The sequence below is a fragment of the Sphingobium sp. MK2 genome, from assembly GCF_040170545.1.
Taxonomy (GTDB): domain Bacteria; phylum Pseudomonadota; class Alphaproteobacteria; order Sphingomonadales; family Sphingomonadaceae; genus Sphingobium.
Window position 1 is genome coordinate 1 of record NZ_JAZDXA010000042.1, and the last position, 47659, is coordinate 47659.

A 47659-nucleotide genomic window follows, 5' to 3' on the forward strand; every position below is an offset into this window, starting at 1 on the left:
GCCGTCCACATATGGCGCATCATGACAATTGGACGCCGCAAATGGGCACGTGGGTCGTGATCAATGCAGGTTGGTATTACACATGGCACAGCAAGCTGCGACAGGCTCCTCACCCCGTTCAGCGATACACTCTGCCGGGACGATGCGCGGTTCGTCGATGCCGTCCGCGCCGCCTCGCCCATTATCGCGGAATCTGCCGACCTCGCGCGGCGTTTCTACGCCATACTGATCGGACGCGAAGCCGTAGAGTTCGAGCCATGGCTCGCCCAGGCACTTGGAAGCGCCATCGCTTCGTTCGCGCGCGGCCTCCGGCGCGATATTGATGCGGTGCGCGCCGCATTGATTTTGCCGTGGAGCACTGGACCGGTCGAAGGCAAGATCAACAAGCTCAAGCTGATCAAGCGTTCCATGTACGGCCGGGCTGGCCTCGACCTGCTCCGGGCGCGTATCATGGCATGACACCTGCACCAAAATTGCGGGAGAGCCCCGTTCCGGGGAAAATTACAGTGCCGTTGACAACACCGCCGCGTTCTGGCTGATGTGGCGCATCCCGCAGGAAATCCCCAAGGCCACCGCGCCCAATACCACCACTCTGGCCACCGCCGAGTTCACGACGCTGCGCGTGCGGCTGCTCCAGGTCGCCGCCCGCGTCATCAAGAATGCCTCACGCATCCGGGTTGCGTTCGCATCCGCCTGCCCCGACGCCGCCCTCTTCCGGTCTATCGCCCTCGCGCTCAGGCCCACTCCGGCATAGCCGACGCGGCCGCGCCGCCGAAAGCCTCAACCCCGTCCATCAACCTTGCAAGCCTCTCGACCACCAGCGATGCAACAGGCGCAGCGGACACGCTCGCCTTGATCAAGCCGACAGTGCCGTCGGGTGCCAAACGCGACCAAATACGGCACCGTCATGAATGCGAGGGGTTAAATCGCCACGCGTCCGCCTGGCGATGCTCATTGGCGCGATCTTACTGCTCACTGGTCTCCTTGACGTCCGGCGAGATCCTCGTCGCCCCCAGATATTAACACCGACATTGTCGTTTCCGGCCCGCCTGCTCACATCATTCGAACAGCGGAAAGCAACAGTCAATCGCGCAGTCCGTTCCGGATCCGTTCTACGAGTTTGCCGCTTTTCAACCTATGACGTCAATGGGCCTTTTAATGACCCTGGCTGAGTGCAGAGTACTCAACCATCAGGACGATTGCCGATTCCGCTACCGCCATCACTGAGCAGCACAGTGCCAGTCATGTACGAAGAGTCCCGGCGCGAAGCCAAAAGCGCGTAAAGACCAGCATGGTCGGCTGGTTCGGCTATCCGCCCGAGCGGGGTCATGCTGGAAATCATTTCGTCAAGCCCGGGCATCTGTTCCATCTTCATTTCTGCAAAGCCACCCGTCTGAGTACCGCTGAGTGGAGTCCGGGTCCCTCCCGGTGCAACGCCGTTAACCCGGATTTCGGGTGCCAGTTCCCAGGCCAGTTGCTTGATCAGCCCGAGTACTGCGTGCTTAGAGGCGACGTATAGCGTGCCGCCGCCTCCGGTATAATAACTCGAGGTCGAGGCCGTGAAAATGATGCTTCCCTTAACCTTCCTGAGTTCGGGGATGGCGGCGCGGGCACCAAGAAAATAACCCTTCAGGTTGACGTCGAAGATTTCGTCGAAGACCTTGCCGAGTTGCTCGGGATCCTGCTGTTCGAGCGGGACCATAAAATCCCAGATCCCAACGTTCCCGACAAATACATCGAGCTTGCCGAAAGCCGCCACGGTTTCCGCCACGGCGCGGGCATTGTCTGCATAGGAACGCACGTCTCCCGCCACGGCCACCACGCTGTCCCCATGCCGCGAACGTACGAGTTCTACCTGCTCATCGTCCTTGACCAGGACGCCAACCTTGGCGCCCTCCTCAATATAACGCGCGACCACCGCCGCCCCGATCCCGGTGGCGCCACCGGTAAGTAGCACCACCTGTCCATCAAGCCTGTTAGACAATTTTCTCTCCTCCGCCTCCGGTTATCGATCAGTCTGGGATTAATGATCGAACATCCCGGTGCGACCTTCTTGCAAGTTCACCACGACCGACTTGGTCTGGGTGTAGTGGTTGAGCACTTCATGGCTGAACTCACGACCGAACCCGCTCTGCTTGTAGCCGCCGAGTGGCATGTTGGCCTTCAGATTGTAGTAGCGGTTGATCCACACCGTGCCGGTTTCGAGCTTGCGTGCCATGCGGTGCGCGCGCGCAATGTCGCGGGTCCAGATACCACCGGCTAGGCCGTAATTGGTATCGTTCGCCACCTTCATCATGTCGTCTTCGTCCTTCCAGCTAATCACGCTGGTAACGGGGCCGAAGATCTCTTCACGCGCAATACGCATCGAGTTGTTGACGTTGGTAAAGACCGTCGGCCTGATGAAGTTCCCATCGGCAAGCTTGTCGTTGCGGCTGCCGCCGGTCAGAACGTTGGCGCCTTCTTCCGTCGCCAGTTCGAGGTAGCTTACGACCTTGTCCATCTGCATCTGGGACGCCTGCGCGCCGAGCTGTGTGGCGAAGTCGAGCGGGTCGCCCTGGCGAATGCCTTCGAGTGCGACCTTGAACTTGGCGAGGAATTCATCCTGGATCGACTCGTGCAGGAACAGTCGCGATCCGGCCAGGCAAACCTCGCCCTTGTTGAGCACGGTCGACATCGTGGCGCTTTCGACCGCGGCATCGATATCGGCATCGGCGCAGACGATGTGCGCGGACTTGCCGCCCAGTTCCAGCGTCTGCGGGATGATATTGGTGGATGCATACTGCATGATCCGACGGGCTGTCCCCACCGAACCGGTGAAGGCGACCTTGCGGACGTCCTCATGAGTCACAAGCGCCTCTCCGACGTCGGCACCATAGCCGGTGACCACGTTGATCACGCCGGGGGGCAGAAGATCGGCCATTTCCACGAAGAATTCGATCACCGAAAGGCAGACCGTCTCGGCGGGTTTAAGCACAACCGTGTTACCCGAAGCGAGCGCGGGCGCGATCTTGCAGGCCATCATCAGCATCGGAACGTTCCACGGGATAATCTGCGCGCAGACCCCCAACGGCTCGCGATGAACGATGCCGACGGCATCGGGATAATCCATGGTCTGGCCATGGAGGCCGTACGCAGCGCCCGCGAACAATTCGAACTGGCCGATTGCCTGGGGCATGTCGAAATGCATCGATTCGCGGATCGGTTTGCCGTTGTTCAACGTTTCGAGCGTCGCGTAATGCTGATGCCGTGCCTTGAGTCGGCGCGCGACCTCGATCAAAATTTCCTGGCGTTCGGCGGCCGAACTATCCGCCCACTTCGGGAAAGCAGCCTTCGCGGCGGCCACTGCGCGCTGGATATCCTTGGCATTGCCAGCCTGGATTTTGGTCAGCACCGCCCCGGTGGCAGGGTTAATCAGGTCGATCGTCTTTCCGCTATCACTGGAAATCCACTCGCCGCCGATAAAGTGACCGTATTCACTCTTAATTCCGTACTCGTTAGTACCACTTTTCAACTGTGTAGCCATTGCATCTCTCCTTAGAATTCATCCAACTTCGATCAAAAGGTCGCTCACCGGAAACACTCTGCAGGCTAGGGCAAAGCCCGCCGCACGCTCGGTCTCCGAAATCTTCGCCACGCTCATCTTACCGGTCGTGTAATCTCCGCCGACCACCCTGACCCTGCAAATTCCGCACCCGCCGCCACGGCAACCAACGCCGATATCGCTCGATCCGCATCGCTCCATGGCAAGCAAGATCCGCTCGTCCTCACCGCAGCTGAACTCTCCGCCGCCGACGATCCGGATCCGGTGCAGCCCGGTTGTCACGCTATACCTTCTCAGCTGCCTTTGCAGCCGCTTTCGCCGCAAAGGACTGTCCGCCGACCGCGAAGTGGCCGCTCGGCATCTCGCGCAAGATAATGCGAACTGATTCACGCGGCGCCCCAATCGAAGTGATGGCAGCATCGGTCAGGGCTTGGATCAGCCGTTCTTTGTCGTCCGTCGATCTACCCTCGAGCATGTTGACCTCGATGATTGGCATTCACGCCTCCACCTGAAACATTACGGCACCAAGCCCCTGGATACTCGTGCGGACGGTTTGACCGGGCGCGAGATTGGGAGCGGCGGTGATGCCACCTGCCATCACGATGTCGCCTGCTGAGATTTCTTCTCCGCCTTCAGCGACAAGTCGCGCTGCGGCGACCAACGACCGCAAGGGATGGCCGAGAATAGCTGCAGTCGAACCGACCTCGATCACATGGCCGTCGATTTCGAGAATAACCCCGAGGTTCGAGAAATCCTTGGCCGGATCGTTCCATTGTCCGATCACAAGGCCAGAGGACGAGGTATTGTCGGCAATAACATCGGACAAAGCGAACTTGAAGTTCTCGTACCGGCTATCAATGATTTCCATTGCCGGAGCAATCGCTTCGACCGCCGCCAGTGCCTCCATCGCTGTGACCTTTCCGGAAAGTGGTGCCTTCATAAGGAAGGCCACTTCCGGTTCAACCCGTGGGTGAACGAAACGTGCGCGAGACATCGACGCGCCTTCCTCGATCAGCATCGCGTCGGTCAGGCGGCCCCATGCCACCTCGTCGACCCCGACCTGCAGCATCTTGGCCCGGCTCGTCAGACCCATCTTGACTCCGATTCGGCGTTCACCGCGGCTGAGGCGACGATCGACCGACAGCTTCTGCACCAGATAGGCATCTGCCACACTCAGATCGGGTTCGGTATCCGTGAGTTGGGGCGTTGCGCGCGCATGAAGCGCCGCGCTGTCCAGAATTTCCGCGTAACGTTCAATCTTGTTCATTGCCATCGCCTATGCTGCCCGCACAGAAACGAGATCGAGCGCAACATCGACAATCATGTCTTCCTGCCCGCCAACCATACGCCGCTTACCCAGCTCGATCAGAATTTCGCGGGTGTCGAGGCCGTATTGTTCGGCCGCCTTTTCCGCGTGACGAAGGAAGCTTGAATAGACACCGGCATAACCCAGGCTCAGCGTCTCGCGGTCGACCCGCACCGGGCGATCCTGAAGTGGACGGACCAGATCTTCCGCTGCGTCCATTAGTGCCATCACGTCGCATCCATGCTTCCAGCCCTTTCGGTCGGCCGCAGCAACGAACACTTCGAGCGGGGCGTTGCCCGCCCCTGCCCCCATGCCTGCAAGGCTGGCATCGATCCGTACGGCGCCTTCCTGAGCGGCAACGATCGAATTCGCGACTCCGAGCGACAAATTGTGGTGAGCATGCATGCCGCGCTGGGTTTCTGGCTTGAGAACGCGTTCGTAAGCCCGCAGCCGATCGCGCACACCGTCCATGTCGAGCGCCCCGCCGCTGTCGGTGACATAGACGCAGTGTGCGCCATAGCTTTCCATCAGCAAGGCCTGCTGGGCCAGCGCCTCGGCGTCGATCATGTGGCTCATCATCAAAAAGCCCGATACATCCATACCAAGATCGCGGGCGATACCGATATGCTGCTTGGCAACGTCTGCTTCGGTGCAATGGGTTGCGACTCGTACCGAGCGAACACCCAATGCGTAAGCGCGACGAAGCTCTTCGACAGTGCCGATGCCAGGCACCAGCAGCGTGGTCAGCACCGCCCGTTTGATCACGTCGGCTGCCGCCTCGATCCATTCCCAGTCGGTGTGGGAGCCAAAGCCATAATTGAATGACGTGCCGTTGAGACCATCGCCGTGCGACACTTCAATGGCGTCGACACCGGCATCGTCCAGGGCCTTGGCGATCGTGCGGACACTGTCGGTGCCGTACATGTGGAGGATGGCGTGCATCCCGTCACGCAGCGTGACGTCCTGGATGTAAAGCTTGTCGGTTTCAGGGTTGAAGGTCATGCTGCCACCTCTTCTAGGTTCTGCATTGCAAGCCGCTCGCCGGCCGCCTTGGCCGCAGCGGTCATAATGTCGAGGTTGCCGGAATATTTTGGCAGGTAATCGCCCGCCCCCTCTACCTCGAGGAAAACACTGGTCTTGAGACCGTCGAACTCGCCATAGCCAGGAATCTTGAGGGGCCGGTTCGAGCCGAACCGTTCGAACTGCACTTCCTGCTTGAGGCGATAGCCGGGGACGTAGGACTGAACGGTCTCCACCATGTCCAGAACCGACTGGCGGATAAGGTCCTCATCGACCTGATCGGTCAGCGTGAAGATCGTGTCGCGCATGATCATCGGCGGCTCTGCCGGATTGAGGATGATGATCGCACGCCCGCGGCCCGCACCGCCGACGATCTCGATCGCCTTGGCCGTGGTCCGGGTGAATTCGTCGATATTGGCGCGTGTTCCCGGTCCCGCCGAGCGCGATGAAACTGATGCGACAATCTCAGCGTAATGGACCGGAGTAACGCGCGCGACGGCGGCTACGATCGGGATGGTAGCCTGGCCTCCGCAGGTGACCATGTTCACGTTGCGGACGCTGCTGTCGAGCACATTTCCTACCGGGGGCACGAAAAACGGCCCCAAAGCAGCCGGCGTCAGGTCGACGACCAGCTTCCCGTCCTGCTGCAGCGCGGCATCATGCTCCTTGTGGGCGTAAGCCGAGGTTGCATCGAAGACGATTCCGATCTCCGGATAAACCGGCAGCTTACGCAGCCCGTCCATCCCCTCATGGGTGGTCGTCACACCGCGCTCGCGGGCCATCGCCAGCCCCTCCGATGCTGGGTCGATGCCGACCACCGCAGCGAGTTCGAGCACATCCGAACCCTTGAGCATCTTGATCATCAGGTCAGTACCAATATTGCCTGAGCCGATGATCGCACATTTCATCTTGGGCATACGCTTGCCTTTCATCCAATCCTCAGTTGCCGTCCGCGGCGAATTCTGCGCGAACTGTTCCAACTCCATTGATTCTCGCCTCGACGACATCGCCGCGGTTTACCCCGGCCATCGGACCGAGCGCACCAGACAGGATCACGTCGCCTTCAAGCATCGGCCGACCGACCCGCGCCATGACCCGTGCCAGCCACAATGCTGCGGTGATCGGGCTGCCCAGGCAGGCGATACCAGCGCCGACCGAAATGGGTTCGCCCTTGATCTCCATCACCATGCCGCATTCACGCAGATCGAGCCCATCGAGCTTGCGCGGAACCGCGCCCAGCACGAACAGCCCGCTCGAGGCGTTATCGGCCACGGTGTCCCAGATGCGGATGTCCCAATTGGCCACCCGGCTGTCGACGATCTCGATGGCCGGCACGACATATTCAACCGCGCGGATCATTTCTGCGGTCGTCAGATCGGGATGCGGCAGGTCGCGACCGATGACAATCGCGATCTCGGCTTCGACCTTGGGCTGGATCACCTGATTGAGCGAGATCGGTATGCCTTCGGGCACGTCCATATCGGCAAACAGCATGCCGTAATCGGGCTGGTCGACGCCAAGCTGCCGCTGGACCGCAAGCGAAGTGAGGCCGATCTTGCGGCCTACCAGTCTTCGTCCGCTGTCGACATAGTGCCGGGTATTGACCTCCTGCACGGCATAGGCAGCATCAACCCCGCCCGCCGAAATGAGATCGCGAACCGGCGCCACGGGTGTTCCGCTTGTCGCGGCTCCACGCAGCATTTCGGCGGCTTGTTGAATGACCCGAGGGTCTATCGTGGTTTCCATGGTCATAATCTCAGAGCTTCACGCAAATGTTTGCGGTTTCGGTGTAGAATTCGAGGCTGTGGACACCACCCTCCCGGCCGATCCCGGAATGGCCAGACCCGCCAAACGCCGTGCGCAGATCGCGCAGGAACCAGCAATTGACCCAGCACACACCGACCTGCATCGCCGCTGCCACCCGGTGCGCGCGCGAAACGTTTTCGGTCCACACGGTCGCGCACAATCCGTAGTCGGTGTCGTTGGCCAGCGCGATAACCTCGTCTTCGGAGTCGAACGGGATTACCCCGCAGCACGGACCGAAGATTTCCTCGCGGATCACCGTGGCATCGTGCGCAAGTCCGGTCCACAGCGTCGGCTCCACGTAGAAGCCGCCCGCCTGATCGCCTTCGACTTTCGGAACGCCGCCGCCGGTGACAACCGTCGCCCCTTCTTCGACCGCTTTCGCGTAATAGCCTAGCACCTTATCGCGGTGCTCTGCGCTGCTCAACGGCCCAAGGTAGGCCGGATCGCCCATGGAACCGGGCTTGAATGCCTGCGCCGCCAGCGTCATCCGCCGGACGAACTCATCGAACAGCGGCCGCTCGACATAGACCCTCTCTGTGCCGAGACAGACCTGCCCGGTGTTGAGGAAGACCGAGCGTGACAGGCCCTCAATCGCCTTGTCGAGATCAGCGTCGGCGAAGACGATCGCCGCATTCTTGCCGCCGAGCTCGAAAGAAACGTCGCGGACCCCGACTGCAGCCTTTTGCATGATCGCCTGCCCGGTTCCGGTCTCGCCGGTAAAAGTGATCGCATCGACATCCTTGTTGGAGGTCAGAAACTCGCCTGCCGAGCCGCCGCCGAAACCATGGACGACGTTGTAGACGCCTTGGGGCATCCCTACCGCGTTCATGACTTCGCCTAGTAGCGCTGCTGTTCGGGGGGTTTCCTCCGAAGGCTTGACCACCACTGTGTTTCCGCAGGCTAGCGCCGGTCCGACCTTCCAGGTCATCAGCAGCAACGGGAAGTTCCACGGGCAGATCACCGCGATCACGCCCTTGGCCTTGCGCACGGCATAATTGATCGCCTGCCCACCATCGGGCGTCGGCGTGGTGAAGGATTCACCTGGCATCGTCGCGATAACGTCCGCGAACATGCGGAAATTCGCCGCGCCGCGAGGAATGTCGATGTGCGAAGCCACGTGACGGGGCTTGCCCGTATCGGCCACTTCGGCATCGAGAAAATCATCCGCACGGCGCTCGATTTCGGCGGCCACCGCGACGATCAACTTAACCCTCTCGGCAGTCGTCATCTTGCCCCAAGGACCATCAAGAGCCGCTTTAGCGGCCGCCACTGCATCGGCGACATCGGCTTCGCTTGCCTCATAAACCGTGCCGATTGTTTGGCCCGTTGCCGGATTGACGTTGTCAAAGGTCTTTCCTTGGCTGCCCTTGCGATAGGAACCCCCAATGAAATTGAGTATGTGGTCGGCTACAGGTCGAGGCGAATTGGTAGTCATTTGATTTCTATCGTCCCAATGTATTATTGCACTGGCCGCTCACTGCTGCTCTGCGCCGATTGCGGAGAGGCCAGCGTTGGCGCAGGCAATGTCGAGTTCTTCAGATCCACCAGAGACGCCGATTGCACCGACGAATTCGCCATCGATAACGATGGGAAGTCCCCCGCCAAACATCACGATCCCCGGCTGAACGGTTATCCCGTCGCTCAGCGCCGGATTGCCCGAAACCATCTTGTACACGTCAGGCGTCGCAACCCGAAAGCTGGCGGCGGTATAGGCCTTGTCCTGGGCAATTTGTGACGAGGGAAAGGGTGTACCGCTCGCGCGCAGCAGAGCCGCCAGTTCGCCTCCTCCACCGATGATGGCGGCAACGACCGGGTAACCGGCTTCCTCGCCCTTGGCGACGGCGGCCGAAACCGCTTGTGCGGCCAAGCCGTGTCCGATTGTCCGGATTGTCACCAAACCGTCCATGATCAGGTGTTTACCGTCATGAAGCGTTCGTTCAGCGCCTTCTCGTAATAAAAGATCGCCTTACCCGCGTTTTCTGCCTGCCACATACGGCGCGGGTTGTCGGGGTAATAGATATAGCCGCCGCTGAACGTCTCGTTGCGGTTGCCCGACGGATCGAAGAAATAGATCGTCTGGCCGCGAGTGATCCCGTGGCGCGTCGGGCCGATGTCGAGCGAAATATCGTAGCGACTGATAATGTCAGCCGCGTGCCCAACATCGTTCCAGGATTCGAGGTTGAACGAAGTGTGGTGGATCCGGCCATCTTCCGGATAACCCAGAAAAGCGACATCATGGGCCTTGTTGCTGCATGAAAGGAAGATACCGAGACGTGCCCCGGTACTTTCGTCGACCAGTTCCTCGGTTACTGAGAAGTCGAGAACTTCCACGAAGATCTTGGCGCTCGCCGAGATGTCCACGCCGTTGAGCGCGCAGTGATCAAAGCGGGTTGCCCGCATGCCACGCGGTTCGGCTATCCAGACATCAGGATTGCGGACCGCCGGCCCGGTTTCGGACAGCTCCATTTCTGCGTATAGGTCAAACACATGCGCGGTCGGCGCGTTGAAGCGGATTTTGCGTCCGACACCCGGATCTTCGCCAGCGGGAATGACATCGACGTTCACTCCCGCATCGAGCAGGCGTTCGGCAAAATGATCAAGATCGGAGTCTTTCGCGACCTTGAACGCCATGCGGTCAAGCCCAGCGGTATCGGCTTCGCGCAGGATAATGCTGTGGCGGTCGAATTCGTCGAACGCCTGGAAGAAGGCACGCCCATCCTCGACGCTGACGAGATTGAGACCAATCCGGTCACGATAATGAACAATAGCCTCATCGAGATCGAGGACCCGCAGTTGCACATATCCAGGGCGAATTACACCGGTCAAAGCCATTTCAGTTCTCCTTGCATGCGTCAGCCCTTGAGGCCGTTGCTGAAAAATTCAGACACAACTCGGTTAAAGCTGACCATGCGCTCAATCTGGACCCAGTGCCCGCATTCGCCAAACACGTTCAAGTCAGCACGAGGCAGCAGCGTTGCCAAGCGCACGCTCGACTCCAGTGGAATAACCTCATCGAACCGGCCATGCAGCACCAGCATTTCGTGTTGCAGCGCCGCAATGTCTTCTTCGCGGCTTGCCAGCATCGCGATATTGGCTTGACGGTCCGCGCCGCCAAAGGTCGCATGATACGGTTCCTGTGCACCAGGACGCATACTTGCTTCGTATCGCGACTTGATCAGATCGTCGGTCAGCCTGCTGTGATCCCAGGCAAGATATTCGAGCGACGAGCGCATGGCCTCGACCGAGGGAACATAGCCCCAGACCTCATCGAGCGCTGGCGTGATCGGGAACTCAAGACCGGCCGGTCCCATAAGGACCGCCCGCTCGACTCGATGAGGATGCGCGATCGTGAAAGCCAGCGCAATGCCGCCACCGAACGAATTGCCCACCATTGACACCTTGTCGATGCCAAGCCCGTCAAGCAGGGCGGCAATCTGGTCGACCCAGATCTGCTTGTCTTCGATACGGCCCTTGGAATCGGAATAACCAAATCCGTACATGTCCGGCGCAATCACCCGGAACTGTTTTGCAAGAGCTGGCATATTGAGCCGCCAGTTAGCCCATGCCGTGACACCTGGTCCCGATCCATGGATAAGCACGACTGGCGGCCCTTCGCCCACATCATGGTAGTTGGTAACACTGCCATCGACTACCAGCGACTTGCCAATCTCGGGGCGTGGATCTTCTTTCGTTGCGGTGACCATATCTCTCCCGATCGCGCCTTTACCGCCTTCAAGCCTAAGCGCCTCCCGTCGTCTTGACGGCAAACATTATAGGCGGGCGCTAGAATCATTTTCAGCTTTATTGCACAAAACAGAACGCGTTGGCAATTAGCGAATGCGTTATACTCGCCGTATACCTGCGAGCGGTGCGCGAGCTACCTCATGCTAGGCCTTCGGCCTTTAGCGCTGCACCCACAGCGGGACGCTGCGCGATCTTGCCGGCATAAGTGCCGAGCGCGGGATATGCAGACATATCGATGCCCACATGTCCGGGCCATCCAAGCATCACGAATAGGTAGATATCGGCGACGCTGAACGAATCTCCGACGTAGTGATCGCGTCCGTCCAGCTCCTTGTCGAGCGCTGCCAGGTGATTCTTGACCAACACCGCGGCCGCCGCCTTGACCTCATCGGACGTTCCGGGAGTGAACAGGGGCACAAAGGCCTTGTGGAATTCCGAGCCGAGAAAGCTGAGGCGGCTCAACAGCTGATAGCGCTCAATGCTGCCCTCGGCTGGCGCCAAGCCGACTCCGGGATTTTGATCGGCGATATAGAGCAGAATTGCTGGGTTCTCGGTCAGGCTCTGACCGTTGTCCAGGGTCAGCGCCGGTACCTTCCCGGATGGATTAACGGCCAGAAAATCGTCGCCTGCTTCGGTTTTGCGGGTTGAGAGATCGACCTTGACCGCCTCGAAATCCGCGCCGGCTTCGCGCAGGGCAATATGCGGTGCAAGCGAACAGGCGCCCGGACTGATGAACAACTGCATTGTGTTTCTCCTCTTGTCTTTTGTCGGTAAAAATTACGGCCGTCAGATCGGGGTCGCCAGCAGGGTCGCGATCCGATGGGTGTCGTAGACGCACGTCCGGCTAATCAACCTTGCCGCGCCATCCTTGACCAGCAACCTGTCGATATACTTCCCGGCATTATAGATGCGCGTTTCACCGTCATTGCGGGTTTGCAGCACAGCATAGCTGGCCTCCGCCGTCACCGTGTTCCCGTCGCTCCCGGTCACCACCGCCCGAGAGATTAGATGACGACTGAAATGTTCGGGGAACACGTTGGCATGGCGCAGGGCCACCACGCGATCAACCAGCATCCCCTTGCTATCACAATACATCACTGCGGCAGGCAGGCCATTGTCGACATTCTCGCGAGCGATCACCTGGTAGAGGCAATCTTCAACAAAGAACTCGGGCCAATCTTCAAGGCGCCCGTCATCGAGGCATAGGCCGTAAGCGGCGTTCAGGGAATCGATCAGACCTTGCAGAACGGGATCGGCGATTGTCATGCTGGCACCCCCACTGTCGAGGCCGACAAGGCATCACCCATCAATTCCAGATACCCTTTCCAGAATCCACGCACGGCGTTCTCATCCATGCCCATCGGCGCGTAATATTCGCGCACATCGTCGCCACCCATTTCGATGAAATTAAACTTGCCTTCCGCCCCGATGGTACCCTGCTGGCAAAGCTCGACCGCTTCGCCGTCCTCCATCGATATCAGCCCGGAGGGCCCAACAAGATTCAGGTTGCGCAGGCGGTGCCGCGTTGTTTCCTCATCATCGTCGGCATAGCCAAAGTAAGTCCAGACCAGCTCTGTCTTGTCAGGGCCAAGCGTCACGATCTGACGGGTCGCCAGCGTGTTCTGGATTTGCTGCAACACCACGTTGGGGAACAGCGACTGGATGTGCAGCCCCACATCGTCGTCAATTTCGGGCCGGAATTGCAACAGTCTTTCATCCTGCAATTTCGTAGCTCCTTGCATCTCCCGATTGGCTTCGTCGCCGAACGACGTGTAATCGATGTTGCCCTTGGGCTTGGACACGGTAAAGACGTTATGGAAGCCCTGCTCGGTAAGTTCCCCCGCGCTGTCCTGGCTTTGGCGGTAAATGCCGAAGGTCGGGTAGAAAAGATGTAGCAAGGCTCCGTGATAGCTATCACGGCTGTTTTCGGAATAGAGCTTCCAGTTGCCAGACATATACTGACGCGCGTAGCCCAAAACCTTGATCGGGCGATGAAAAACCCGGTCGATATATTTGCGCATCACGGGGCCTAGAAAATCTTCGAGCGGCTCTATCTCGGACGAAAACGTGCCGAAAACCATGCCCTTGTAGCTCTCAACCCGCAGCTTCTCGAGCGAGTGATTGGCCGGATCGAAATCCTTGTCATAGCCGCCGACGCCCTTCATGCCGCGCCGGAACGGCACGCCAACCAGCGTTCCTTCGGAATCGTAAGCCCACTGGTGATAGACGCAGACGAAAGCGCCATCGGCCTGGTTACCGCGCAGCGAGCGGCACACGGTTGCCCCCTTGTGTGCGCAGCGGTTGACCCAGGCGAAAATCTTGCCGTCCTGACCGCGCACCAGGACCACTGGTGTTTCACCGACATGGCTCGTCCGAAAATCGCCTGCATTGGCAATTTCGGCTTCTAGTCCAAGGTAACACCAGGTGCGCCCTTTGAAGACGTTGCTCTGTTCCGCAGCGAAGATTTCGGGGTCGTGATAGACCTTATAGTCGATCGCCGTGGGGATTGATCGCTGGGCCTCGACCCATACTTGAGTGTTCATTTCGCTTCTCCTTCAAGTTCAAATCCCTGCCCAGATGCGAGCCGCCCACAGGTGCGCATCGCGCTGAGCATCATCGCCGCGTCCGCCTTGCCTGAACCGACAATGTCGTAGGCGGTGCCATGGGCGACCGACATGTGGAGATAGGGCGGCCCCATAATGATCACGCAATTGCCCGAAAATCCCCAGGTCTTGACAGCAATATGGCCCTGATCGTGGAACATCGCGAGAACCATGTCGTAACGGCCCTCGATGCACTGGCGAAAGACCGAATCCGGCGCGACCGGTCCTTCAACGGCGATGCCCATGGCCTTGGCCCGCTCGACACCCGGCACGATGGCCAGTCGTTCCTCATCGCCCATGGCGTGGGGATTGAGCCCGGCAACCGCAATGCGCGGCTTGGCAATGCCCCAGGACCGCATGGCATCATTCACCTGACCGATGGCCTTGGCCACCAGATCAGCGGAAATGACATCGATCACCTGACGCAAGGACAAATGATCAGTCAGATGCGCAACCCGCAAGGGGCCGGTCAGCAAAACGAGATAGCTCTCGCCGGGCGTGGGGCTGATAACCTTGTCCAGCTTGCCGGCCATCTTCAGCGAACCGCTACTGATCGGTCCCATGATCGTCGCCGCAAAGGATCCGTCTCGCGCCAGCGCATCAAGCTCATCAAGCCATTGCGCCGTCGCGTGCCCCGCCGCCTCAGTGTCTTCGCCCAGCGGCAGAACCCCGGCAAGCAAGGCACCCGTGTCGATCACGTCAATCACGCCCGGATCGTCACTGGGCGTCTCGAGCGACTTCATGGCACGCACGCGTGCTTTGACCCCAGTCATGTCGATGGCCCGTTCGACGGCGGCAGACGACCCGACCAGAACCGGGACCGACACCTCGTGAACCTGCCCGCTCGCAAGCGCCTTGACCGCAACCTGCGGACCGATCCCGGCAGGGTCGCCGATCAGCGTTCCAACGACCGGCCGTGCGCCAAGCGAACCCATTGGCCGGTCAGATACTGTAGACATCGAGCATCGTCCTTGCGACGTCGTTGATCACGATCGTCTTCTTGCGTTTGATCACAAAGGAATTTCCTGCTGGCGCAAGGTCGTAGTGCGCGGATCCGCTGTAAACGGTGACATCTCCCTCAAGCACCGAAGTGACGGTCCATGAGGTTCGCACCTGCAAACCAGCAGCGGTATCCTCGACCGACAGCAGCGTGAACATATGCTGCGTCCGTGGAGCAGGCGTACTGGATGAAGACCGACCGGTCCGGATGCGAAACACCCGATCTTCCAGCCCGCCCCGGTTATGATAATAGATCAGCGAGATTTCACGCTTCGGATCGGCGGTCAGGCGTTCACTATCATCCCAGGCAGGCACCCAATATTCAGCCTCCTCGTCGTAGAGCGACAACCAGGAATCCCAGTCCTTCTCGTCCAGCGCCTGGGCTTCTCGCCCAAGGAAGCGCAACACCGACAGCCATTTTGCATCGACGTCATTCACAAAACCGGCTCCTTGTCCCCAAACGCCATCAGTTCAGCGCCTTCGCGATCGATCGCCGAATTCATACGGTTCACCCACTCATCATGGATCGCGACATAAAGGCCTTCGTCAGCCACGGAGGGACTGCTGAGGACGGCGTCCACACCCAAGCCTGCACCAAAATGTCCAGCGTCCTTCTCCCACCTTGTGGCGCCACGCGACATGTCGTTCATCCGGCCTTCACCGGCAGCGAAACCGGCCTGGCAGTTGTTGAACTCGGTCAGGTCATCGGGCGTCGCCATGCCGCTGGCGTTGAAGAAGTCTTCATACTGCCGAAGCCGCAAGGCCCGGGCCTCAGCACTCTCACCAACAGGCGCGATGCAATAGGTCGTGACTTCCGTTTCATCGACCGAAATCGGGTGAATGATTCTGATCTGGCTACTGCTCTGGTCCATCAAGAACACATTGGGGAAAAGTTGGAGATTGCGGATCCGCTTGTTCATCCACAACGACTTCTCCTCTCCGTGTTTGGCAGTCAGCCAGTCAAGAATTTCAAAGTTCGGCCGGTCAATGAAGTTGGCGTAGTCCATCCACAGGACTGCATGACCATTCTCGAAAGAGAATGACCCACCATCCTGTCGATTGTAATTGGCCAAATCGATAGCTTTCGTATCGTTCTTAGATACGCCCAGCACACGCCTTTGAACGGTCATGAAGTAGTTCGCATGCACAGTGCTGACGTGGTATCCGTCCAGACCGTTTTCAACCTGCAACTTCCAGTTGCCCCGATAACGATATCGGGTCGCGCCAGGGATTACCTCAAGCTCTCCGGTCTTGGATTGATCGACCAGCAGATCGATGAACTTTTTCGACCCTGCAAGATAATCCTCAAGCGGCAAGACGTCGTCGGAAAGGCTGGCGAAGATGAAGCCGCGATAGCTTTCAAGGCGCGCAATTTGCGGCAGACCAAAATCAGCCTTGTCGAATCCAGGCGCGTAGCCACCAGCCGCCTCTTCCGTCACATCAAGCAACTCGCCTGCCGATGAATAGGTCCATCCATGAAACGGGCACATGAAATTCTTTTTATTTCCGGCCTTTTCACGGCAGACGCGCGCGCCCCGATGCGCGCAAGCATTCACCATTCCGCGAAGCACCCCCGTCTTATCACGGGCTATAATGACAGGCACTCTGCCAATTTTGGTTGTGATAAAATCGTTGGGCTTAGCGACCTGACTTTCATGCGAAACGAACACCCAGTTGCGTTCGAAGACATACTTAAGCTCAAGCTCGAAAATCTCGGGGTCGGTAAAAGCTGCACGATCTACTTTATAGACGCCGCGCGTTTCATCCTTGGCCAACCAGGATTGGAGCCGTCCCCGCAGGACCTGCAGGTTGGCGATACGCCCAACCAGTCGTTCTTTCGCGTTCATTACCTGTCTCTCCCGCATCGTCCTTTTGACCCGACGTCGCTTCTGCGATCACTTGGCCCCGGCGCCATTGCAAATGCCGGTCGCTGAACAGTTACCAGTTCGCCAATCACCTGTCGGCGAATCAACCAGCCAATGCCAGGCCGCTATCCTACCGCTGAAAATTATTCAGTGCAACGTATTGCACCCAGCGAAACATTCGCCTAATAGATTTTCCAGATTAGGTGCCGAAGCCGCATGTTTAGCGTCGTCGAGCATGCTGGACACAGCGCCAAAAAAGGCGGCAATTTTGGGAGAGCAGTCAATGTCATCGGTCAGCGAACTTGGATATCTCGGCATGTCAGTGACAGATCTCGATGCGTGGCGAGCCTACGCAGCAGAGGTTGCCGGAATGGAAGTCGTCGACGAAGGTGAGAGTGATCGCATCTATCTCCGGATGGATCTGTGGCATCATCGCATAGCACTTATCAAAGGCGACACTGACGATCTCGCGTACATGGGCTGGCGGCTTGGTGATCCGACCGAGTTCGAGGCAATGGTTGAAAAGCTGACCAACGCCGGGATAGCAGTGACTGTGGCGAGCGATGCCGAAGCCCGCGAGCGCCGCGTGCTCGGCCTGGCCAAGTTGACCGATCCCGGTGGAAACCCCACCGAAATCTTCTACGGCCCGCAAGTGGATGCCCACAAGCCTTTCCATCCCGGACGCCCCATGTTCGGCAAATTCGTCACCGGGTCGGAGGGGATCGGTCACTGCATCCTGCGCCAAGACGATGTCGAAGCCGCAGCCGCGTTTTACCGCCTGTTGGGGCTGCGCGGATCGGTTGAATACCAGTTGCATCTGCCCAACGGCATGGTGGCCATGCCGTACTTCATGCATTGCAATGAACGGCAGCACTCGGTCGCCTTCGGCCTCGGCCCGATGGAAAAGCGCATTAACCATCTGATGTTTGAATATACCGAACTGGACGACCTCGGGCTCGCCCACGACATCGTGCGCGAGCGTCAGATTGATGTCGCGCTTCAGCTCGGCAAGCATGCCAACGATTTGGCCCTCACCTTCTACTGCGCCAACCCTTCTGGCTGGCTGTGGGAATTTGGTTGGGGTGCTCGTAAGGCGCCTGCCCAGCAGGAATTCTACACCCGCGACATTTTCGGTCACGGCAATGAGGCCCAGGGGTACGGCATGGATGTTCCTCTCCAGTAAGCCGCCTCCAGACTGGCTGCTATATCAAATACATCAAAGGATTACGAAGCACGATGACAAGTAAGGTACGTCTTTGCCAGGTTGCTGACGTCAAGGATGGCGAACCGGTCGGAGTGTTTCTGGAGCAACTGCCCGCGCTGGCTGTCTACAACGTCGATGGTGATATCTTCGTGACCGACAACATGTGCACCCATGGAAACGCAATGCTGACTGATGGGTACCAAGATGGCGGCATCATCGAATGCCCATTTCATGGTGGATCGTTCGATATCGCCACTGGGGCGGCGAAGGCCTTTCCTTGCCAGGTTGCGATCAAGACTTACCCCGTCAGGATCGAAGACGGGTGGGTCTGCATCGATCAACTGGAAGGAGTGGCCTGAGATGGATCCGAACATTTCCGAGCGCCTTCGCTTGCAGTATCTTGCAACCGAAATCAACGCCATCCATGCCGAGTGGATAGATGATGATCGACTTGAGGAATGGCCAGAGCTGTTCGCGGACGACTGCATTTACAAGGTTATCGCGCGCGAGAACCATGACCGCAATCTGACCGTCTCGGCGATATTCTGCGATAGCAAAGGCATGCTGGTCGACCGCATCGTATCCTTGCGCAAAGCAAATATCTTTCCGGTGCACAGCTATCGTCATATTCTTGGGCCTACTCGCATCGTGTCAGAACACGAATTAAAGATCACGGCTCAAACAAATTACACCGTATTCATGACTCGAGCGGACGGTCGTACGGAAATATACAATTCCGGCAAATATATCGATGAAATCGACTGTAGCGGAGAGAAACCGCTCTTTACATCGAAAGTCGCTGTATTTGACACGAATGTCATAGATACAATGATGGTACGTCCAATATAAGCCGATTGTGAGATTTTACTTATGCCAGAAACAGTGCTTAAGGGTAGTCAAGATTCGGATGCATCGGACGTTGCCGGGTGCCGTGTACCGTATCGCGTATTCACCGATCCGGAATATTATCGGCGAGAGCAAGAGAATATCTTCCAGGGTGAAACATGGTCTTTCGTTGCCCTGGAAGCGGAAGTGCCCGAACCGGGAGACTTCAAATCAACCTTCGTGGGCGAGACTCCGGTCATAGTGACCCGTGCCAGTGACGGTAAAGTGCATGCCGTGGTCAATCGTTGCGCGCACCGCGGTGCACTGGTTTGCCGCGAAGTGCGCGGCAACCGCCCAAATCTGGAATGCGTATACCATCAGTGGGCCTATGATCTGGAAGGCAATCTGATCGGAGTCCCATTCCGGCGTGGCCTCAAGGGTCAGGGCGGCATGCCCGGTGACTTCGACATGAAGCAACACGGCCTGAGAAAGCTCCGTGCGGAAAGCATTGGCGGTCTGGTTTTCGCCAGTTTCTCTGAAACCGTTGAACCGCTGCGTGACTTTTTGGGGCCGATCGTGATCGAGCACATCGAGCGCATCATGTGCAAGCCAATCAAGGTGCTGGGCGACCAGCGCCAGCATGTGCATGGCAACTGGAAGCTCTACGCCGAAAACACGCGCGACCCATATCACGCAAGCCTACTCCACCTGTTCCACAACACATTCGGATTATACCGCTCGACACAGACGGGCAAAAGCGTGATGGACGCGAACAAGCGTCATTCGCTGCTTTACTCGATCGCTGCCAGCAACGACGATGCCGCGGATAAGCAGGCCTATGGGGATTCTCGCACCTTTAACACCGATTTCAAGCTGCAGGACATGTCGCTCCTTAAAGGTCGGCAGGAATTCGATGATGGCATAACCCTCGTTATCCTCGCAGTGTTCCCGAATCTGGTGCTCCAGCAGATTCAGAACACCCTGGCGGTGCGGCAGATACTAACCAAGGGCACCGACGGCTTCGAGCTTGTCTGGACCCATTTCGGCTACGCTGATGATGATGCCGAGATGCAGGCTATCCGGCAAAAGCAAACCAACCTGATCGGTCCGGCCGGGCTGATCTCCATGGAAGATGGTGAAGCTGTCGAAATCGTCCAAAGGGCCGTCATTGGCGAAATGGAAGCAGAATCTTACATCGCCATGGGCGGAGGCCGTGCGGACGATGCAGATCACCTGGTCACCGAGGGCTCAATCGTTGGATTCTGGGAAAACTACGAAAAGCTAGTGGGTTACGGAGCCGCGTCATGACCAAAAAGATCGATTTCTATTTCGATTTCATCAGTCCGTTCAGCTACCTCGCGCAGGCGAAACTGCCTGATTTGGCCCGCAGGACCGGCTGCCTGATCGAATATTGGCCGATCGACATTCCGGAGGCGAAGATTGCTGCCGGAAACTATGGCCCGTCCAACCGCGAAGTTGTTCCCAAGATAAAGGTCCTGATGGCCGATTTGGAGCGCTGGGCGGTCAAGTACGGGGTACCTTTGACGTTTCCCGCGAGCTTCGCCTGTTCGGATTGGAACTGTGCAGCGCTTTATGCCCGCAGCCAAGGCCGGGCGGAAGCATTTGTTAGTGCCGCGTTCCACCGAATCTGGGGGATCGGGATTGATCCGCGCGATCGGAATGAGTTGCGCGGCTGTGCCGAAGACGTTGGATTGGACGCAGATGCATTGTGCGAATTCGTCGCTTCACCCGCGGGCCGGGGCGAATACCGCAAGGCCCGTACGCAAGCCTACCAGCGAGGCGTATTCGGCGCGCCGATGATGTTTGTCGATGATCAGATATTCTGGGGCAACGATCGCCTCGATTTTCTTGAAAGTTATCTTCTTGATTAAAATTCAAATTATGAAGTTTATAAAAGATTAATATGGATGGGAGCTTCCGAGGTGTGGGTCCAAAAACCATCGTCGCTCTCGACAGCATGGCGTTTGGCCGCGCTCGATGCAAAGTCGCACGTATTTAGCGTCGTAAAGGCTGCTTTCAGAGATAGGGTGTTGGGTGCAATGAAGGAAGCTTTCCTTTACAATTTTAAGAAACTCGTAGCCCCGCTTTTGGCAGCGTAGTGTGGTCGATAGGAAGCCCCCAGTTAGCATGACCGCTCTAAAAAAGAAGCTTTTGATCCCAATTCCTCTTATAATCTTATTCGTTCCAATGATTTAATTAAAACAAGTATTTAGGGAGATGGAAATGAACCAGAATAGGCACAGAATATTTCTTTTGGCTGGCAGCGGTTTAGCTATGGTCGTGTCATCCGCCCCCGCTTGGGCGCAAGATGCGGCAAATGTCCAAGCAGCCGTCGAACAGAGCAGTGGAGGTCTCGATGAAATTGTGGTGACCGCACGCAAACGTGAAGAAAATGCGCAAGACACCCCAATCGCAATTACTGCGATGAGCGGTGACATGATTGAAGGTCGGCAGATATCCAACGTCGCGCAGGTTGCATCCTACGCGCCGAACGTCGCTATCCAGCCAGTTGCGAATATCTCTGGATCAAGCGCGTCACTCACCGCTTTCATCCGTGGTGTGGGGCAAACTGACTACAATATCACGGTAGACCCTGGCGTGGGCATCTATGTTGATGGTGTCTATGTGGCGCGGTCGGTTGGCGGTCTCTTGGAAATGGCCGACATCCAAAGTGTACAGATCCTTCGTGGGCCCCAGGGAACGCTCTTCGGCAAGAACACCATTGGCGGCGCGATCATCGTCAACAGCCGCGAGCCTTCCAACGAGTTTGAGCTCAAGCTCGAGGCCGCTACCGGTCGGTTCAATCGGGCGGACATCAAGGGGATCATTAATATTCCCATCAGCGACACGCTCGCCATGCGAGCGGTCGCATCCTATGAAACGCGCGACGGCTACCAGTTGCGGCTGGTTGACGGTGACCGGCAGGGCGACAAGGACAGTTTCTCAGGACGCGTAGCCTTCAAGTGGGAACCAAGTGATGTTTTCACCGCGACCTTGGCAGGCGACGTTAACATTCGTCGCGAAGGGACCGCCTCAAATACTCTTATCGAAAACCGGGATTCGCCCGATCTGTTGCAGTTCGTCACCACTCCCAACGGTACGTTCGCTTTCCCAAGTGCGAATTTTGGATACAACAAGCTCGGCGGCGGGGCCGGTCAGTGCGGTGCGCCCGGCGAACTGGCACCCCTTGATAATCCCAACTGTGTCTCCTCTCGCTGGGTTACCGGTGACATCGACACGACATGGGCTGGCAGCAACAACCAGTCCGATTTCGACCTTTGGGGTACAAACCTCACGCTGGAGTATAATTTAGGGAATCTGACCCTGAAATCGATCAGCGCCTATCGCGAACAAAATTCAATCATTGAGTCAGACTTTGACGCAACGCCACACGTGGTACTCCAGAATACCAACAAGCTCGACCTGTGGCAGGCCTCCCAGGAACTTCAACTGAACGGAAGTGTGCTGGACGACCGGTTGAAATTTACTCTCGGCGCGTATTACCTTAAGGAGAAGGGGTTCGGCGACGAGCTGCTGCAGTTTGGCTTCGCCGATTTCTTTAGCGGCGGCGGGATCGACAATGACAGTTACGCCGCCTTCGCTCAGGCGACATTTGAGGTTACGGACCGGCTTTCGATCACCCCGGGCATTCGCTACACTGACGAAACAAAGCGCTTCGATCCGTCTGTGCAAGTCATCACCGTCGATCGGACGGCCGGTTTGCCTGGCCCATATCCAGATGGTGTGTTCATCCAGTTTGCTCGCTGTATCACCGGACAGGCTGCGCCAGTGCTCGGGCCTGATGGGTTCCCCGATCCAACCTGCGTTCCCTCGGCAACCAATCCGGGCGGCAACCACGTTGTCCCCGCTGTCGAAGTTGCCGCCAAGGCCAAGGAGTGGACCCCGGCAGTGTCGGCAAACTACGAGTTCAGTGATGATGTCATGGGCTATGTCTCTTATTCGAAGGGATTCAAGAACGGCGGTTTCACCCAGCGTATCTTCCCGGGCGAACTGGTAACCCCCTCCTTCACGCCCGAATTCGTCGAATCCTACGAGGTCGGCCTCAAGACCGAGTTGTTCGATCGCCGCCTGCGGTTGAACATGGCGGTGTTCCAGTCTGATTATACCGACATCCAGATCGTCGTCAGCGAGGGCATTGCACCCAAGGCACGCAACGGTGGTGTCGGACGGATCAGAGGCTTTGAAATCGAGGGACAGGCTGCCCCGACCGATTGGTTGCGGATTGACTACGGCCTGGGCTATCTGGACGCTGGCTATCGCTCGGTGCTTGCGAGCGCGTTTCCTGTGAACATCGACTCCAAGTTCGCTATGGTGCCTGAATGGACAGGAACCGTTGCAGCGAATGCGACTGTGCTCGACAATGAAAACGGCAAGCTGGTACTCCGTGGTGATTGGTATCATCAGAGTTCAACTTTCAAGGACGCTATCAACAGCCCGCAACTTTTCCAACCCGCTTACAGCGTGTTCGGTGCGAACGCTTCATACACCCTCCCTGGAGATCATTTCACGATCACCGGAGGCGTTACCAATCTGACTGATAAGCGGTACATCCAAGGTGGCTTTGTCGATCTTGATGTGGCTGGTCTGGCAACTGCCAACTTTTCCCGCCCACGGGAATGGTTCCTCAGGGTCGGTTATGAATTCTAAAACTTAGGATCGGGGGGCGGCTTAACTTGCCGCCCCCTTTTGTCTCAGACGAAGGGGAAGGGTGACAGATTGATGACAAGTGTATCTTGTCCATTCGTTGAAGTTTTAGAACCAACCTTTGTTGGCGCTGTGCGCTCGTGAAACGGATCGTCGTTGCCATAACCGGAGCAACCGGTGCGATCTACGGGTTGCGTCTGTTGACAATGCTGAAAGATCAAGCTGGCTGGGAAACGCATTTGGTCATGTCGCAGGCCGCCTTGCTCAACATCCGCGAAGAGCTTGTCGATGGGCGGCAGCAATTCGAGGATGCTGCAAACGTCGTGCACAGCAGCCGCAATGTAGGGGCGAGCATCGCGAGCGGTTCGTTCCTGTGCGAAGGCATGGTGATCGCGCCATGCTCAATGCGGACATTGGCTGCAGTCGCCAATGGCCTGTCCGACAATCTGATTACACGCGCGGCGGACGTCATGCTTAAGGAACGGCGCAAACTGGTGCTGATGACGAGAGAAACGCCGCTTAATCTGGCACACCTTCGCAACATGACTGCGTGCACAGAAATGGGCGCGGTGATCTTCCCCCCCGTACCAGCGTTTTACAATCGCCCACTCGAAATCGACGAAATTATCGATCACAGCTGCATGCGGGTGCTTGATCAATTCGGACTTCATCGCAACCTGGAGAATCGTTGGCAGGGATTGACTGGCGAAAACCCCGATCCGGCATTGCCACTCAAGAAAATCGAAAGGCAGGCATGATGACTTGGTATCTAAGGCGTAGGGATGTTTTGGGAGCCGGAGCGCTCGGCACCGCTGCCGTTGGGCTGGGTACACTTGCGCGGTTTGAACCGGGCCGGAGCCGCACTGTCACCGTGGTTGAGGAAAGTGGCGTGCCTGAAAGCCGCCAGTTCGCTTCCGCTCTGATCGACAGCGGCTTTGCAGGTGAAGTGATCCGCATCGACCAATCGCTCAATGGCTTACTGCACGAACTTGAAGCAACGACGGGGACGGTTATCGGAATGACATCTGATCCCGTCGCGATGATCGCAGGGCAGCTGCTGGGCGAACGCGGCGCGCATGCGCGGCAGTTCTGGCAGCATCACTATGCGGGCGGCAGATGGGGTCATCGCACCGAAGGAAGCGTACGCCTGATTGAGAACACGACACACGCTTGGCCGGTGGCAATTGCTCACCAGTTGCAGAGCGCCATTGGCAGCAGATCACGTCAAGTCCCAAACGCCTGCACTTCCGGGGCCTGCGCGTTAGTTGTCAGCAGCCCTGGTATGCTGGTGTCATGGGTTCATGAATTTGAAGGATATCAATCGTGAGCAGCATTGTTCCCCAAGGAGTTGCCGCCTCCGATTTCTCCAATGCGCTCGACGAGTTCGCAGGAGTCGTCGGCAAGGACCGTGTGTACGTCGATGAACAACCGCTGTCGAGCTACAGGGACGCTTATTCACCCCTCGCCGACGGTGAGTTTCTGCCTTCAGCGGCTGTTGCTCCTGAAGGCGTCGAACAGATTAAGAATATCCTGAAGATCGCCAACGCCTATAAGATACCCATTTGGACAATCGGCACCGGGCGCAACTTCGCTTATGGCGGCCCTGCCCCGCGCAAGTCCGGCTATGTGATGCTTGACCTGCGTCGGATGAACCGGATTATCGAAGTCAACGAGAAATACGGTTATGCCCTTGTCGAACCAGGCGTTTCGTACATGCAGCTTTACCGCCATTTGCGCGCGATCGGCAGCAAGCTCTGGATCGATCCCGCAGCGCCAGCATGGGGCGGTGTGATGGGCAATGCGCTGGAACATGGCGCAGGCTACACCCCTTATGGCGACCATTTCACCATGCAGTGCGGCATGGAGGTGGTGCTGGCCGACGGCGAAGTAATACGGACCGGCCAGGGCGCACTCGCGGGGTCGAAACACTGGCAGGTGACCAAGCACGCCGCCGGTCCGCAGTTCGACGGCATGTTTACCCAGTCGAATTTCGGCGTTGTTACGAAAATGGGCATCTGGCTGATGCCTGAACCTCCCGGCTACAAGCCGTTCATGATAACCTACGAGCGCGAGGAAGATCTCGAGGCGATCTTCGAGATCACCCGGCCGCTGAAGGTCAACCAGATCATCCCGAACGCCGCCGTGGCGGTCGATCTTCTGTGGGAAGTCTCGGCCAAGACCACACGTCGCCATTACTTCGACGGCAAGGGCCCGCTGCCGCAGTCGATCCGCAAACAGATCGCCTCGGACCACAAACTGGGGATGTGGAACTATTACGGCGCACTCTACGGCCCGCCGCCTATTATCGAGAACAACTGGAAGATCGTCGAGGATGCCCTGATGAGCATTCCCGGAGCGAAGCTGTACCTCGATCGTGAGAATGATCCCGCCTGGGACTATCGCGTACGCCTGATGCGCGGTGAACCGAACATGACCGAATTCAGCATCATGAACTGGATCGGCGGCGGTGGACACGTCAATTTCTCTCCGCTCTTGGCACCGAACGGTTCGGAAGCACTTGCCCAGTACAACCTGATCAAGAGCCGCTGCCACGACCATGGCTTCGACTATATCGGTGAATTCCTGGTCGGCTGGCGCGACATGCATCACATTCTGATGATCATGTACGACCGGGCCGACGAGGCTATGCGCAAAAGCGCCTACGACCTTTTTGGCGTGCTGGTCGCCGAAGCGGCAGAGAGTGGTTTTGGCGAGTACCGCACCCACCTCGCCTTCATGGACCAGATCGCCAAGACCTATAAGCACAACGATGGCGCACTGTGGGACCTTCACCAACGCATCAAGGACGTGATGGACCCCAACGGCATTCTCTCACCCGGCAAGCAGGGCATCTGGCCCAAGTCGATGCGCACGACATCGTGATCGAAACGGCGGCATGTCCACCTGAATCAAGGATCGTAGTACGATGAAGAATCTCGACCACTGGATAGGCGGAGCCCGGGTAGCGCCAGGCAGTGGCGTCTATTTCGACGATCTAAATCCGATCGATGACAGTGTCTACGCAAGGGCCGCCGCAGGCACCGCCGACGACGTCAACCGCGCGGTCGAGGCCGGCGTGGCAGCCTTCCGCATGCACCGCGACCTCCCTGCCGCAGTCCGTGAGGGCTGGATGTTCAAGGCGGCGGAAATCATGGAACGAGACGTCGCCAAGTTCCAGGAAGTGCTGATCGATGAGGTCGGCTCGCCGGTTGCCAAAGCAGGCTTTGAGACCCGCTTTGCCATCGGTTTCCTTCGTGCTGCCGCCGGGGTTCCGCGCCGGGTCCGCGGCGAAACCATTCCTTCGGACACACCGGGCCGCTTCAGCATGAGCCTGCGTCAGCCGGTGGGTGTCGTTGCCGGCATAACGCCGTTCAATGTTCCGCTGATCAAGGGTATCAAGCAGTCCGCCATGGCGCTTGCGACCGGCAACGGCTTCGTTCTGCTCCCATCGGAAGCCGCGCCGCGCCTGGCTGACCTGCTCGCAGATCTGTGGCGTGAGGCCGGCGTTCCTGATGGCCTGTTCAACATCGTCTACGGCAACGGTGCCGAAATCGGCGATGCACTAACCGGGCATGCCAATATCGCTGCGATCACTTTCACCGGCTCCTCGCGCGTCGGCAAGCACATTGCCGGGATCGCAGCGAGGAACCTCAAGAAATATACGCTTGAGCTCGGCGGCAAGAGCCCGCTGATCGTCTGCGCCGATGCCGACCTGGAAAAAGCGGTTGGAGCGGCACTGTTCAGCATTTTCATGTTCCAGGGCCAAGTCTGCATGGGCGCGTCGCGCATCTATGTCGAACGCTCCATGTTTGATGATTTTGCGAAGGCCTTCGCCGCCGCAGCTTCCAAAGCCAAGATGGGCGACCTGCGCGAACCCACCACCATGCTTGGCCCAATCATCTCCGAACGCCAACGCGATCGGGTGCGCAGCCACGTCGATGATGCCCGCGCAAAAGGGGCCGAAGTGCTGGCCGGTGCGGAGTGGACTGGCAACTGCTGCTCCGCCACGGTGCTGCGCGGCGTTACTGCCGACATGACCGTCTGCTACGAAGAAACCTTCGGGCCGGTCACCTCGCTCTATCCATTCGACACGCTCGACGAGGCGATCGAACTGGCGAACGATACCGAATACGGCCTATCCGCCTCGATCTTCACCCGTGATCTCGACAAGGCCTTGCGCTTTGCTCACGAGGCCGAAAGCGGCATGGTCCACATCAACGCTCCGACCCTCTATGACGAGCCGCACGTACCGTTCGGGGGGACCAAGTCTTCCGGCTTCGGACGCGAGGGCACCGAGGCCGACCTCGAGATCATGACGGAGTGGAAATGGGTTACGATCCAGTCCGCCACGGCCAATCCCAGTGGTCACTAATGCCGCCCGCGTAAGGAACCGAATATGAACGACTTGGCCAATAAAGCGCGCGGCATTTCCTCGTTGCGGGACTTTCTTGAACTCCTTGAAGGCGAAGGCCAGGCGATCACCTGGAGCGAACGGGTGCTTCCGGAACCCGACCTGCGCAATATCGCGGTCGCGGCCTCGCGCGATGCCAATGGTGCACCCGCAATCTTGTTCGACAACATCGCCGGCTATCCCGGCAAGCGGACAGTGGTGGGCGTCCACGGTTCGTGGGACAATATCGCGTTGCTGCTGGGGCGACCCAAGGGCACGACAATCCGCGAGCTGTTCTTCGAGATCGCCGGTCGTTGGGGCGATGCCGATGCTCAGATCAGTTACGTTCCCGAAGGGCAGGCTCCGGTCCACGAGTGCCGGGTCGAAAGCGGAATCAATCTCTACGATATCCTCCCGGTTTATCGCATCAACGAATATGACGGCGGCTTCTTCATGGGCAAGGCTTCGATCGCATCGCGCGATCCGGAAGATCCCGATAATTTCGGCAAGCAGAATGTCGGAATCTACCGGCTGCAGCTGCAAGGCCCGGATTGCTTCAGCCTAATGACCATTCCCTCGCACGACATGGGTCGGCAGATCATGGCCGCTGAACGTACCGGTCTGCCGCTCAAAATTGCGGTAATGCTCGGTAATCATCCAGGGCTTGCCGTCTTCGCAGCCACTCCCATAGGTTATGATGAATCCGAATACTCCTACGCATCCGCGATGATGGGTGCGCCGATCAGACTGACCAAGTCGGGAAACGGTGTCGATATTCTCGCGGACAGCGAAATCGTTATAGAAGCTGAAATGCAATTGGGCGAACGAGTCTTGGAAGGACCATTCGGCGAATTCCCTGGCTCCTATAGCGGCGTCCGGAAGGTGCCAATCTTCAAAGTCACGGCTGTCTCACATCGTCGAGACCCGATCTTCGAGAATATCTACATCGGCCGTGGCTGGACCGAGCACGACACGCTGATCGGGTTGCACACCTCCGCGCCTATATATGCCCAGTTGCGCAAGGACTTTCCCGAAGTCACTGCCGTCAACGCGCTCTACCAACACGGTTTGACCGGGATCATCTCGGTCAAAAACCGGATGGCGGGCTTCGCCAAGACCGTTGCTCTGCGTGCGCTGAGCACGCCGCACGGCGTTATGTATCTCAAGAACCTGATCATGGTTGATGCCGATGTTGATCCTTTCGACCTTAACCAAGTCATGTGGGCGCTGTCGACGCGTACCCGCGCCGACGATATAATCGTGCTTCCCAACATGCCTGCCGTGCCGATCGACCCGTCTGCGGTCGTGCCTGGCAAGGGCCACCGGCTGATCATTGACGCGACAAGCTACCTGCGGCCCGATCCCATCGGCGAGGCACATCTCGTTAGTCCACCGACTGGCCCGGACATTGACGCGTTGAGCAAGGCAATCCGGTTACTTCAGCAAGGAGTTGCAAAATGAGCGAGACGCTCTGTCCGCGCTGTTCGAGTACAGGCGCAATCGAAGACTATCAGGGGCGCGAGGACAACACCGTTGTCTGGACGATCTATCGCTGCGTGACTTGCTGCTTTTCATGGCGTGACAGCGAACCGGCCAGCACCATCGGGGCCGGGGTCCGCTCGGCAGACTTCGCCGTCAATGCGGGAAATCTCGATCGCTATCCCAAAATACTTCAGCAATAGGCAAATGAGGAAACAAGGATGATAGATCAGGCTCGCCAGGCGGCTGCACTGACAGCAATTGAAGCGGCTCTGGGCGCGGGAGCGGTCGACCTATCGCCCGCCGTACTGGCCCGCTACGCCACACCCCTCGCCATTCCGGTCGGCGTGGTCTTGCCTGCAAATGAAGCGCAGCTGGCAGTTGCGCTAAGTGCGGCGAAAGGCGCTGGCGGGGTATTGCAGCCTGTTTGTAATGGCGCGCATGGTCTTGAGAAAACCGGGCTGGACAAGGTTATCGTGCTCGATTTGCAGCGCATGAACCAGATCCTCGAGGTGAACGAGGAGCTGGCTTACTGCCTGGTCGAACCCGGCGTCACCTTCCGCGAGCTCGATGCCTATATCAGAAGCAAGAATATCAAGCTTTGGGTGGATTCCCCCGGCAATCCCGATGCGAGCGTGGCCGCCAGCTTCGTGGAACGGAGCGCGGGCTACACACCCTATTCGGATCATAGTCTGATGCAATGCGGCCTTGAGGTCATGCTCGCCGATGGCAGGCTGGTCCGCACCGGCATGGGCGCGATGCCCAAAAGTACCTGCTGGCAATTGTTCAAGTTCGGGTACGGCCCGTGGGTCGACGGACTGTTCTCACAATCCGATTTCGCCGTGCCAACCAAGGTCGGCACGTGGCTGATGCCGGAACCGCCTGCTTTCAAGACGTTCATGGTTACCGTGGAAAATGAGGACGGGCTGGCTCCGCTGCTCGATGTGCTCGGTCCCCTCAAACTGAACATGGTTGTGGCCAACGGCGTTGCCGTAAGCAATGCGCTTCACGAAGCCGCCTTGCTCGGCAAGAAGCGCAACGACTACGGCGGCAATGGCCCGATGGCGGCCAGTGCGGTCAAAGCGGCTGGTAAGGCGCTGGGTTTGGGGTACTGGAATCTCTACGGTTCGCTCTACGGTCTGCCAGACAACGTCCCGATCCTGTGGGATCTGGTCAACGGCGCCTTCGGATCGGTCCCCGGGGCGAAAGTCATCGCAGACGGTCGTGGCGTCGATCCCCGGCTCTGGTCATGGCGAATGGGGACTATGACAGGCGCTGTGGCCAGCCCTCCGGCAGCAATCGCACAGTGGAGCGGCAACCAGGCGCTGACCGTCAACCCGGTCAGCCCGGTCGATGGTGAAGACGCGATGCGCCTCTACGAGCTTTCACGCGACACCTGCGCAGAGCATGATTTCGATATGGTCAGTGAAGCTGTCGCCATATGGCGTTCAGCCAACCACCGCCAGTTCCTTCCGAGCACTGGTTCGGACACGGCCAGCGCAGCGCGCGCGCGCGCCTGCGCCGAAGCCTTGATCGGGGCACAAGCGGAGGCCGGATTCGGGCAGGTATTCACCGAACCGGGCCTGCGCGCCACGGTCGACAAGACGTTTGCTTCTGGCGGCCTTTCAAACCTTCACACTAAGGTCAAAAAGGCGCTCGACCCAACTGCGCTGTTCGCATCCGCCTGATCTGCCCTGCAATCAATCGAGTTAGAGGCATAATGAAAAAATTGATCGCCATTTCGCTCCTTGGTATATTGAGCGCCTGCAACAGCAACCCGACGGCCGAAAAACCCGACGGCGCAGAAAATTACGCTTTGATGTGCGCGGGATGCCATGATCCCGGCCCGGGTCACCCTGGAACGATGCTGCTTGAACAAGCGGGACGACCGGTGGCATCGCTGATCGGCAGAGACGATCTTGAGTTGGAATATTTGCGCGCGATCGTGCGTCAGGGGCTAATCGAGATGCCGCCATTCCGGCCAACTGAGCTGAGCGACGCAGAGATCGATGAGATTTACGCTCATATCATGAGTGCAAAACCGCCCGTGACGACACCGGCGAAGCCGGTTAAGAAAGGGTCTTGAGGGCCAACCGCGTCAGCAGCGCGGCAGTACCCTCCGGAGCCGCAATTGCCGCGCGATAAGCCTCCAGGCTCAATCGCGCGGCGGATTGTGCGGACAAGTCCAGTGATTGGCCCTGCTGCTGGCCATCATAGACAAGACATCGGACCAGTTCGATCTGGATCTGGCGCTCCATCTGAAGTTCGCTCGCCTTCAAGCTGGTGTAAAGCTTGTCTCTCGCAGCTACCGCTTGCAGGTCCGGTGCCTGCTTAAGCCACGACTTGGCCCACCGCCGCGCATCGCGCACCAGCCAGACCATGTTTTCGTTCAATGCAGCAACACCACCTAGCAGGTCGCCGATCTCGAATTGGCTGAGAGCCCTGCCCTCGCCTTGCGCCAGCCATAGACATAACAACAAAATGTTGACGTCGAAACCATGCTCGTCCTGCAGAACCAAGCACAGGTCAGCAACTTGCGGTCTTGCATAGACTTCCAGCGAAAATTGCCAGAATTCGTCAGCTGCGTCCTTGCTTGTCATTTCTCATTGCCGTGATCAACCTTCATCCTACGCTGCCTATCCGCTGGCGGACAAGCGGAATTAGAAGAAGCGATTTTCAGGCCGTGGTAGTCCGAAATGGTGGCGCAATGTCGTACCTTCGTATTCCTCTCGGAAAATGCCCCTGCACTGCAATTCGGGCACGACCATATCGACAAAGTCGTTCAGTCCTTCCGGAAGATAGGGGAACATGACGACGAACCCATCTGACCCACGCTCCTCCAGCCAAATTTCCATTTCGTCGGCGATCGACGACGGCGTGCCGATAAAGGCGAGCCCCGCATAGCTGCCGGCCCTTGCGGCGAGCTGGCGAATCGTCAGATTATGCGCCCGGGCATCCTCGATAATTTTTTCCCGCGCAGTTTTGCTAGCGTTGGTTTCAGGGATTTCCGGGAGCAAGCCATCGGGATCAAAGCCCGACACGTCGAACCCAAGCAGGCCACAGAGCGATTGAATGCCGCTTTCATAATGGACCAGACTGTCGAGATGGGCACGCTTGGCCTGGGCCTGCTCGAGCGTTTCGCCAACGACGACGAATGCTGCGGGCAGAATTTTCAGATGATCGGGATGCCGCCCGACTTGCGCCATTCGCCCTTTCACATCGGCATAGAAACGCTTGCCACCATCGAGATTCGATTCTGCAGCGAAGACAACCTCAGCCGTTTCGGCGGCCAGCTGACGCCCCGCTTCCGAGGCGCCGGCCTGAAAAATGACCGGCCATCCCTGGACCGGGCGAGCAATGTTGAGCGGGCCGCGAACTGAAAAATGCGGTCCCTTGTGATCGAGTACGTGCATCCGTTGAGGATCGAAATATATTCCGCTCTCGGCATCGCAGACGAAAGCATCCTCTGCAAAACTGTCCCACAGGCCGGTCACCACATCGTAGAATTCGCGGGCGCGCAGATAGCGGCCGTCATGTTCCGGCTGCACTTCGTAACCGAAATTCTTGGCATTGTCAGGGTTTGCAGTGGTCACGACGTTCCAACCAGCCCGCCCGCCGCTGAGATGATCAAGCGAAGCAAACCGACGCGCTACATGAAAGGGTTCTTCAAAGGTGGTCGATGCAGTCGCAACCAGGCCGATCCGTTCGGTAGCGCCCGCCAGAGCTGACAGCAGAGTAAGGGGTTCGAACGACGTGACGGTGTGGCTGCGCCGCAGAGCATCGACCGACATGTTCAGCACGCCGAGATGATCGGCCATGAAGAAGGCATCGAACTTTCCCTCCTCCAGTTTGCGCGCAAATTGCCTGATCGCATGGAAATTGAAATTGGCGTCGTGGATCGCTCCGGGATAGCGCCAGGCACCGGTGTGGATACTGACCGGTCGCATGAACGCACCGAGGTGAAGTTGGCGCTGACGAGACATCAAATTTCGCTCCTATGGCTTCCCAAATACGAAACCCGGCGTTAGCGTTGCCCGCCGATATCGCCCGACTTTCGCCGATATCCTGGCGTCACATCAATTTCCTCGGGCGCTACGACTTCTCCGTGCCCGACGCCGTCGCCAACGGCGGTCTCAGGCCGCTAAGCCAACCTAATTCCGAATGGGACTTTTGAAAAGAAATATCGACCCTTACGACACTTTCCTGTTCCGCTCAGCCGCACGACCCAATTCCAGTTCCAATAGCGTCCATAATCATCGTTGACGGGGCCGCCTTTAAACGACCACTTGCACCGACTACGACCCACGCGCCCAGGGGTCACTCAACCATAGCTGACCTGCTTAGATCTTTACGTAGCAGGGTTGCGCTTGCCACTGCCAGTGCAATCAAGGCCGCAGCTATGATTGGCGCATCACTCTGTGCGCCAAATCTGCGAAACAGCAATGCGGCCACGATGGCCCCTAGCGTTTGACCGATCAGCCGTGACAACGAGAGCATTGCCGAAGCCGCTCCAGCGCGGGCGTGTGGAGCAATAGCGATCATGCTATGGTTGTTGGGAACCTGGAAAATGCCGAAGCCGATGCCGCAAATCGCTGCCGCTGCGACGATCAGCAAAGCCGAAACGCCCGGTTGCAGCAATGACAGCCAAATTGCGCCACCGGTTAGGACGATCAACCCCGAAGCGCACAGCCAGGCTGATGGATAGCGACTGACCAGACGCCCGGAAACGAACGCTGCAATCACGATGCCGAGCGGCAGTGGCACCATGAAAAGGCCGATAGTCTCAGGTTTGAAGTGAAACCGTTGTTGCAGAATGAAGGGGAATGACAATGTGATCAGCATCATGACAGCATAGGCTGTTGCAGACATAGCATAAGCTGTGCGCAGTGAGTCCAGCTTCAGCAAATCGAGCGGTACCATCGAGTCCTGGTTGGCTGTTGTGCGTTTACCGAGGAACCATATGGCCGGAATCGCGACGCCGATTGAAAGCAATGTCCACCGAGAAACGGAATCTTGGGCCAGATCATTGAGGAAGAGGAATATTGCCGCGAAGCCCGCACAGCACAACAAGGCCGAACGATAATCGAATGGCTTCTTCTGCGACCCGGTCGAAGGGATTGCCCAGAATCCGAGTGCAAGCGCGAGCAAGCCGAACGGAAGCCCCACTGCAAAAATGGCGTGCCATCCCGCAATCGAAAGGACGAGCGCACCGACCGCCGGTCCGGCGGCCGAAGCAATCGAAACGGCGATGGTATTGTATCCTATGCCGCGCGGGACCAATGCGGGAGGGTAGATTGTCCGAACCAATGCCCCGCTGACCACCATTACTGCCGCGGCACCGATACCTTGCACAAAGCGCGACGACGCGAGAACTGCCAAACTGCTTGCGTTGATACTGCCAACGGCTGCAAGCATGAAAAGCAAGAGGCCGCCCAGATAGACTTTCTTGTAGCCAAGGATTTCAGCGGCCTTTGCCATCGGCAAAAGGGCCATCACTATGGCGATCTGATAGGCGTTGACTGCCCATACCGATTTTGCCGCAGTTAGGGCCAAACCTTTCGAGATGAAAGGCAGCGCTACGTTAGCAATTGATACGTCCATAATGGTAAGAAATATGGCACTCCACATCGAGAGTGCCGCCCAGAACCGACGAGAAACTGGAAGCCCGGTTGTCGGTTGGGATCCGTCCGCAATAGTTGACGTCCCGACTTGGGGCGCTCCATCGATCGAGTTCATGACGCCGCAACTTGGGGCTTTTGGCCCATCTTTTTGTACTTCCCAAACATTATGACGGTCCTTAGCGTCATCCGCCAAGTGCGAGGCAAGCGGTACGCCAGTCTCTATTCGACTTCAGAATAATAAACCCAAACCTGGTCACTGACGTGCGGGTTGCCGCTTAGAGCACCAAGAGCGAACGGCAGGCGATGCTCCTGTCCGTTCGCTCCCATTTTGTGGCCCTGCAGGTTGATCGGCCCCTAATCGGTGGAGACTTGCGCCGCACTCTGTTGCCGCGATCGACCGCATAGAGGGCGCAGTGCCGCATTACATCTTGAGAATGGCCTTGATTGCGTTACCGGAAATTTCCGTATCCTCGACAGCCTGATTGATCTGGTCGAAGTCGTAGAACGAGCAGAGCCGTTCGAACGGGAACAGGCCGGCTTCGCGCATCGCAATCAATTGCGGAATGAAGACCTGCGGAGTGCTGGAACCTTCGACCACGCCGCGCAGTTTGCGGCCGAACAGCATGTTGTTCATGTCGAGAGAAAATTCGGTGCCGAGCCTTGCCCCACCGACCACAGCGGTTTCTCCCATGGTATGGGTACTGTCTACCGCGCTTCGCAGAACCTGCGGAATGGCGGTGGTATCGATCGCATAGTCCGCGCCGCCGCCCGTCAAGCCAATGATCGTTTCCTGGGCATTGGTGTTCGTTGCGTCGATAATATCGGTCGCACCAAGCTCACGGGCCAGCTTCAGACGCGTGGGATTGCGATCGACTGCGATAATCTTGAGACAGCCGGAAGACTTCGCAGCCATCACCGCGCTGAGTCCAACCGAGCCGACGCCGAAGATCGCGATCGACGAGCCTGGGGGAGGCTGCAGCGCATTGAAGACGGTGCCTGCGCCGGTCTGAATTCCACAGCCCAACGGGCCGAGAAGCTCAATCGGCGAGGAGTCGGAAACTTTGACGCAGTTGCTTTCGTTAGCGATCGAGTAGGTCGCGAATGAGGACTGGCCGAAGAAGCACGCATTCACCTCTTCTCCGTTGCGGCGGATCGGGGTCGATCCGTCCAGCCTCCGGCCCAAGAAATTGAGCGGGAAAAGGCTCGGGCAATAGGCCTGGTGTCCCTTCATGCAAGACGGGCAGGTTCCACAATAGCTGAATGACAGCACGACTTTGTCGCCCGGCTTGACTGCGGTGACACCGCGCCCGACCTTTTCGACTACGCCCGCTCCTTCATGCCCCAGCACGGCAGGAAGTGGCGTTGGCATGTACTGGTCGCGAACGCTCAGATCGGTGTGGCACATCCCGGCTGCAGCGATCTTGACAAGCACTTCCCCATCGCGGGGATCTTCAATATCAACCGTATCAAGGATAAATTTCCCGCCCTGGCTTTCAATGATCGCAGCAGAAGCTTGCATATTCAGTCTCCCCTTTTGCGCTCTTTGGCGCGTTCCTAGCAGAAAAAGTACAGGTTCTTGTCTTGCGTCACTCGCGCATCGATCAGCAGCTTGCGCCGGAACACCTGGAAGCCATCACCAACCCGGCGCAGCTTATCCTCACGCCCCAGCGTATGAACGGTCACTTCAAGTTGGCGGCGGTTGCGATAGACGACCACGTTTGAATAAACTTCGAACTCTCCATCGCCTGCATCGAAAGCTTCGACGTTGCCGACCATGTACCGGATCTTGGACGGCGGATCCTCCATCCATACGGTGCCGGTATAAAGCCGCTCTACGCGTTGCTTGAGCTCGCCATAATCGTCATTATAAATTGCAGCATCGTCGGGTGTCGGGTCGGGGCGACGGTCGCGGATCAGGCGTTGTTCATAAATCGGCATCCAGTAATGGATGTCTTCGGCGACCATGTCCGCTAACCATTCTCGGTATTGCCCGTTCTGCAGCATCCGGACTTCGCTACGATAATGCATTTCGATCGCGGATTGGACATCCAATCCCGCTAAGGTCTGTTTCCCCGACATAAACTCTCCGGCATTCGATACGTTTGAAAAAGTTTGTGGATTACTCGGCTGCGTCGACTTTGTCGTTCCAGTAATTACGATTGGTGAACATCGAATCCCAGGTGTCGTCGTTTGCCTTCACCGCTTTCCAATCGGGCGCATCCAGCATTTCCTTCCAGAATCGATAGAAGCCGCGATGGGATGTTTCGCCGATGAAGCTGGATCCAACAATCCCCGGAAAAACCGGATGTGGACCTTCGAAGCCGACACCCATGCTTGAGCTGATCCGACCGTTACGGGTGATGGTTCCGCGGTTGACAAAGGTGGACGACGACATGTTCTCGCCATCGTCGCTTTCCAGCGTTCCGGCAGTGCCGAAACTCCGGGTGGCTTCGCGCTGGATCATGCTCTTCGTTTCCGCGTCGGCGTCACGCGGCACCATCGTGTAGGTCCACACTTCAATCTCGTGCGGGCCACGCGGATGCCAGACCTTGAACGTATTGGTTCCGTAAAGAAACGAGCAGCTCGGGAAGATCGAGCAGTTCCAGTGGCCAACATAAAGTTCTTCACGCTCCGGTCCGAACTTTCGGCCAACTTCAGCGCGGGTGTCGGCAAGGTATTTTGCCCAGCCATCGCGCTTGACGTGGATCGCCGGGGCGGCGTTGTTGATCACTCCGAAGCCATGCCCGTGCCGGGTCGTGAACTGAAAGCCGAGTTTTTCGAAGGGCATGTCTGCGCGGTTACCCGCCAGTCCCGCAAGTTCGCCGCCGACCTGCATCAAGGCGCCGGCGTGGGTCCAGCCGACATGGTAGCCATCGCCTACGAAATTCTCTGCCGGCACCTTCCAATTGCAGGCCAGAATGCTCTTCATCGGCGGGCCCAGTAGCTCCAGCCCGCCACCGGCACCTTCCCAGATCGTATCGAGGTACCAACGGAACTCGCCCAGATATTCCTCCAGACTTGGCGCGTCGGCATCGCCGCAGCCGAAAATGAAGCCTTTGTACGTCTCTACCCGAACGTGCTTGGCACCCAGCTTCGCCTTGTCGAGCTGGCCATGATAGCACCGCGTTTCGAGCGGGACATCAACCAGACTGCCGTCCTGACCGTAAACCCAGCCGTGGTAGTTGCAGACGAACGCCTTGGCATTGCCGCTATCGGCATGGCAAATCTGGTTGCCCCGGTGCGTACACGAATTGATGAACGCCCGGAACGAGCCATCTTGCTGATGCGACAGGATGACCTTGTCTTCAGCCATATAGGTGGTGATGAAATCGCCGGGCTTGGGAAGGAGCGACTCGTGCCCCAGAAACAGCCACGAGCGAGCAAAAATACGCTCCAACTCAAGGTTGTATACGTCTTTATCCCAGAAAATCTCGCGCGACTGATTAGATGCGACATTGTCGACAAGGTTGGGGATTCCAAGCATAATTCTCTCCGTACTGCTGTCTATGGCTTGAATCGGGCAAGCTCTGAAACGATAGGCAATGCGATGCACTATATGCAAAAAATTGCCATTGCGCAACCCTAGATGCCGTAATGGGCCGGCGTTTCAAGAGTAGCCAAGTTGGGTGGCTGTCCCTCAGAATGATGGTGTTGGAAACAGGGTCCGAGTGATCGGCCCCAAGCATCATGAGAGGAACAGCCATGGAGTATTATGCCGGAATCGATGTCTCTCTGAAAGAGAGGTGGCCTGGCAAAACTGCACATCGGGATAAGTGGATTTTCTGCCTGACGGCGGCCAGGATGGCCGCGTGACAGGAGTAGAGATGAGCAAACGACCACGCCGGAATCACAGCCCGGCATTCAAAGCGAAGGTGGCATTGGCCGCCGTGAAGGGCGAGAAGACGCTGGCGGAGTTGGCGCAGCAGTTTGACGTGCATCCGAACCAGATCACGCAATGGCGCGGGCAGCTTCTGGAAGGGGCTGCCGGTGTATTTGGCAGCGAGACGCGGAGCGAGGCTGCGGCGCCGGTGATCGACGTAAAGACGCTGCACGCCAAGATCGGTGAACTGACGCTGGTGAACGATTTTTTGTCAGGGGCGCTCGGGAAGGCGGGACTGTTGCCGAGCGCAAAACGATGATCGACCGTTCGCACGCACTGCCGTTGGCGCGGCAAGCCCGGGAGCTGGGGATCAGCCGGGGCAGCATTTATTATCTGCCCAGACCGGTGCCGCCTGCCGATCTCGCCATCATGCGGCGGATCGACGAGTTGCACCTGGAATTTCCGTTCGCGGGTAGTCGGATGCTGCGTGATCTTCTGCGGCAGGAAGGCATCGAGATCGGCCGCCAGCATGTCGCCACGCTGATGAAGAAGATGGCGATCAAGGCAATCTACCGTCGCCCGAACACATCGAAGCCGACCCCTGGGCACAAGATCTACCCTTACTTGTTGCGTAAACTGCCGATCGTGCGGCCCAATCAGGTCTGGGCAACGGACATCAGCTACATCCCGATGGCGAGGGGGTTCGTCTATCTCGTGGCCATCGTCGACTGGTTCAGCCGCAAAGTCCTGGCTTGGCGGGTGTCGATCACGATGGAGGCCGACTTCTGCGTCGAAGCGCTGGAGGAAGCGTTGACGCGCTTCGGGAAACCGGAGATATTCAACACCGATCAGGGCAGATGGGGTGGTTGCCGCCCTCCCCAGACGGCATCGCAATGTGCCAGGTTAGGGTGTTGAGACCACTTAGCGGAAAGGACGGCAACCGTGACAAAGGATACGATGATCGGCGTGGATTTGGCAAAATCTGTTTTTCAGCTGCACGGTGCATCGATGACGGGGCAGCCGAAGTTTCGAAAGAAACTGTCGCGGCAGGGTTTCGCTGATTTCATGGCCAAGCAGCCTCCCGCCATTGTTGTCATGGAAGCGTGCGGCAGCGCGCATTACTGGGCGCGCGAGATGAGCAGGCGCGGACACGACGTGAAGTTGATCGCTCCGCATTACGTGAAGCCGTTCGTCAAGCGGCAGAAGAACGACGCGGTGGATGCCGAAGCCATAGTGTTCGCTGCACAGCGGCCAGAAATGCGTTTCGTCGAGCCTAAGTCTACGGAACAGCAAAGCCGTACCATCCTGTTTCGCGCTCGAGAGCGGCTGGTCCACCAGCGCACGGAGCTGGTGAACGCTCTTCGGGCGTGCCTCTACGAATTTGGCCATGTCGTTCCGCAGGGACTTCACCAGCTCGGCAAAATCAAAGGCATCCTGGATGAACCAAACAGCGACCTGCCCGAACTGATGCGCAACGAGTGCGATGATCTGATGAAGCAGATTGCGGAGAAGACGGTTCGCATTGATGCCCGGACGGCGAAGATCAAGGCTCTCGCAGCTAAAGCAGATATTGCACGGCGCTTGCAGACGATACCCGGAATTGGTCCATTGACCGCCTTAGCCGTTGAAGCCTTTGCTCCATCGATGGAGTGCTTCCGCTGCGGCCGCGACTTTGCCGCCTGGCTTGGCCTCGTCCCACGCCAATTTTCCTCAGGCGGTAAAGAACGGCTCGGTCGGGTATCAAAGGCGGGGCAGAGCGATATCCGCAGACTTCTGATTATTGGAGCAATGTCCCGCCTGAATTGGCTCGGCCGGAAATCGATCCCGGAAGGCTCGTGGCTAGCACGCATCGCGGCGCGAAAGCCAAGGATGCTTGTCGCGATCGCGCTGGCCAACAGGATGGCGCGGACGATATGGGCTCTGCTGACAAAGAATGAGGATTATCGAGATTCGGCGCAGGTGGCAGCAGCATGATCGACACGCTGCATAATCTATCTGACGTCGGATGAAGGGGGTGTGAGAAGGCGACGACCCGAATGGGCAAAATGATCGAACAGATCTGGATTAGGAAAACCAGTAATCGGCTAAGGGCAATAAAGCTCGGGAAGTAGATTTGGACCTGATCCGCAGATCACCATACTGGCCTGCGGCTTCTGAAAATGCCGCATAGGAAGGCCTGACAGAAGACCGCACTCGATCACACGCGCATCGGATCAAAACTTCTTGCACCACGGGCGGCAACCACAGAAGCCAGTTCACCAGCCACGCCTTCACCAGCGTGCTGCTGCGCGAGGAAATCGCCATCAGCATGGATGGCCGGGGCGCCTGGCGCGACAATGTGATGGTCGAGCGCCTGTGGCGCTCGGTGAAATATGAGGAGGTTTACCTCCGCGCCTACGGCGGGGTCAGCGAAGCCCGCGAGTCGATCGGTCGTTATCTGAGCTTCTACAATGGAAGGAGGCCACATTCGAGCCTCGCCGCCAGGACGCCGGATCAGGCGTATTTTGACAACCTGCCGGTAATGATTGCAGCATGAGCCAAAGGCCAGCGAAGCTAAGTTGGCAACCAATATGGGGCGTCACTCCAGTAGGGCTACGCCCTCCCTGCATGACGCCCCATATTGGCAAGGCAAGGAACCCGGCAGACGATCCACTTAACCGTTGCCGATCCCTGTTCAGACAAACCCGGCCACCTCTATATCTCCCCGATGCGAGTCGTGAGATCCCGATGCTGCGCCCGAAATGGGCAAGGCCGAAATGGGCAGCGCCGCGTGCAGCAACCTCGCCAAATCACTCAGCGCAGCGATATCGACGTAAGGTGCAACGCAGATGTGCAAGGTCGAGCAGGTCAAACGGTCGAACATCCACACCGGAATCTCAAGCCAGCGCTCCGACGCCGATCCTGCCGAACTGCAGCGGAGAACTTCCCCGCTCGCCCGTCCTATGACCTCATGAATGTGAACATGGCGCCCCGACCAAGAGTGCCAAGGATAAAGAACTTCGCGGATATCGGTATCGTGGGCGTTCCGTCGCCTTGCTGTACAACACGCGGCGATCTCACTCGGACTGGCAGGGCGAACCCCGGCCGAGGCCTATAGGCGGATCGTCGCTCCAGATCATGGGGGGGGGCATGCCCCCCCCCATGATCTGGTGACCAAACTGGCGGCATAATCACACCCGGGATTAGCTTAACTTCGCCGCCAAACTATCCAAGAAGGCGGCACCATATGTGGACGGCTCCCTCTTGCAAGGGCTGAGCGGAAAAATTTGATCGGATCGCTTGCGTCCATATGTCCGGCCTTTGGGTGCAACCGCACATGGTCGCTGGCCAAGATGGTTTCCGCAGCGTGAGTTCCTAACACCTCAGCGGCTTCGAACAGCCATTGGTCCCGAAGGAATGCCACACGCCTTGGATCGATCGATCGCACCATCTGCTCTTCTCTTGCAAGATCTGGCATCAGCTCAGTACGATAGCGTCAAATTTGCTCATCGTATCAGGCCGATCTCTCACGCGGCAACCGTTGGTGCGCCTAAATCTGCTCTTCGATACCCCTCACCGCTTACCATCAGTTTCCAGGCAATGCGCGCGATCTTGTTGGCGAGCGCCACTGCGACGAGCTTCGGCTTTTTCCGTTCTAGCAATCCCAGCAGCCAAGGCGAGGCATTCCTGCCGCCGCTGCGACGGACATGCTGGACGACGGCGGTGGCTCCGACCACCAACGTGCTCCGTAAGAGTTCATCGCCAGCTCGCGTGATGCCTCCGAGCCTGACTTTGCCGGCAGTCGAGTGATCTTTAGGGGTCAAGCCGATCCAGGCCGCAAAGTCTCGCCCGGACTTGAACATGCGCGGGTCAGGAGCTTTCATCATCAGCAGGGATGCGCCGATCGGACCGATCCCGGGGATATTTGCGAGCCGCTGGCTGCATTCGTCGTTGCGATGCCATTCCATAAGCTTGGCCTCGACCCGCTCGATCTCGTGCAGAAGCTGCGCGTATTCCTGACCGTGAAGCGCGAACAGTTCGCGCGCAAGTTCGGGAAGTCGTTCGTCAGCCGCGATGCGATCGAGCAGGGGTTCGATCCGGCACATGCCCGTTGCTGCGGTGATCCCGAATTCCGCAGCGAAGCCTCGGATCGCGTTGGCAAGCTGGGTGCGTTTCTTGATGAGTCTGGTGCGCATGCCCACAAGCATGAGCGCCGCCTGCTGGTCGGCACTCTTCGTCGGCACGAACCGCATCGTCGGGCGGCTCATTGCCTCGCACAGGGCTTCAGCATCCGCTGCATCGTTCTTGCCGCGCTTGACGTATGGTTTCACCAGTTGCGGCGCGATCAACTTTACCTCGTGGCCAAAAGAACCAAGAAGACGCGCCCAGTAATGCGCGCTGCCACAAGCCTCAATGGCGACAACGGTCGGCGGCAACTCCTCGAAGAACTCGACCATTTTCCGTCGCGTCAGCCTCTTGCGCAGGATCGGCCTGTCTGCCGCATCAACGCCATGCAGCTGAAAAACGTTCTTTGACGTGTCCATGCCTATGTGGGTAATCTGTTCCATGGTCGGCTCCCTCGAATGAGTCCTCTAACAAACTCACTCTGGCACATCGCGATGCCGTTGGGAGCCGTCCAACCCAACACCTCAGTCCGTCACTCGCTTTCTCCCAATTTTCGCGCTTATCTCATTTTTCGGCTGCGAGCGCCTTGCCAAGTTCGGCCCACATTCTGCCCGAAAGGCGCGCGCCCTCGAGGTAGGGTTCGGGGCAAAGATGGTAGGGCGGGCGGACCGGACCGGCGTTCATCCAGCCGCCTGCGTTCATGCGCGCCTTTTCGAGCGCGATGTTGTAGGTCGAGAATTCCTTGAAGCTGCCGTTAGGGAACAGCGGCGCTGCCGTTGGGCCGAGTCGGCCCATAAATGCCCGCGCCGCGCTCCAATCACCGGTAGCGCGCGCTTGCGACACAAGGTCGCGCAATGTCGTGGTCACCAGCGGGTCACACACGGCACCGCTCGACCAAAAGGCGTCGATCGATTCGTCCATACGAGCTGCGCCGTAGTAGTCGAAGTCGATCGGCAGCAGCTTGATCCGTCCCCGAATGGCTGCAAGGTCCGGCAGCAAGTGAGCGACGCCAATGTATTTCGCCGTGACGACTTGGGGAATCTCCGCCACCTGAGCCCAGAACGAGCGTGGAAAATCGAACTTGAAGGCTTCGGGATTAGCATAGATGGCAATGTTCATCTCAGGCACGGCTTCAGCTAAATCCTTGTAGAACTGCACCGCAACATCAACGCTTGGCGCGCACCACATCGGAACTCCCAGCATCGTGCCATCGGCACCAATATCAAGCGCTTGACGTGTCAACGCGATAGTGTCGCGCGTGTTGAGACAGGTGGTGCCAACGAAAATCGGCACTCGGCCGGCTGCTGCATCGACCAGCGCCTTTATGAAATCGAGCTTTTCGTCGTGGGTCATGGTCGCCGCTTCGCCAAGCGTCCCCATACTGAGAATTCCGTTGATCCCTGCATCGATCAGGCCATTAACCACACGCGCTGTCTCATCGAGGTCAACTGTCTTTGTCGCGCGCCAATCCGAGGCATCATCCTTCGCCGGAGTGGGAATAATCGCCCAGGCACCTTTGACGTCGTCTGGTTTCATGAGTGTACGGGCCATTTCGTTTCTCTCCTCAAATCCGGTCCGGTGATCGCCGCTGCAGCGCCTAATCATTTGACATTGCGCAACGCATTTCCGTTCTCGATATAGATCATGAATATAGGAAAGGCAACCTCCCAGCCTTGCGTTTCGTTGCAGGAATGTGAATAAAGGAGGAGCAACATCATGACTTCTGCCAAGCCGTTCGACAACCAGATCGCGGTTGTGACCGCTGGCGCTCAAGGCATCGGGCTAGCCCCAGCCAGGCGTATGGCTGAGGAAGGCGCCATCGTGATCATTGCCGACCGAGCGGCTGACGCTACGCAGGCTACGGTCGATCGCCTGCGGGACAATGGCTGCGATGTTCATGCCGCCATCTTCGACCTCGAGAAATGCGAGGGAGCGACCGAACTGTACCGGACGGTTGCAGATCAATTCGGCCAAATCGACGTGGCGGTCCACAATGTCTGTGGTACGATCTGGGCTAAGCCCTATTGGGATTCTACCCCCGACGAGATTTGTGCCGAAATCAACCGCTCGGTGTGGCCGACACTTTGGTGCCGCCATGCGGTGTTGCCGTACATGCTCGCGGCCGGGCGCGGTTCAGTCGTAAATATCGGTTCAGTGGCCACGCGCGGCGTGAACAAGACTCCCTATCCCGCCGCCAAGGACGGAGTCGCTGCTTTGACCGCCGCTTTGTCGCTGAACTGGAAACCAGCGGTGTCCGAATTAGCGGTTTGTGATCTGACGGTAGCGTATCCGGGATGTCGCAAGTAGTTTTTGCATTGGTGTGGCGGGAAGTCGTCGAGGAGGGAGCCGACCCGGTTCCATAACCCTTCCCGTGTGCGCTCACCGGCCTTTCGCAGCAGATGCTTGAGCTTGGCGAAGACCATCTCGATCGTGTGTTCATGATAACTCTCCAGTGCAGATTCCTGTTGAGCTGTTTTGGAAGTCGACGAGCCAGATGCGCTGGGATGGTCGAGGAACAGCGTATGTTCGGCACCGATCTGATCGGGAGCCTGGCCCATGTACCACGCGCAGCGCTGCCGCGATGGGGCCTTCCAGGCTGACCGCTGCCTCTGCGGTTCTAGTGCCTGTGCATCGTCGCGCCGCTTGGCTGCCCATCGTGCAACGGTGTTCCGGCTCTGAGGCACTAAATGAACCTGTGACGGGTCACCCCACGCGATCCCGAACCCATGAGCGATGCGTTCAAGGCGGGTTTTGCAGGAGTGATGGAGCAGACCTTGCGCGACACCCCTATGCTCCGCTTCGGCGAACCCGATGAACTGGCCGCTGCAATTTGTTTTTTCGCCTCTCAGGAGGCCTCCTACCTCACCGGGCAGACACTCTTCGTCGCGGGCGGCGGGATCGGATAAGGCCCCCCGCCGCCGACGCGCTATCGAGCAGACTGCATAAGCAATTCGCGCAGAGACACGTCTGCATCCGCAAGCCGGTCGGCGCTCGCCTTCGTCCTCCGTTCGACCAACCGCTTGCCAATGCCCATATCGGGCGCGCGGTTGACAGTCAGCAGGCCATCAATTGTATTGCCGGACAAAAACAAAGCGACGAAAGCGTTGCTTTCGATATCGCCGCGAAGGACGACCTCGGCCTGTGCCGGAATTTGCCCGCAGAACTGGATGTTCAAATCGAACTGGTCGCTCCAGTACCACATGGGCTTGCAGTAATCGACTTCGTGACCAAGCATCGCCGAGGCCGCCGCTTGGGCCTGGTCGGAAGCGTTCTGATAGGTTTCCTGCCGGAAGCGACCGCCAAAAAAACCGTCCTGCTCGGCGACGTCACCGGCGGCAAATATCGCCTTATTGCTGGTCTGGCATCGACGGTCGACGACGATCCCATTGTTTACAGTCAACCCGGCATCGACCGCGAGCGAGGTGGCAGGAATGATCCCCACCCCAACGACGACGGCATCACAAGGGATGACGGTGCCGTCGTCGATCTCGACTGCGGATACGCGGCCGTCCGCGAACTTGAAACCCGTTACGCCCCGGTTGAAATGGGTCTTGACCCCGCGCTTGCGGTGCTCCTCGCCCAGCCACTGACCGAAACGTTTGCCCAGTGCCCGTTCCATCGGACCCGCCAACGGTTCTACCGCAGTTACTTCGCAGCCAAGCTTGATCGCGCTAGCAGCCACTTCGGCTCCGATCACGCCCATGCCAACGATCACCACCCGTGCGCCTTGACGAAGGTCGAGGGCCATCCTGGCGGCATCGTCCCGGGTGCGCAGATAATGTACGTTGACGCAATCGGCTCCGGCCAGATTGAGCTTGCGGGCGTGCCCTCCAGTCGCCAGCAGAACCTTGTCGGCAGCGACCAATTGGCCACCCGAGAGGCGCACGCCGCCCGCATTCAAATCAATCGCTTCGGCACGGGTGCTGAGCAGCATGTCGATCCGGTTGTCGGAGTACCAGTTTTCATCCTGCAGGAAAAAGTTGTCCGACATTTCGGCTGGATTCCACAGGAACTCCTTGGACAGCGGCGGGCGCTCATAGGGCCTCCAGGGCTCTTCACCGATCAGAGTGATCCGACCGTCGAACCCTACTTGCCGCAGCGCTTCCGCCGCTCGCCCACCCGCTAGATTGGCGCCTACAATCGCTACCGAACGCACCCGATATCTCCCAGTTTCACGGCTTCACTCTCCCCCTGCCCTTTATGCACAGAAGGAAGTCTCTTTGCATATTATGCAAGTCATTGCAACAAAATCAAAAGCAAGGCTAGCTGTGACGACGCATCTTCGCAACCCTGAAAGCGAATTGCAGATGCGTCAGCCCCAATTCTCTGACCGGATCGTGTCCCACCTGATGGTGTAGGTTCGCTGGCGTAGCCTTGGCGATCTCCGGCTAAGCCGGGTTGATCATGCTGCCATGGCAGGCAACGTGATGATGGCATTATCGCTTAATCCCGAGACGCTCTCAAGTGTCATGCAGCGGGAGCGCTGGACCGCCCATTTGATGGCATGGACCACCCCCATGCAAACGATCATATTATGTGGTGCCATTAAAGTGGAGGAAGCGCGATGTCATACCAACCTGCATTGATCACGACCCACGTGCCCATTTGCGGCGTCCAATTGTCATGATGCGCCATATGTGGACGGC

General features: G+C 58.1%; 46 protein-coding genes and 4 pseudogenes. 21 read left to right on the forward strand and 29 right to left on the reverse strand.

What is annotated here, in order from left to right:
• Positions 1-63: 63 nt before the first annotated feature.
• Complete coding sequence (locus V2I08_RS20625) at positions 64-459, forward strand: transposase (RefSeq protein WP_405053661.1); 396 nt, start codon at positions 64-66, stop codon at positions 457-459.
• Positions 460-517: 58 nt separating this feature from the next.
• Positions 518-754, forward strand: a pseudogene (locus tag V2I08_RS16555) (transposase); the annotation flags it as partial.
• Positions 755-1183: 429 nt separating this feature from the next.
• On the opposite strand, the gene hcaB reads toward V2I08_RS16555, so the two are convergent.
• From hcaB to V2I08_RS16645, 18 genes are all read right to left on the reverse strand, one after another.
• Positions 1184-1984, reverse strand: a complete 801-nt coding sequence (gene hcaB / locus V2I08_RS16560) for a 3-(cis-5,6-dihydroxycyclohexa-1,3-dien-1-yl)propanoate dehydrogenase (RefSeq protein WP_349636067.1) — start codon at positions 1982-1984, stop codon at positions 1184-1186.
• Positions 1985-2023: 39 nt separating this feature from the next.
• A complete protein-coding gene (locus tag V2I08_RS16565; RefSeq protein ID WP_043152435.1) occupies positions 2024-3523 on the reverse strand; it encodes an aldehyde dehydrogenase in 1500 nt (499 codons plus the stop codon).
• An 18-nt stretch (positions 3524-3541) separates the two neighbouring features.
• On the reverse strand, positions 3542-3823 hold the full coding sequence (locus V2I08_RS16570) for a 2Fe-2S iron-sulfur cluster-binding protein (protein WP_141249587.1): 282 nt from the start codon (positions 3821-3823) through the stop codon (positions 3542-3544).
• A gap of 1 nt (position 3824) precedes the next feature.
• On the reverse strand, positions 3825-4037 hold the full coding sequence (locus V2I08_RS16575; RefSeq protein ID WP_043152433.1) for a 2-hydroxymuconate tautomerase: 213 nt from the start codon (positions 4035-4037) through the stop codon (positions 3825-3827).
• The gene (locus V2I08_RS16580; RefSeq protein WP_043152431.1) at positions 4038-4808 is read right to left on the reverse strand and encodes a 2-keto-4-pentenoate hydratase; all 771 of its coding nucleotides are present in this window, start codon (positions 4806-4808) and stop codon (positions 4038-4040) included.
• Positions 4809-4817: 9 nt separating this feature from the next.
• Positions 4818-5849, reverse strand: coding sequence for a 4-hydroxy-2-oxovalerate aldolase (gene dmpG / locus V2I08_RS16585; protein WP_169575282.1), 1032 nt, complete (start codon positions 5847-5849; stop codon positions 4818-4820).
• Positions 5846-6784: an acetaldehyde dehydrogenase (acetylating) gene (locus V2I08_RS16590; RefSeq protein ID WP_169575285.1), complete on the reverse strand. Its 939-nt coding sequence runs from the start codon at positions 6782-6784 to the stop codon at positions 5846-5848. The genes dmpG and V2I08_RS16590 overlap by 4 nt, the downstream gene beginning before the upstream one ends.
• Positions 6785-6806: 22 nt before the next feature.
• Positions 6807-7619 (reverse strand): fumarylacetoacetate hydrolase family protein, encoded by an 813-nt coding sequence (locus V2I08_RS16595; RefSeq protein WP_169575281.1) that lies wholly within the window; start codon positions 7617-7619, stop codon positions 6807-6809.
• 4 nt (positions 7620-7623) lie between these two features.
• Entirely contained in the window at positions 7624-9108 is a 1485-nt protein-coding gene (locus tag V2I08_RS16600) for a 2-hydroxymuconic semialdehyde dehydrogenase (RefSeq protein WP_096063922.1), read from the reverse strand.
• A gap of 39 nt (positions 9109-9147) precedes the next feature.
• On the reverse strand, positions 9148-9567 hold the full coding sequence (locus V2I08_RS16605; RefSeq protein ID WP_349636068.1) for a heme-binding protein: 420 nt from the start codon (positions 9565-9567) through the stop codon (positions 9148-9150).
• Between the two features lie 14 nt (positions 9568-9581).
• Positions 9582-10505: a catechol 2,3-dioxygenase gene (locus V2I08_RS16610; protein WP_043152429.1), complete on the reverse strand. Its 924-nt coding sequence runs from the start codon at positions 10503-10505 to the stop codon at positions 9582-9584.
• Positions 10506-10525: 20 nt separating this feature from the next.
• Entirely contained in the window at positions 10526-11377 is an 852-nt protein-coding gene (locus V2I08_RS16615) for an alpha/beta fold hydrolase (RefSeq protein WP_169575280.1), read from the reverse strand.
• Between the two features lie 178 nt (positions 11378-11555).
• Complete coding sequence (gene gstA, locus V2I08_RS16620) at positions 11556-12161, reverse strand: glutathione transferase GstA (RefSeq protein ID WP_043152427.1); 606 nt, start codon at positions 12159-12161, stop codon at positions 11556-11558.
• Between the two features lie 42 nt (positions 12162-12203).
• Positions 12204-12683 (reverse strand): aromatic-ring-hydroxylating dioxygenase subunit beta, encoded by a 480-nt coding sequence (locus tag V2I08_RS16625; protein ID WP_169575279.1) that lies wholly within the window; start codon positions 12681-12683, stop codon positions 12204-12206.
• Positions 12680-13960, reverse strand: coding sequence for an aromatic ring-hydroxylating dioxygenase subunit alpha (locus V2I08_RS16630; RefSeq protein WP_349636069.1), 1281 nt, complete (start codon positions 13958-13960; stop codon positions 12680-12682). The genes V2I08_RS16625 and V2I08_RS16630 overlap by 4 nt, the downstream gene beginning before the upstream one ends.
• A complete protein-coding gene (locus V2I08_RS16635) occupies positions 13957-14979 on the reverse strand; it encodes a 4-hydroxythreonine-4-phosphate dehydrogenase PdxA (protein ID WP_349636070.1) in 1023 nt (340 codons plus the stop codon). The genes V2I08_RS16630 and V2I08_RS16635 overlap by 4 nt, the downstream gene beginning before the upstream one ends.
• Positions 14963-15457, reverse strand: a complete 495-nt coding sequence (locus V2I08_RS16640) for an aromatic-ring-hydroxylating dioxygenase subunit beta (RefSeq protein WP_051520062.1) — start codon at positions 15455-15457, stop codon at positions 14963-14965. Before V2I08_RS16640 ends, V2I08_RS16635 begins: the two co-directional genes overlap by 17 nt.
• A complete protein-coding gene (locus V2I08_RS16645; RefSeq protein WP_349636071.1) occupies positions 15454-16866 on the reverse strand; it encodes an SRPBCC family protein in 1413 nt (470 codons plus the stop codon). Before V2I08_RS16645 ends, V2I08_RS16640 begins: the two co-directional genes overlap by 4 nt.
• 301 nt (positions 16867-17167) lie before the next feature.
• Between V2I08_RS16645 and bphC the strand changes: the two genes are divergently transcribed.
• The 14 genes from bphC (at position 17168) to V2I08_RS16715 (ending at position 31554) form a co-directional block, all read left to right on the forward strand.
• Positions 17168-18067, forward strand: a complete 900-nt coding sequence (bphC, locus tag V2I08_RS16650) for a biphenyl-2,3-diol 1,2-dioxygenase (RefSeq protein ID WP_043152420.1) — start codon at positions 17168-17170, stop codon at positions 18065-18067.
• 53 nt (positions 18068-18120) lie between these two features.
• Positions 18121-18447, forward strand: a complete 327-nt coding sequence (locus V2I08_RS16655; protein ID WP_349636072.1) for a non-heme iron oxygenase ferredoxin subunit — start codon at positions 18121-18123, stop codon at positions 18445-18447.
• A gap of 1 nt (position 18448) precedes the next feature.
• A complete protein-coding gene (locus V2I08_RS16660) occupies positions 18449-18937 on the forward strand; it encodes an aromatic-ring-hydroxylating dioxygenase subunit beta (protein ID WP_051520061.1) in 489 nt (162 codons plus the stop codon).
• A gap of 21 nt (positions 18938-18958) precedes the next feature.
• On the forward strand, positions 18959-20221 hold the full coding sequence (locus V2I08_RS16665) for a Rieske 2Fe-2S domain-containing protein (protein ID WP_043152416.1): 1263 nt from the start codon (positions 18959-18961) through the stop codon (positions 20219-20221).
• A complete protein-coding gene (locus tag V2I08_RS16670) occupies positions 20218-20805 on the forward strand; it encodes a 2-hydroxychromene-2-carboxylate isomerase (RefSeq protein WP_096064000.1) in 588 nt (195 codons plus the stop codon). Before V2I08_RS16665 ends, V2I08_RS16670 begins: the two co-directional genes overlap by 4 nt.
• Before the next feature lie 352 nt (positions 20806-21157).
• Positions 21158-23602: a TonB-dependent receptor domain-containing protein gene (locus V2I08_RS16675; protein WP_349636073.1), complete on the forward strand. Its 2445-nt coding sequence runs from the start codon at positions 21158-21160 to the stop codon at positions 23600-23602.
• A 137-nt stretch (positions 23603-23739) separates the two neighbouring features.
• Positions 23740-24357 carry a UbiX family flavin prenyltransferase gene (locus V2I08_RS16680; RefSeq protein ID WP_349636074.1) on the forward strand — a complete coding sequence of 206 codons (618 nt, stop codon included), beginning with the start codon at positions 23740-23742 and terminating at the stop codon, positions 24355-24357.
• Positions 24354-24926: a hypothetical protein gene (locus V2I08_RS16685; RefSeq protein WP_349636075.1), complete on the forward strand. Its 573-nt coding sequence runs from the start codon at positions 24354-24356 to the stop codon at positions 24924-24926. The genes V2I08_RS16680 and V2I08_RS16685 overlap by 4 nt, the downstream gene beginning before the upstream one ends.
• On the forward strand, positions 24923-26482 hold the full coding sequence (locus V2I08_RS16690) for an FAD-binding oxidoreductase (RefSeq protein ID WP_349636076.1): 1560 nt from the start codon (positions 24923-24925) through the stop codon (positions 26480-26482). The genes V2I08_RS16685 and V2I08_RS16690 overlap by 4 nt, the downstream gene beginning before the upstream one ends.
• A 43-nt stretch (positions 26483-26525) precedes the next feature.
• The gene (locus V2I08_RS16695) at positions 26526-27971 is read left to right on the forward strand and encodes an aldehyde dehydrogenase family protein (RefSeq protein WP_043154269.1); all 1446 of its coding nucleotides are present in this window, start codon (positions 26526-26528) and stop codon (positions 27969-27971) included.
• A gap of 24 nt (positions 27972-27995) precedes the next feature.
• The gene (locus V2I08_RS16700) at positions 27996-29450 is read left to right on the forward strand and encodes a non-oxidative hydroxyarylic acid decarboxylases subunit C (protein WP_169575271.1); all 1455 of its coding nucleotides are present in this window, start codon (positions 27996-27998) and stop codon (positions 29448-29450) included.
• Positions 29447-29671: a non-oxidative hydroxyarylic acid decarboxylases subunit D gene (locus tag V2I08_RS16705; protein ID WP_043154271.1), complete on the forward strand. Its 225-nt coding sequence runs from the start codon at positions 29447-29449 to the stop codon at positions 29669-29671. The genes V2I08_RS16700 and V2I08_RS16705 overlap by 4 nt, the downstream gene beginning before the upstream one ends.
• Positions 29672-29689: 18 nt before the next feature.
• Positions 29690-31156 carry an FAD-dependent oxidoreductase gene (locus V2I08_RS16710; protein ID WP_349636077.1) on the forward strand — a complete coding sequence of 489 codons (1467 nt, stop codon included), beginning with the start codon at positions 29690-29692 and terminating at the stop codon, positions 31154-31156.
• Between the two features lie 32 nt (positions 31157-31188).
• On the forward strand, positions 31189-31554 hold the full coding sequence (locus V2I08_RS16715) for a cytochrome c (RefSeq protein ID WP_043154274.1): 366 nt from the start codon (positions 31189-31191) through the stop codon (positions 31552-31554).
• On the opposite strand, the gene V2I08_RS16720 is transcribed toward V2I08_RS16715, so the two are convergent.
• From V2I08_RS16720 to V2I08_RS16745, 6 genes are all read right to left on the reverse strand, one after another.
• Complete coding sequence (locus V2I08_RS16720) at positions 31538-32068, reverse strand: TIGR02444 family protein (protein ID WP_051520170.1); 531 nt, start codon at positions 32066-32068, stop codon at positions 31538-31540. The genes V2I08_RS16715 and V2I08_RS16720 overlap by 17 nt on opposite strands.
• Before the next feature lie 60 nt (positions 32069-32128).
• Positions 32129-33451: an LLM class flavin-dependent oxidoreductase gene (locus V2I08_RS16725; protein ID WP_043154275.1), complete on the reverse strand. Its 1323-nt coding sequence runs from the start codon at positions 33449-33451 to the stop codon at positions 32129-32131.
• 334 nt (positions 33452-33785) lie between these two features.
• Complete coding sequence (locus tag V2I08_RS16730; RefSeq protein WP_349636078.1) at positions 33786-35282, reverse strand: MFS transporter; 1497 nt, start codon at positions 35280-35282, stop codon at positions 33786-33788.
• Positions 35283-35510: 228 nt separating this feature from the next.
• A complete protein-coding gene (locus V2I08_RS16735) occupies positions 35511-36608 on the reverse strand; it encodes an NAD(P)-dependent alcohol dehydrogenase (RefSeq protein ID WP_169575526.1) in 1098 nt (365 codons plus the stop codon).
• 35 nt (positions 36609-36643) lie between these two features.
• Complete coding sequence (locus tag V2I08_RS16740) at positions 36644-37168, reverse strand: aromatic-ring-hydroxylating dioxygenase subunit beta (RefSeq protein WP_169575525.1); 525 nt, start codon at positions 37166-37168, stop codon at positions 36644-36646.
• 40 nt (positions 37169-37208) lie between these two features.
• Complete coding sequence (locus V2I08_RS16745) at positions 37209-38573, reverse strand: aromatic ring-hydroxylating dioxygenase subunit alpha (protein ID WP_349636079.1); 1365 nt, start codon at positions 38571-38573, stop codon at positions 37209-37211.
• A gap of 340 nt (positions 38574-38913) precedes the next feature.
• Between V2I08_RS16745 and V2I08_RS16750 the strand changes: the two are divergent.
• The 3 genes and pseudogenes from V2I08_RS16750 to V2I08_RS16760 form a co-directional block, all read left to right on the forward strand.
• Positions 38914-39764, forward strand: a pseudogene (locus V2I08_RS16750) (IS3 family transposase); the annotation flags it as partial.
• A gap of 102 nt (positions 39765-39866) precedes the next feature.
• Entirely contained in the window at positions 39867-40883 is a 1017-nt protein-coding gene (locus V2I08_RS16755; RefSeq protein ID WP_405053662.1) for an IS110 family transposase, read from the forward strand.
• 274 nt (positions 40884-41157) lie between these two features.
• Positions 41158-41445 (forward strand): annotated as a pseudogene (locus V2I08_RS16760) (integrase core domain-containing protein); the annotation flags it as partial.
• Positions 41446-41583: 138 nt separating this feature from the next.
• Here the strand turns inward: V2I08_RS16760 and V2I08_RS16765 are convergent.
• From V2I08_RS16765 to V2I08_RS16775, 3 genes are all read right to left on the reverse strand, one after another.
• A complete protein-coding gene (locus V2I08_RS16765) occupies positions 41584-41772 on the reverse strand; it encodes a hypothetical protein (RefSeq protein WP_349636081.1) in 189 nt (62 codons plus the stop codon).
• Positions 41773-42415: 643 nt separating this feature from the next.
• Positions 42416-43456: an IS110 family transposase gene (locus V2I08_RS16770; RefSeq protein ID WP_349636082.1), complete on the reverse strand. Its 1041-nt coding sequence runs from the start codon at positions 43454-43456 to the stop codon at positions 42416-42418.
• 121 nt (positions 43457-43577) lie between these two features.
• Positions 43578-44564 (reverse strand): trans-o-hydroxybenzylidenepyruvate hydratase-aldolase, encoded by a 987-nt coding sequence (locus tag V2I08_RS16775; protein ID WP_026149928.1) that lies wholly within the window; start codon positions 44562-44564, stop codon positions 43578-43580.
• A 249-nt stretch (positions 44565-44813) separates the two neighbouring features.
• On the opposite strand from V2I08_RS16775, the gene V2I08_RS16780 reads away from it, so the two are divergent.
• On the forward strand, positions 44814-45320 hold the full coding sequence (locus tag V2I08_RS16780; RefSeq protein ID WP_235209944.1) for an SDR family NAD(P)-dependent oxidoreductase: 507 nt from the start codon (positions 44814-44816) through the stop codon (positions 45318-45320).
• On the opposite strand, the pseudogene V2I08_RS16785 reads toward V2I08_RS16780, so the two are convergent.
• Positions 45293-45442 (reverse strand): annotated as a pseudogene (locus tag V2I08_RS16785) (IS630 family transposase); the annotation flags it as partial. The gene V2I08_RS16780 and the pseudogene V2I08_RS16785 sit on opposite strands and share 28 nt — an antisense overlap.
• A 297-nt stretch (positions 45443-45739) precedes the next feature.
• Here V2I08_RS16785 and V2I08_RS16790 point away from each other — a divergent pair.
• Complete coding sequence (locus tag V2I08_RS16790; RefSeq protein WP_026149929.1) at positions 45740-45919, forward strand: SDR family oxidoreductase; 180 nt, start codon at positions 45740-45742, stop codon at positions 45917-45919.
• Positions 45920-45939: 20 nt separating this feature from the next.
• On the opposite strand, the gene V2I08_RS16795 is transcribed toward V2I08_RS16790, so the two are convergent.
• On the reverse strand, positions 45940-47169 hold the full coding sequence (locus V2I08_RS16795; RefSeq protein WP_019054263.1) for an NAD(P)/FAD-dependent oxidoreductase: 1230 nt from the start codon (positions 47167-47169) through the stop codon (positions 45940-45942).
• Positions 47170-47659: the final 490 nt, after the last annotated feature.

Excerpts from the sequence above, each read along its gene's own strand:
- V2I08_RS16665 (WP_043152416.1), top strand. The coding sequence starts at position 18,959 with ATGCCAGAAACAGTGCTTAAGGGTAGTCAAGATTCGGATGCATCGGAC.
- V2I08_RS16755 (WP_405053662.1), top strand. The coding sequence starts at position 39,867 with ATGATCGGCGTGGATTTGGCAAAATCTGTTTTTCAGCTGCACGGTGCA.
- dmpG (WP_169575282.1), bottom strand. The coding sequence starts at position 5,849 with ATGACCTTCAACCCTGAAACCGACAAGCTTTACATCCAGGACGTCACG.
- V2I08_RS16610 (WP_043152429.1), bottom strand. The coding sequence starts at position 10,505 with ATGGCTTTGACCGGTGTAATTCGCCCTGGATATGTGCAACTGCGGGTC.
- V2I08_RS16595 (WP_169575281.1), bottom strand. The coding sequence starts at position 7,619 with ATGACCATGGAAACCACGATAGACCCTCGGGTCATTCAACAAGCCGCC.
- V2I08_RS16700 (WP_169575271.1), top strand. The coding sequence starts at position 27,996 with ATGAACGACTTGGCCAATAAAGCGCGCGGCATTTCCTCGTTGCGGGAC.
- V2I08_RS16590 (WP_169575285.1), bottom strand. The coding sequence starts at position 6,784 with ATGCCCAAGATGAAATGTGCGATCATCGGCTCAGGCAATATTGGTACT.
- V2I08_RS16735 (WP_169575526.1), bottom strand. The coding sequence starts at position 36,608 with ATGCAAGCTTCTGCTGCGATCATTGAAAGCCAGGGCGGGAAATTTATC.
- V2I08_RS16580 (WP_043152431.1), bottom strand. The coding sequence starts at position 4,808 with ATGAACAAGATTGAACGTTACGCGGAAATTCTGGACAGCGCGGCGCTT.
- gstA (WP_043152427.1), bottom strand. The coding sequence starts at position 12,161 with ATGCAGTTGTTCATCAGTCCGGGCGCCTGTTCGCTTGCACCGCATATT.
- V2I08_RS16765 (WP_349636081.1), bottom strand. The coding sequence starts at position 41,772 with ATGTTCGACCGTTTGACCTGCTCGACCTTGCACATCTGCGTTGCACCT.
- V2I08_RS16685 (WP_349636075.1), top strand. The coding sequence starts at position 24,354 with ATGATGACTTGGTATCTAAGGCGTAGGGATGTTTTGGGAGCCGGAGCG.
- V2I08_RS16615 (WP_169575280.1), bottom strand. The coding sequence starts at position 11,377 with ATGGTCACCGCAACGAAAGAAGATCCACGCCCCGAGATTGGCAAGTCG.
- V2I08_RS16695 (WP_043154269.1), top strand. The coding sequence starts at position 26,526 with ATGAAGAATCTCGACCACTGGATAGGCGGAGCCCGGGTAGCGCCAGGC.
- V2I08_RS16565 (WP_043152435.1), bottom strand. The coding sequence starts at position 3,523 with ATGGCTACACAGTTGAAAAGTGGTACTAACGAGTACGGAATTAAGAGT.
- V2I08_RS16660 (WP_051520061.1), top strand. The coding sequence starts at position 18,449 with ATGGATCCGAACATTTCCGAGCGCCTTCGCTTGCAGTATCTTGCAACC.
- V2I08_RS16780 (WP_235209944.1), top strand. The coding sequence starts at position 44,814 with ATGGCTGAGGAAGGCGCCATCGTGATCATTGCCGACCGAGCGGCTGAC.
- V2I08_RS16740 (WP_169575525.1), bottom strand. The coding sequence starts at position 37,168 with ATGTCGGGGAAACAGACCTTAGCGGGATTGGATGTCCAATCCGCGATC.
- V2I08_RS20625 (WP_405053661.1), top strand. The coding sequence starts at position 64 with ATGCAGGTTGGTATTACACATGGCACAGCAAGCTGCGACAGGCTCCTC.
- V2I08_RS16625 (WP_169575279.1), bottom strand. The coding sequence starts at position 12,683 with ATGACAATCGCCGATCCCGTTCTGCAAGGTCTGATCGATTCCCTGAAC.
- V2I08_RS16630 (WP_349636069.1), bottom strand. The coding sequence starts at position 13,960 with ATGAACACTCAAGTATGGGTCGAGGCCCAGCGATCAATCCCCACGGCG.
- V2I08_RS16725 (WP_043154275.1), bottom strand. The coding sequence starts at position 33,451 with ATGTCTCGTCAGCGCCAACTTCACCTCGGTGCGTTCATGCGACCGGTC.
- V2I08_RS16575 (WP_043152433.1), bottom strand. The coding sequence starts at position 4,037 with ATGCCAATCATCGAGGTCAACATGCTCGAGGGTAGATCGACGGACGAC.
- V2I08_RS16710 (WP_349636077.1), top strand. The coding sequence starts at position 29,690 with ATGATAGATCAGGCTCGCCAGGCGGCTGCACTGACAGCAATTGAAGCG.
- V2I08_RS16770 (WP_349636082.1), bottom strand. The coding sequence starts at position 43,456 with ATGGAACAGATTACCCACATAGGCATGGACACGTCAAAGAACGTTTTT.
- V2I08_RS16705 (WP_043154271.1), top strand. The coding sequence starts at position 29,447 with ATGAGCGAGACGCTCTGTCCGCGCTGTTCGAGTACAGGCGCAATCGAA.
- V2I08_RS16670 (WP_096064000.1), top strand. The coding sequence starts at position 20,218 with ATGACCAAAAAGATCGATTTCTATTTCGATTTCATCAGTCCGTTCAGC.
- V2I08_RS16655 (WP_349636072.1), top strand. The coding sequence starts at position 18,121 with ATGACAAGTAAGGTACGTCTTTGCCAGGTTGCTGACGTCAAGGATGGC.
- V2I08_RS16715 (WP_043154274.1), top strand. The coding sequence starts at position 31,189 with ATGAAAAAATTGATCGCCATTTCGCTCCTTGGTATATTGAGCGCCTGC.
- V2I08_RS16790 (WP_026149929.1), top strand. The coding sequence starts at position 45,740 with ATGAGCGATGCGTTCAAGGCGGGTTTTGCAGGAGTGATGGAGCAGACC.
- V2I08_RS16600 (WP_096063922.1), bottom strand. The coding sequence starts at position 9,108 with ATGACTACCAATTCGCCTCGACCTGTAGCCGACCACATACTCAATTTC.
- V2I08_RS16645 (WP_349636071.1), bottom strand. The coding sequence starts at position 16,866 with ATGAACGCGAAAGAACGACTGGTTGGGCGTATCGCCAACCTGCAGGTC.
- V2I08_RS16720 (WP_051520170.1), bottom strand. The coding sequence starts at position 32,068 with ATGACAAGCAAGGACGCAGCTGACGAATTCTGGCAATTTTCGCTGGAA.
- V2I08_RS16675 (WP_349636073.1), top strand. The coding sequence starts at position 21,158 with ATGAACCAGAATAGGCACAGAATATTTCTTTTGGCTGGCAGCGGTTTA.
- V2I08_RS16775 (WP_026149928.1), bottom strand. The coding sequence starts at position 44,564 with ATGGCCCGTACACTCATGAAACCAGACGACGTCAAAGGTGCCTGGGCG.
- V2I08_RS16745 (WP_349636079.1), bottom strand. The coding sequence starts at position 38,573 with ATGCTTGGAATCCCCAACCTTGTCGACAATGTCGCATCTAATCAGTCG.
- bphC (WP_043152420.1), top strand. The coding sequence starts at position 17,168 with ATGTCATCGGTCAGCGAACTTGGATATCTCGGCATGTCAGTGACAGAT.
- V2I08_RS16635 (WP_349636070.1), bottom strand. The coding sequence starts at position 14,979 with ATGTCTACAGTATCTGACCGGCCAATGGGTTCGCTTGGCGCACGGCCG.